Here is a 54,338-nt window from a genome sequence, read left to right as displayed (position 1 = left end):
TGGAGGGTGGCCGGGAGTGCACAGCCGATGAGGCCAAGGACCACCTGCTCGAAGCGCTGGCCCAGGGCAAAGAGGTGCTGCCTTTCGGCCCTCCCTGTGATGGATTCGATTTCGCCGGCTACGGATGTCCCGGCCACGACAACCCGCCACCGGTTGTGAATGCCCATGATCTGGTATCGATGGAGATTGCAGGATGAGCGAAGTTCATCGCTACAAGGTTGTGACAATGCTTTCAGGGGGCGGGAACCAAATTGGCTACGACCTACACGGGCCAGAGGTTGTCATGGCTTCCGAATTCGATCGGGTCACCGCCGAGCGTGATGGCCTACAGCTGAGCCTAACCACGGCAGACCAGACCATCGACGACCTTCAGACCGCAATCGCTCGACGCAACGGGCGGATTGATGAGTTGGTAGCGCAGCTTGCCACTGTCAGCCGAGGGCCCTGTGAGTTGATTGTCGGGGACGAACTGCCATGACCCACAAATGCTACCGGCTCGACCCGAACGTGCGCGTTATTACCGACCTTGTGACCGATGAACAGATGCAGGGCTCCTTCCACGGCACTAACTTCGGCCACGACGACTTCCGCGGGCTGCTGGCCCAGGGCTGCATCAAGGCCTTGGCCGGCTGGCACCAGGGCCACACTCTGACAACGATCCTCGACGAACTGCGCCTGATCACCTGGAACAAGCAGACGGGCAAGATCAAGGTCACCGCCAAAGGTCGCCACTACATTTGGCTTGCCTTCAAAGGCCGTCCGGGCGTCTGATGCCGAAAGGAGTACATCTGTACTCCAACCGCAAAACCTGTAACCCGCCCCCCCTGCAAAGTCAGCCGCTATAGCGGCAACCTATCGCTATTTTCTCGCGTCAATCCATTGTAGGAGCGATGGAAAGAAACCATTTACAAAATTAACGTACTTCCCAGTTTGCGCAGACCACGCAGAGACTTCACAACCATCATTCCCGCCGCCAAAATAAGTGACCCTGGCCTTACTTCCAGAAATACTATCCCATATGTGAGTATCATCCTGAACAACTCTTACTCCCAATATCAGAATATCATCAACCGACTTGCAGACCTCTGCAAATGCAGTTTTTTGACGCATCACAAAATCAGGCCCGACAATATTTTTTTTGCCTTTGGCATACATGGAAATGGCCGGAGATAAACTCGTATCAACCTTACACCTAACAATTGTCTCCTGCAGACTCAGTACTTTAACAGGAACATCAATTGAGACCGTCCCACCAAAAACACAGTTAACGAACTGCTCAGGCGGAATCCGAGGCCAAAAATTAATAGATCCGTGGGGCTTTAAAAGTCGAATAGCTGAAGTCGTATCGTTGTGATTATAGGTAATGGGACGTCCACAAAGTCCAGCAGCCAATTCGAACATCAGGTCGTAGTTCAAACTAGCAAAAACGACATTTTTATCTTTAAGAGAATCTATCATCACTCGATAATAGCTTTTATACCTAGGTCGAAAAGATGCCAGATAAGCAGCCATCTCTCTATGAAACACCTGCATCTTATCCGAATGCCGCTCATAGAATTCTGCCATCCCTAACTCAAAGCTATCCTCAAACAGCAACTTAAGTTCTGGTGAAACTTTCGAAGCCACACCTCCAAGATCAAACAATCGTGAAAACAGATCATTACCTAATGGAGGAGTCGAAACTCTTAAAGGCTCACTACCAAAACTCGCCCCAGCTCCTAAAAGCACAAGCATATACGGCTCCTGTTTGCAGTATTGACGACCTGCTTTATATCAGAAGTTCGCATCAACTCATAAGAAAGACATCGGAAGCCCCCAATCTACCTACCAGCCTGCCGGTGAACGGCGGGCGAGGCAAAGCCATGCTCAAACAAATCGGAAAACTCATCACTGAACCACTGTGCAAAGGCGACGAGAGCCGACCGCTTCGGTGGCGCCTCGGGATGCGACTGAACCACATCCACAACGACCTGCATTCCAATCACCCGCGCCTCTGGAACGCCATCGTGATGGCCGGCCGAGCACTGATCTGCAAGCCATTCGGCCATCGCTGGACAAGGTTCGAAGCCGTGAAGTACGGCGACTTTGGAAACTCCAGGACGTGCAAGATCTGCCGCATCAGTCATGGCCAGCACCGCAGCATCGACACCTACCACGAAACCCATCGCCCCGGCGGCTGGACGAAGATCGAGAAACCCTAACCCCCTCCCCAACTTCTGCCGCCACGCGCGGCATGGAGCAATACGCCCATGGTCAGATACAAGACCGTAGAACAGTTCTCTCGGGAGTCGGGCTATACACCCGACGCCATCAGAACCAAAATTCGCGACGGAAAATGGCCGAAGCACCTTGTATGGCGGAAAGCGCCAGACGGCAGAATTTTAATAGACGTAGAAGGATATTACTCATGGGTCGAGATGGGGGAGGCGTCCGCGCCGCATCTGCAAGTAGTATCGAAATCACTTTCCAATACCAAGGCGTCAGGTGCCGCGAGCGCATCGCGCTTAAGCCCACCGCCGCTAACTTGAAAAAGGCCGAGCAACACAAAGCTGCTATCGAGTATTCGATTGCGAACGGTACTTTCGATTATGCCGCAACGTTCCCAGATTCGAAGCGCGCTTTCACGTTCAGGCGCACCGATGCCGGCCAGACTATTGGGAATTACCTATCGGAATGGCTGGAAAGGAAAACTCCGACGCTCAAATCAAGCACCGTCGCGTTCTATGGAACTACCATCCGCGCAACTCTCAAGCCAATGTTCGGCGACCTACCTCTAAGTGAATTATCCAAAAAGATCATCAGAGAAAAGATGTCGGCCTATCAGGTGTCCAACAAAACTCTCACGAACGTACAGAGCTGCCTGCGCTCTGCGCTCAACGACGCCGTTGAGGATGAACTATTGGAGAGCAACCCGCTATCTGGGTGGGCCTACAAGAATCGCGAACAGCTCAAGGAGGAAGATGACGTTGACCCCTTCACTCGCGAAGAGCAACTAGCGATATTGGCAGCAGCCAGGGGCGAGACGTGGCCACAACTGCAGTTCTCTTTCTGGACAGGTCTACGACCTAGCGAACTGATCGCCCTGGAATGGGGGGATATCGATTGGATCGCGGGGGAGATAAGGATCGTCAGGGCCAAGACGCGGGCTGCAAAGGAGCCAGAGTCCACCAAGACGTTAGCTGGGAGGCGCACCGTGAAGTTGCTGGCTCCGGCGCGAGAAGCGTTGCTCAAGCAGAAGGAGTTGACCTTCCTCGCTGGCGGCAGGGTGTTTCTCAATACAATCACCGGGGAGCCCTGGAAGCATGCCGGATACATCTACCGGGTCATCTGGATGCCGGCGATGAAGAAGTCGGGGGTTAGGTGGCGGCGACCCTATCAGAGTCGCCACACCTATGCTTCCATGATGCTATCTGCTGGCGAGAATCCAATGTGGGTCGCCAAGCAGCTCGGCCACAAAGACTGGACCATGATCGCCAAGGTTTATGGTCGCTGGATGCCCTCCGCAGATGTAGGAGCCGGAGGGCGAGCCGAGGCACTTTTTGCCGGTAATGACAGCGTTATGACAACATATCCTCTAGACAGTACGGTTTAACTCGAATCGGTCCAGGTTCATCACCTTGGTCCAGGCCGCCACGAAGTCCTTGAGGAACGCCTGTTGGCCGTCGCTGCTGGCGTACACCTCCGCCAGCGCACGCAGTTGCGCGTTGGAGCCGAAGACCAGGTCGACGCGGGTGGCGGTCCATTTCACTGCCCCGCTATTACGGTCGCGGGCTTCGAAGGTCTCGTTGCTGTCCGAGGTGGGTTTCCACTCCACGCCCATGTCCAACAGGTTGACAAAAAAGTCGTTGCTCAGGGTTTGCGGCCGTTGGGTGAAGACACCGTGGGCGGTGTGGCCGACGTTGGTGTCGAGCACGCGTAAGCCGCCCACCAGGGCAGTCATTTGCGGTGCGGTGAGGGTCAGCAACTGCGCCTTGTCGATCAGCAACGCCTCCGCCGACACCCGGTAACGGGTCTTGAGGTAGTTGCGAAAGCCATCGGCGATCGGTTCGAGGAAGCCGAACGACTCGACATCGGTCTGCTCCTGGCTGGCATCCATGCGCCCCGCAGTGAACGGCACTGTCAGGCTGTGCCCGGCGTTTTTCGCCGCCTGCTCGATCCCGGCGCTGCCGCCCAGGACAATCAGGTCCGCCAGGGAGATTTTCTTGCCGCCGGCCTGGGCGTTGTTGAACTCGCGCTGCACGGCTTCGAGTTTGCCCAGCACCTGGGACAGTTGCTCGGGTTGATTGGCCTGCCAGAACACCTGTGGCGCCAGGCGCAGGCGCCCGCCATTGGCGCCGCCGCGTTTGTCCGAGCCACGGAAGGTCGAGGCCGCGGCCCAGGCGGTGGACACCAGTTGCGCCACGCTCAGGCCCGAGGCCAGGATGTTACCCTTGAGCGCGGTGACATCGCTGTCGTCGACCAGGACGTGGTCAAGCGCAGGAATCGGGTCTTGCCACAGCAGCTCTTCGTTGGGCAGTTCCGGTCCGAGGTAGCGCGAGAGCGGGCCCATGTCGCGATGGATCAGCTTGAACCAGGCGCGGGCGAAGGCGTCGGCCAGTTGCTCGGGATTGTCGAGGAACCGACGCGAGATTTTTTCGTAGATCGGGTCGAAACGCAGGGCCAGGTCCGAAGTGAGCATGCTCGGGTTGCGCCGTTTCGAGGGGTCATGGGCATCGGGAATGGTCCCGGCACCGGCACCGTTTTTCGCCGTCCACTGGTTGGCGCCCGCCGGGCTTTTGCTTGGCTCCCAGTCGAAACCAAAGAGGTTTTCCAGGTAGTTATTGCTCCAGCGGGTCGGTGTGGTGGTCCAGGTCACTTCCAGCCCGCTGGTGATGGTGTCGCCGCCCTTGCCGGTGCCGAAGGTGCTTTTCCAGCCCAGGCCCTGCAACTCAAGGCCGGCGGCTTCCGGTTCGGCGCCAACATGATCGGCCGGGCCTGCACCGTGGGTCTTGCCGAAGGCGTGGCCACCGGCGATCAGGGCCACCGTTTCTTCATCGTTCATGGCCATGCGCGCGAAGGTTTCGCGGATGTCCTTGGCCGAAGCCAATGGATCCGGGTTGCCCTCGGGGCCTTCCGGATTGACATAGATCAGGCCCATTTGCACAGCGGCGAGCGGGTTCTCCAGGTTGCGCCCCTGGTCGGTGCGGCTCTCTTCCTCGCCATGCAGGTCAGGCTCGGCCACCAGGGTGCCGTCGCCAGGTTCCTGCATCGGTTCCTGATCCTTGCCATAGCGTGTGTCACCGCCCAGCCACTTGTTTTCCGAGCCCCAGTAGACATCTTCATCCGGTTCCCAGACGTCCGCTCGCCCCGCGGAAAAACCGAAGGTCTTGAAGCCCATGGACTCCAGCGCGACGTTGCCGGTGAGGACGATCAGGTCGGCCCAGGAGATGTTTTGCCCGTACTTCTGCTTGATCGGCCACAGCAGGCGGCGGGCCTTGTCGAGGCTGACGTTGTCCGGCCAGCTGTTGAGCGGGGCAAACCGCTGCTGCCCGGAACCCGCCCCGCCCCGCCCGTCACCGGTGCGGTAGGTGCCTGCGGCGTGCCAGGCCATGCGGACAAACAGCGGCCCGTAGTGGCCGAAGTCCGCCGGCCACCAGTCCTGGGAGTCGGTCATCAGTGCGTTGAGGTCTTGCTTGAGCGCCGCAAAGTCGAGGTTTTTGAACGCCTGGGCGTAGTTGAACCCCGGGTCCAGCGGGTCGGACAGCGAAGAGTGCTGGTGCAGGATGTTCAGGTTCAGTTGGTTCGGCCACCAGTCGCGGTTCTTCGTGCCACCGCCAGCGGCGTGATTGAACGGGCATTTCGATTCAGTTGCCATGTGTGAGCTACCTTTGGTCGAATTCATCCAGCTATTTGGCCCGGGATGGGCGCGATATAGCGACGAGCGAAATCAATGACATAGGCTGCAGGGCCGATAGCTCGATCAACCGATCGGGAGGGTCACACGGCAAAACATGCGCGCGGCAAGCAGCTTGCCGGCAACGGTGACCAACGTTAGGCCTGGTAAACGTGCAACGTCTTCCTGTCTCCTAGTCAGCGCTAATCCGGCCGGCTCGCGCCAGCGCAGAATTAAGGCTAGTCCCCAGTCATGGACAGGGCAAATAGCGCCAGTATTGCTTGGCGATAGAGATAATCTTTTATCCGCGCCCATAACGTCGTGCAAGCATCAAGGCTGTCAGCGTTCTGCTGTACGGGCGAGGTCCCGACCATGAATACGCGCGCATGCTCCACGGCGTTCCACGAAGCGGGCCATGCCTTGGCTTTCTGGTGGAATGGCCGGCCTATCGAACGGGTCACCGTTCGCACCCCGGCCGAAGCCGCCAGCGGCCCGATGCTGGATCTGCACGGCAATCTGCAGCAGGTCGAGGGCCTGGTAGAAGCCAGTTATTTTGTCCTGCGTCCGTCCGCCGAGGCCCCCGGAGTGGCGGAATACCTGCCGTCGATGGTGGAGTGGATCGAGCGTGACCTGCTCAACTGTTTTGCCGGCCCGATAGCTGAAGCGATCTACCAGCAAGCACCGCCCGAGCAGTGCTTCAAGAGTGGAGGCCGAGGGGACTGGCTGCGGGGCGAAGAGTTGATCAGCCTGCTGCCTGCGCGAAAGTTGCTCGACGCCCACTCCCGCGCTATCGCCCGCTCCCACTGCCTGCTGCAGCGCTATTGGCCGGCTGTCAGCACGCTGGCGCAGCGACTACAAACCCAGGGCACGCTAGACGGGCAAACCATCACCGCACTGTTGTGGGAGCTCAGCGGTGAATCGCCCGAGCGCCGCGATCACACCCTGGCGAGCCTCGACCGGCCAGGGCGTGATCGCGAAGAACCCGAGGCCCCCCCGCGCAGTGCCAGGCTGCCTCGTCATCGTTGACGACCATCGCGAGCAAGCTCGCTCCCACAGGTTTGGTGGGTGTGATACCGGATCTGCGAACACCCAAAAACCACTGTGGGAGCGAGCTTGCTCGCGATGGCGTCAGCACAGCCAGCCATAGAATCTCCCACCAGGGAGATTCATGCGCCTCGGCTGCTCTTACCACTCCCATCGATCGTTCATTCCAACCCCTCCTGCAACAGCGCCTTTCTCACCGCCGGCCGCTGATAGACCCGGGCGTACCACCCCTCGAGATGGCTCAATCCGTCGAAGTGAATATCGGCCTTATAGTAAGAGCGCAACCACCCCGCCTGGCCCCAACCGATGAGGGCAAACAGGTAGGCATCGGCGACCGTGAACCGCTCGCCGAGCAAATACTCACGGTCCGCCAGTTGCTCGTCGATCCAGGCAAATCGCTGTTCAAGCTTGGGCTTGGCGGTGTCCACATACTTGCCGGCCAACCCGGCATACAGCAACGGGATGAAGCCTTTGTGGATCTCCGAGGAGAGAAAACTCAACCACTCCTGCAACCGGTACCGCGCAAGCGTGCCATTGGCGGGTGCCAGCGCGGATTCGGGCCGCTGATCCGCCAGGTACTGCACAATCACCGGCCCCTCTCGCAACCGCGTGCCATCGTCCAACTCCAGGATCGGCACATAGCCCAGCGGGTTGACCTGCAGATAATCACCTTCGCCCACCACCGTGTGCTGGCGGTGATCGACCTTGAGCAACTGGACGTCCAGCCCCAGTTCATTAATCACGATATGCGGCGACAGCGAGCAACTACCGGGGATGTAATACAGCTTCATGGGCGACTTCCAAAAAGGGTGAAGCCACATTCTTGGCGATCAGGTATATAAACGGAAGAAGGCAATTTTTTATCATCTAGGTACATAAAATATACCTGCCAACACCCTGAGGAAGGCTCGATGAAACACAACGTGACCGGCTGCTCCGTCGAAGAAGCCATGCGCCTGCTCGGTGGCCGCTGGCGCTTGCTGCTGGTGTCCTACCTGCTCGATGGCCCCAAGCGCTTCAATCAACTGCGCCGTGACGTCCCCGGGATCTCCCAGCGCATGCTGACCCTGGACCTGCGCGCCCTGGAAGACGTCGGCCTGGTCAAACGCACGGTGTACCCGAGCGTCCCGGTCAAAGTCGAATATGAACTGACCGAAGACGGCAACCGCCTGCGCCCGGTGGTGGCGGTGATGCAGGAATTTGGTGTGTGGCTCAAGCTCAGCGGCCGCGCACGGATGCCAGTGGAGACTGCAGGACTGGCAGCAGAGGGATGAACCCTGGCTGTGGCAAACTGCGGCTCGATCGGCACAGCACAACTCGTCACTCACCATTCAACTGCAGGACTGCTCAAGCAAGGAGATGCAAGCCAATGCCAACCGTCCGCGTTCGCCCACTGCTCAAGACTGACATTCCAGCCTTGCTCAGATTTGAAATCGCCAACCGCGACTGGTTCGAATCGCAGATCGATCCGCGCGCCGCTGACTTCTACTCAGTGCCGGGGATTACCGCGCACGTCGAGGACTATCTGCGCGGGTTTACCGAAGGGACCTGGCAGCCCCTGGTGCTCGAAGAAGCCACGCAGGGCATTGTCGGGCGGGCCAACCTGAAAGATATCGACTCGACCCTGGGCTGTGCAGAGGTCGGTTATCGGATCGATCACCGCTTCTGCGGCCAGGGCCTGGCCACCCTGGCCCTGCGGCAACTGATCCACCAGGCCCGTGAGCGCTGGCAACTGCAGCATCTGGTGGCGGATGTGTACAAGCGCAATGTCGGCTCAAGCAAGGTGCTTGAACGCTGCGGATTTGTCCTTGATCCACGACCCGCCGCAGACCCACGCAAGCTCGATTACCGCCTGGTCCTGGGGCGCTGATGAGCGGTCACTGCGCCTGGAAGGTCTGCAGGTAGGCCAGCAGGTTGTCGATTTTCTGCGGATCGCTCAGGCCCCAGAAAATCATGCGGGTGCCCGGCACGACTTTTTTCGGCGCCTCCAGATAGGCGGTGAGGGTTTCGCGGGTCCAGACGAGGTTGGCCGCGCGCATGGCGTCGGAGTACTGATAATCCGTGGTGCTCGCGCTGGGGCGGCCGAAAATCGAGTTCAGTTGCGGGCCGAACGAGGCGCGCGCCGATTCGCCGACCTGATGGCAGCCGCCGCAAATGCGGCTGAACAGTTTCTCGCCGGCCGGCACATCGCCCGCGGCCCAGGCGCCGGTGCTGAGCAGCCAGGCGAGCATCAGTGCTACGGTGTTCTTCATCCTGTGGATCCCATCGGTTATTGCTGACCAGCAGTGTGGGCGGCTATTGGAGCACGCGACCCGGCCTCAGCCCAGTCTCGGCTGAAATTTCTTGCGGTAGGCCGCCGGCAACAGGCCAACCCGTTGCTGGAACAGCCGGCGAAAAGAATTGCCATCGGCGTAACCCACCGCGTAGGTGATGCTGTCCAAGGTCATGCGGGTGGATTCCAGCAGTTGCTTGGCCTTTTCCAGGCGCAGGGTTTGCAGGTAGGCAATGGGCGTAGAGCCAGTGGCTTCCTTGAAGCGCCGCTTGAAGTTGCGCACCCCGAAGCCGAATTGCCGGGCGATGTCGTCGATCAACAGCGGCTGGGCAAAACGCTCCTCCAGCCACTCCTGGACCCGCAGGATCTCGCCATCGCCATGGTTCTTGGGCAAGGACCACAGCGCGTACACCGTTTGCTCGCGGCGCACGTTATCGATCAGCAGGTACTTGCCACAGGTGTGGGCCAGCTCCAGTGAGGCAAAGCGGCGGACCAGGTGCAGCAGCAGGTCAATCGCCGCACTGGCCCCTCCGCTGGTGATCAACTGCTGGTCTTCACAGATCATCTGGTCCTCGTCGAGATCGACTTCGCGGTAACGCCGGCGCATGTAGTCGGCAAACGCCCAATGGGTGGTGGCGCGCCGACCATCCAGCAAACCGCTCTCGGCCAGCATGAACGACGCGGTGCAAATCGACGCCATCACGGCGCCCTGCTGGTGCTGTTGCCGCAGCCACGGCCCATAGACGGCGAAGGTCGGCAAGGCATCCTTGAGGGTGAAGAGGAACCCGGGAATCAGCACCAGGTCGGTGCGGTGGATCTCGGCCAGCCCATGATCGACCCGCAACATCTGCCCTCCCCCAGCGGCCACAGGAGCGCCGTCGAGCGAAGCGCTGACCACCTCAAATGGCGGACTGTCGCTGAACAGGTTGGCCGCATTCAGCACTTCCAGGGCAATGGTGGCGGCGGCGGCAGAACAGTGCTCGGCCAGTAGCAGGGTGATATGCATGGAGGACTCGTTTGCGCTTTTCGCATGGTTTAAGTCATTTGTGCACCTAGCTTAGCCGATTGGCCAGCTCTACAGTGCAGCGATTGTTTTCCTGGCTCCCGTTTCCGGGAATACGCTTTCGCTGGCCAACCAGCTCCATAAAAGGTACCTCGTATGAATCTGTGGTTTCGCTTGCTGTGCATGCTGTTTCGTCGACCGTGGCGCCAACCGGTGAACGGCCTGGCCACCACCGTCGTGCGCATGCGCGTCTGGCCGCTAGACCTGGACCTCAACCGCCACGTCACCAACGGTCGCTATTTCACCCTGGCCGATGTCGGGCGCATGGACTACGTACTGCGCAGCGGGGCATTTCGCGTGGCCCTGCGGCACAAGGCGGTGCCGATAGTCGGTGATGTCTGGGGCAAGTTCCGCCGCGAGCTGAAGCTGTTCGAACGCTTCGAGATCCACACGCGGATACTCGCCTGGGACGGCAAATGGAATTTTATGGAGCACCGCTTCGTCAGCAACGGCCGGGTGGTGGGCGTGGTGGTGATGCGCGGGTTGTTCCGGTCCGGCAAAGGCACGGTAGCGCCCAGCGAGTTCGTCGAGGAGATGGGCCTGGCTCCGCAGTCGCCGCCGCTGCCCGAGTGGTTGGTCGCCTGGTCCCAGAGCTGTGACGACCTGAGCCTGCAACTGCGCGACGAGGAACGGGTCACGGCCTGAGGCCCTGTGGGGTGAAAGGAAGAAAAACCGAATTTCGTATACCCTATAGCAACCTCATTCCGAAGATTCGCCGCCGTGACCCAATCCAGACTCAACGCTCCCGACCTAGGCAATACGCCTTCGACTTCGGAAATCATCACCCGCCATCTGCGCGACGCCATTGTCGCCGGGCATTTTGCCGAGGATGAGCCGATTCGTCAGGATGACATCGCGCGCCAGTTCAACGTCAGCAAGATCCCCGTGCGCGAAGCCCTCAAGCGCCTGGAGGCCGAAGGCCTGGTGATGTTCCAGCGCAATCGCGGGGCGATGGTCACGCGCATCTCCGATGCCGAATTGGCGCAGATGTTCGAGGTGCGCATGCTGCTCGAAGACAAGGTGCTGCGCCTGGCCATTCCCAACATGACCGAAGCCACCTTCGCCCGGGCCGAGAGTATCTGCCAGGAGTTCATTGGCGAAGATGACGTCGGGCGCTGGGCCGAGCTCAACTGGCAACTGCACGCCTGCCTCTACGAGCCGGCGCAACGGCCCTTCCTGGTCAGCCTGATCCGCTCGGTCAACGACAAGCTGGAACGCTACCTGCGCATGCAGATGAGCCTGTCGGCCGGTAAGGAACGCGCCGACCACGAACACCGGGAAATCCTCGCGGCCTGCCGGGCCGGCGACGTCGACCTGGCGGTAAAGCTGCTCGATGAGCACATCGCCGGGGTCTGCCAGACCTTGTTCGAGCACCTGCCCCACGCCCATTGACTTTGCGCTGTACTGTGCCGATTTCGTCATCGGCAGCAGATAAATCCATCAAGCCGGCACCCCGCTGCAAAGGCCACTCTTCTGTTCACTCATCTGAACGGACGTGGCCCTCCCATGAAACGCATCACCGTGATCGACTCCCACACCGGCGGCGAACCGACCCGCCTGGTCACCGCCGGCTTTCCTGACCTGGGCCGTGGCAGCATGGCCGAGCGACGCCAGCTGCTGGCCGAGCACCACGACCAGTGGCGCGCCGCCTGCGTCCTCGAACCACGGGGCAGCGATGTGCTGGTGGGCGCCCTGCTCTGTGAGCCAGTGGACCCGAGCGCCTGTGCCGGGGTGATTTTTTTCAACAACACCGGCTACCTGGGCATGTGCGGCCACGGCACCATCGGCCTGGTGGCATCCCTGGCGCACCTGGGCAAGATCGGCCCCGGCGTGCACAGCATCGAGACCCCGGTGGGCACGGTGCAGGCGACCCTGCACGAAGACCAATCGGTGAGCGTGCGCAACGTCCCGGCCTACCGCTACCGCAAGGCGCTGGCGCTGCAGGTGCCCGGTATCGGCCAGGTGGTCGGCGATATCGCCTGGGGCGGCAACTGGTTCTTCCTGATTGCCGAACATGGCCTGGCCATTGCCGGCGACAATCTGGAGGCCCTCACCGCCTACACCTACGCCGTGCAGCAGGCGCTGGAAGTCCAGGGTATCCGCGGGGAAGACGGCGGCCTGATCGACCATGTCGAACTGTTCGCCGCCGACCAGGACGCCGACAGCCGCAACTTCGTGCTGTGCCCCGGCAAGGCCTACGACCGCTCTCCGTGCGGCACCGGCACCAGCGCCAAGCTGGCGTGCCTGGCGGCCGACGACAAATTGCCGCCCGGACAGATCTGGCGCCAGGCCAGTGTCATCGGCAGCCAGTTCGAAGGCTCTTATGAATGGCAGGGCGAACGCATTATCCCGACCATTCGCGGGCGGGCCTTCATCAGCGCCGAAGCCAGCCTGATCATCGAGCAGGACGATCCGTTCGCCTGGGGCATTCGCCCGTGAGCGAGGGCCAGGTAGCCGATGTGATCGTGATCGGTGCCGGCATCATCGGCGCCGCCTGTGCCCAGGCGCTGGCCCGACGTGGCTTGCGGGTGCTGGTGCTGGACGCCGGCCTGCATGGCGCCACGGCGGCCGGCATGGGCCACCTGCTGGTGCTCGACGACAACCCGGCCGAACTGGCCCTGAGTCAGTATTCCCTGCAACGCTGGCGTGAACAGGCGCCGGCCCTGCCCGACAGTTGCGCCTACCGCAGCAATGGCACCCTGTGGCTGGCGGCCAATGCCGAGGAAATGGCCGTGGCCCATGGCAAATTCCTCAACCTGCGTGCCCAGGGCGTGGCCTGCCAACTGATCGGCGCCAGCGACCTGCGCCGACGCGAACCAGAGTTGCGCGAGGGCCTGGAGGGCGGGCTGCTGATCAATGGCGACGGCATCCTCTATGCCCCCGCCACCGCCGACTGGATGCTGCAAACACCGAACATCCAGCAGCGTCGGGCACGGGTCAGCGAACTCGACGGCAACCGCGTGCGCCTGGAAGACGGGCAATGGCTGAGCGCTGCAGCGGTGGTGTTGGCCAACGGCGTGCAGGCCCCCGAACTGTGCCCGGAACTGCCGATCGAACCGAAAAAAGGCCACCTGCTGATTACTGATCGCTACCCCGGCACCGTCACCCACACCCTGGTGGAGCTGGGTTACGTCACCAGCGCGCACAACGCCAGCGGCCCGTCGACTGCCTGCAACATCCAGCCACGGCCGACCGGGCAATTGTTCATCGGCGCCTCCCGGCAGTTCGGCACCAGCGATCCGCAGGTCGAGGGCTGGATGCTCGCCAAAATGCTCAGGCGCGCCTGCGACTACATGCCAGGGCTGACCCAACTCAATGGCATTCGCGCCTGGACCGGCTTGCGTGCGGCCAGCCCGGACGGCCTGCCGCTGGTGGGCCAGCACCCGCAACAACAAGGCCTGTGGCTGGCGGTCGGTCACGAAGGCCTGGGGGTGACGACAGCCCCCGGTACCGCCGACTTGCTGGTGGCGCAACTGTTCGACGAACCCTCGCCCCTGCCCGCCCAACCCTATCTGCCGCAACGTTTTCTCGGAGAGCCCGTGTATGCCTGAATTGATGCTCGACGGTCGCCGCCTGCAGGTCAACGAGGGCACCAGCGTGGCCGCCGCGCTGGCCCTGGGTGGCGACGGCTGCAGCCGCACATCGGTCACCGGCCAGCGCCGCGCGCCCTTGTGCGGCATGGGCATTTGCCAGGAGTGCCGGGTGACCATCGACGGCCGCCGGCGCCTGGCCTGCCAGACCCTGTGCCGGGATGGCATGCAGGTGGAGACCCGCCCATGAAGCACTACGCCGACCTGCTGATCATTGGCGCCGGCCCCGCCGGCATCAGCGCCGCCCTGGCAGCCGCGCCCAGTGGCGCGCGCATCGTCCTGCTCGACGACAACCCGCTGCCGGGTGGTCAAATCTGGCGCGACGGCCCAGAGGCCCATCTGCCGCGCCAGGCCCGTAACCTACGGCAGCGCCTGGACGCCTGCAGCAACATCCGCATTCACTCCGCCACCCGGGTGATCGCCAGTAGCGGACCAAAACAGTTGCTGGTGGAAGACCCGGAGCATGGCTGGCTGATCGAGTACGACAAGCTGATCCTGTGCACCGGGGCCCGCGAATTGCTGCTGCCCTTTCCCGGCTGGACCCTGCCCGGCGTCACTGGCGCCGGCGGTCTGCAGGCGCTGATCAAGGGTGGCCTGCCGGTGCAGGGCGAAACCCTGGTGATCGCCGGCAGCGGCCCACTGTTGCTGGCCAGCGCCGCCAGCGCCAAACAACACGGCGCACATGTGCTGCGCATTGCCGAGCAGGCCTCGCGCAGCGCGGTGGCCGGGTTCGCCACACAACTGCCGCGCTGGCCGGCCAAGCTGCTGCAGTCGTTGCGCCTGTTCGATCCGCAGTACCGCACCGCCAGCCATGTGCTGGCCGCCTTGGGCAGCGATCGCCTGGAAGGGGTGCGTCTGCAACAGCAGGGCAAAATCGTTGAACTGCAATGCCAGCGCCTGGCTTGCGGTTTTGGCCTGATCCCCAATATTCAGCTAGGCCAGGCCCTGGACTGCGCCATCGACGGCCAGGCCATCGCCGTGGATGCCTGGCAGGCCTGCAGCCGTACCGATCATTACGCTGCCGGGGAATGTACCGGGTTTGGTGGTAGTGAACTGGCGCTGGTGGAAGGCGCGATTGCCGGACATGCAGCGGTGGACGAGCGCCAGGCGGCCCAGCAGCTGTGGCCGCGTCGGGCGCGTTGGCAGGGATTCGCCAAGGCCTTGAACAACGCATTTGCCCTCGACCCGCAGCTCAAGACATTGGCCCAACCGGACACTCTGGTGTGCCGTTGCGAAGACGTGCCCTATGCGGCGCTGACCGAACACCACGACTGGCGCTCGGCCAAGCTGGCCACTCGCTGCGGCATGGGCGCCTGCCAAGGCCGGGTCTGCGGCGGTGCGGTGCAGCACCTGTTCGACTGGCCGGCCGCGGCACCCCGCCCACCCTTCAGCCCGGCGCGAATCGAGACCCTGCTGTGCCTGGATGAGCAGTCGGCGCCCTGAATCCCATGCCGGCCCTTTGCGTTGGACCGCCTTGCCACTATGATCCCGAGGGTCGCCACCAGACCCTCAGCGCCATGTACCCCACCCTCAACAGCTTCAAACCCTGCGACCTGCCGACCTTGCTCAGCAGCCTGCAAGCGATAACGCCGCTGCTCGACTCCCTGGCGGACGTGGTGTTTTTCATCAAGGACCGCGAGGCCCGCTACGCCTTCGTCAACCAGACCCTGGCCCGGCGCTGCGGCAAAAAACACAGCGACGAGTTGCTCGGGCTTACCGCCGACAGGGTGTTCCCGGCACGCTTCGGCCCGCTGTACACCGAGCAGGATCGCCGGGTCCTGGCCAGCGGCCGGGAACTGTCCGACCAGCTTGAGCTGCACCTTTATTACGGCAACCAACCGGTCTGGTGCCTGACCCACAAACTCGCCTTGCGCGACCTGCAGGGGCAAATAGTCGGCCTGGCCGGCATTTCCCGCGACCTGCAACTGCCCCAGGCCAACCATCCGGCATTCCACAAACTCGCCGCGGTGGACGCCCATATCCGCAGCCACTTCGCCCGCCCCATCAGCCTCGCCGAACTGACCGCGCTCGCCGGGTTTTCCGTGGCGCAACTGGAGCGCCACTGCAAACGAGTGTTCCAGCTCACCCCACGGCAGATGATTCACAAGGCGCGGCTCGAGGAAGCTTCGCGACTATTGCTGGACAAAGACCTGCCCATCACCGAAATCGCCCTGCGCTGCGGCTACACCGACCACAGTGCCTTCAGCCGCCAATTCCGCGCCCTGACCAGCCTGTCGCCAAGCCAGTATCGCGATAACCAACCCTAACCAGCTTGAGACCGCTATCGCGAGCAAGCTCGCTCCCACAGGTTTGGTGCCTGCAACATCTGCGAGTACCCGAAACTACTGTAGGAGCGGGCGCCCACTTGCGGCCTGCTCGCGAAGAACCCCATTACGCCGCGCTGAATCAGGTACCACGCGCTGTCGTTGCGGTGGAACATCCGACAGCTCTCTCCCCTTGCCCCAGGTGTTCCTAAAAGGGGCGTGCGCCCACCCATTGCTCCCATATGTAACACCGCCCCCTGCCTCCCCCGACGGCCATGCTGTCACTCTGCCTCCAGCCAATTCGCCGCAGCACGCCTACCGCAAGGGCTGAGAAAAAAATCTGCTTTTACACTGGAAACAGGCACGTTGATTGCTATTGTTAATATCGTATACGAAATCCCTAGTACGCTACCCAACAGCACTTCACCCATCACGAGGCCTCTATGAAAAACCCCGCATTTGCCGTAGCCCTCAGCGCTGTGCTCAGTACCTCCTTTATTGCCACCGCCCAGGCCGACAAGCTCGACGACATCGTCGGTTCGGGCAAGCTGCGCTGCGCCGTGACCCTGGACTTCCCGCCCATGGGTTTTCGCGATGAAGGTAACAACCCGGCGGGTTTCGACGTGGACTATTGCCACGACCTGGCGAAGATCCTCGGGGTCGAGGCTGAAGTGGTGGAGACGCCGTTCCCCGACCGGATTCCGGCGCTGGTCTCCGGGCGTGCCGACGTGATCGTTGCCTCCACTTCCGACACCCTGGAGCGGGCCAAGACCGTCGGCCTCACCGTGCCTTACTTCGCCTTCCAGATGGTGGTGCTGACCCGCGACAACACCGGCATCAACAGCTTCGACGACATCAAGGGCAAACCCGTCGGCAACACCAGCGGCACCTATGAAGCGATTGCCCTGGAAAAGGACGTGAAGAGCTGGGGCAGCGGCAGCTTCCGCGCCTACCAGTCGCAGAACGACACCTTGCTGGCGGTCGCCCAGGGCCACATCGACGCCACGATCGTGACCAACACAGTTGCCGCCGCGACCATTAAGTCGGGCAAATACAAGAACCTGAAAATCGCCGGCAACGCACCCTACGTGATCGACTACGTGTCGTTGGGCGCCAAGCGTAACGAGTACGGCCTGCTCAACTACCTCAACCTGTTCGTCAACCAGCAGGTGCGCACCGGGCGCTACAAAGAGCTGTTCGTCAAATGGGTCGGCACCGAGATCCCGCCGACCAACCTGACCGTGCCTCAGGTCTACTACTAAGGTGTCCGGCATGCCTAGGCTCACTTCTCTGACCGGGCGCTGTCTGGTCCCGGGCGCCGCCGAAGGCGCCTTGCTGTTCGCCGATGTCGGCCTGAGTTTCTGGGGCGGGGTCGATCCGTGCAGCGGTGAGGTCATCGACCGTCACCACCCCCTCAGCGGCCAACACCTGGCCGGCCGGGTGCTGGCGATTCCCAGCGGCCGCGGCTCCTGTACTGGCAGCAGCGTGCTGATGGAGTTGATCAGCAACGGTCATGCCCCAGCGGCACTGGTGCTGGCCGAACCGGATGAGATCCTGACCCTGGGCGTGCTCGTGGCGCAGACGATTTTCCAACGTTCCCTGCCGGTGCTGTGCATCGGCCGGGAGGCCTTTGCCACCCTGCGCGGCATGGCGGTCGCGCGGGTCGAAGACAGCGCCCTGAGCCTGTTCGAGCAACCACCCGGAGATGCCTGGCAAGCACCCGACAACGCCCTGCGCAAACCCGACAACCACAGCACCCTGGAACTCAGCGAACTGGATCAGGCACTGCTCGCCGGCCACCATGGCCAGGCCGCGCAAGTGGCGATGCAGATCGTCCTGCGCATGGCCCGGTTGCAGGGCGCGCAACGCCTGGTGGATGTCACCCAGGCGCACATCGACGGCTGCATCTACACCGGTCCGGCCAGCCTGCGGTTTGCCGAACAACTGGTGCAGTGGGGCGCGAAAGTGCGCGTGCCCACCACCCTCAATTCGATCTCCGTGGACCAGCGCCGCTGGCGCGAACTGGGCATCGATCCTGCCCTCGGCGTACCGGCCAGTGCCCTGGGAGATGCCTACATGGCGATGGGCGCGCAACTGAGCTTCACCTGTGCGCCCTACCTGCTCGACAGCGCCCCCCAGGCCGGCGAGCAGATTGTCTGGGCTGAATCGAATGCCGTGGTCTACGCCAACAGCGTGCTCGGCGCGCGGACCCTCAAGTACCCGGACTACCTGGACATCTGCATTGCCCTCACCGGCCGTGCGCCCCTGATCGGCTGCCACCTGGACGCCCAGCGCAAGGCCGGTCTGCAGGTGCAGGTACCCAAACTGGTGGGCCTGGACGACGCGTTCTACCCGCTGCTCGGCTACCACATCGGCGCCCTGGCAGGCAGCCGCATTCCCCTGGTGCTGGGCCTGGAACAGCACCAGCCGAGCCTGGATGATCTCAAGGCCTTCGGCGCGGCGTTAGCCACTACTTCGGCGGCGCCGATGTTCCATATTGCCGGGGTCACCCCCGAGGCGCTCGACCCGCGCCAGGTGCTGGAGGCCGATGTCCTGCTCCCCCAGGAAAACATCCACCTGCAAGACCTGCTGGTGAGCTGGCGTGAACTCAACAGCGCCCGCGACAGCCGGGTCGATATGGTCTCCCTGGGCAACCCGCACTTTTCCCTGAGTGAATTTGGCCACTTGGCGCGCTTGTGTCGCGGCCGGCACAAGCACCCCGCGGTGGTGGTCGCCATCACCTGCGGCCGTGCGGTGCTGGAGCAGGCGCGAGCCGCCGGGCACATCGCGGTGATTGAAGCCTTCGGCGCGACCCTGGTCACCGACACCTGCTGGTGCATGCTCGGCGAGCCGGTGATCCCGCTGGCGGCCACCACCCTGATGACCAACTCGGGCAAATACGCCCACTACGCACCCGGCCTGGTGGGGCGCAAGGTGCACTTCGCCAGCCTCAAGGAATGTGTCGAAGCCGCCTGCACCGCCACGGCCAGCGGACGCCTGCCGGCCTGGCTGCAACCTGCTGCCCGCCTGGAGAATCCTGCGCATGTTTGACTACAGCTTCCAATGGCGCTCAGCCCTGCGCGCCCTGCCGGACATGCTTGCCGGCGCCCTGGTGACCTTCGAGACGGCAGCCCTGTCGATGATCTTCGGGGTGCTGATCGCCCTGGCCCTGACGGTGATGCGCGAAACCCGCAACCCGCTGCTGCGCGGGATCGGCAACGGCTGGGTATCGATTGCCCGCAACACCCCGTCGCTGTTCCAGATCTACGTCCTGTACTTCGGCCTGGGTTCGCTCGGCTTGCATGTCAGTTCGTGGTTCGCCCTGCTCGCCGGGATCACCTTCAACAACGCCGGCTACCTGGCGGAAAACTTTCGCGGGGGCCTCAAGGCCGTGCCCGACACCCAGGTGCGTGCCGCGCGCTCGCTGGGCATGAGCGCGTTCCAGGCCTATCGCCTGATCATCGTCCCGCAACTGCTGCGCATCGTCTTCTACCCGCTGACCAATCAAATGGTCTGGGCGGTACTGATGACCTCGCTGGGGGTGATCGTCGGGCTGAATAACGACCTGACCGGGGTGACCCAGGACTACAACGTCAAGACGTTCCGCACCTTCGAGTACTTCGCCATTGCCGCGGTCCTGTACTACTTGATTGCCAAGGCGATCGTCGCGGTAGCCCGACTGCTGTCGTGGCGGCTGTTCCGTTACTGAGGAAGTGAGCATGTTTACCACCAGCTTCTCGATCAATGACCTGCTGTTCCTGCTCAACGGTGCCTGGGTCACGCTGCAACTGACGTTCTGGTCGATCATCCTCGGCACCGTGGCCGGGCTGCTGTTTGGCTTGCTGCGCGCCCTGATGCCACGGGCCAGCCTGCCCCTGGCCTGGGTGCTGGACGTGTTTCGCAGCGTGCCGTTGCTGATCCAGTTCGTGCTGTTCAACTCGCTGAAAAGCATCGTCGGCCTGAACATCAGCGCCTTCAGTGTCGGCTGCATCGTGCTGGGGGTGTACGCCGCGGCGTACTTCACCGAAATCGTGCGTAGCGGTGTGCTCTCGGTGCCCTACACCCTGCGCCGCGCCAGTCGTTCCCTGGGTCTGAGCTACCTGCAGGACCTGCGCTGGATCGTCCTGCCGATGGCTACCCGCGTGGCCTTCCCCGGCTGGCTGAATCTGGTCCTGAGTGTGATGAAAGACACCGCGCTGGTGATGTGGATCGGCATCGTCGAACTGCTGCGCGCCTCGCAAACCATCGTCACCCGCATCCAGGAGCCGTTGTTGGTGCTGTGCGTCGCGGGTCTGATCTATTACGTCATGAGCCTGGTGGTTGCCCGCCTGGGCGCTCGTCTGGAAAGAAGGTGGCAAGAAAATGATTGAGATCGACAACGTACACAAATCCTTCGGCGACCTGGAAGTGGTCAAGGGCGTCAGCCTGACGGTGAACAAGGGCGAGGTGGTGTCGATCATCGGCGGCTCGGGCTCCGGCAAGTCGACCCTGCTGATGTGCATCAACGGCCTGGAACCGATCCAAAAAGGCAACATCCGCGTCGACGGCATCGAGGTCCACGGCAACGGCACCGACCTCAACCGCCTGCGGCAGAAAATCGGCATCGTGTTCCAGCAATGGAACGCCTTCCCGCACCTGACGGTCCTGGAGAACGTGATGCTGGCGCCGCGCAAAGTGCTCGGCAAAAGCAAGGACGAGGCTGAGGAGCTGGCGGTCAGGCAACTGACTCACGTGGGCCTGGGCGACAAGCTCAAGACCTTCCCCGGCAAGCTTTCCGGCGGCCAGCAACAACGCATGGCCATCGCCCGCGCCCTGGCGATGTCGCCGGACTACATGCTGTTCGACGAAGCCACCTCGGCCCTCGACCCGCAGTTGGTGGGCGAAGTCCTGGACACCATGCGCATGCTCGCCGAAGACGGCATGACCATGGTTCTGGTGACCCACGAAATCCGCTTCGCGCGGGATGTCTCCGACCGCGTGGCGTTCTTTCGCAACGGCCTGGTGCACGAGATCGGCTCGCCGGACCAGGTCATCGGCAACCCGCTGCACGCAGAGACCGCGGCGTTTCTCAAATCGGTGAAATAACCCCAATCCTGTGGGAGCTGGCTTGCCAGCGATGGTCGTCAACGATGACACGTGCAGTCTGGACAAACGCGTCGCTCTTGCGACCATCGCGAGCAAGCTCGCTCCCACAGGGTTGGGTGGTGTACACAAAATCGATGGCCGCCACAGATCAATGTGGGAGCGAGCCTGCTCGCGATGAGGCCCAAACAGACAACAACAGGAGGACAGCATGCGTTCATCAAAAGTCATTCACGTCGTCAGTTGCCACGCCGAAGGCGAGGTCGGTGATGTAATCGTCGGTGGCGTTGCGCCGCCACCCGGCGCCACGCTGTGGGAACAGTCGCGCTGGATCGCCCAGGACCAGACCCTGCGCAACTTCGTGCTCAACGAACCGCGCGGCGGAGTGTTCCGCCACGTCAACCTGCTGGTGCCGGCCAAGGACCCGCGGGCGCAGATGGGCTGGATCATCATGGAACCGGCCGACACCCCGCCGATGTCCGGGTCCAACTCCCTGTGCGTGGCCACCGTGCTGCTGGACAGCGGCATATTGCCGATGACCGAACCACAAACCCGGCTGGTACTCGAAGCCCCGGGCGGCCTGATCGAAGCGGTCGCCGACTGCCGGGACGGCAAGGTGCAACGGGTGGAGGTGAAAAACGTGCCCTCCTTCGCCGATCGCCTCGACGCCTGGATCGAAGTCGAAGGCCTGGGATCGCTGCAGGTCGATACCGCCTACGGCGGCGACAGTTTTGTGATCGCCGATGCCCAAGCCCTGGGTTTCTCGATTCGTCCCGATGAGGCGGCGGACCTGGTGGCGGTCGGGCTGAAGATCACCCGCGCGGCCAACGAGCAACTGGGCTTCGTCCACCCGCTGAACCCAGAGTGGTCGCACATTTCCTTCTGCCAACTGGCGGCCCCGATCGTGGTGGAGAACGGCATCGCCACTGGCGCCAACGCGGTGGTGATCCAGCCCGGCAAGATCGACCGCTCGCCCACCGGCACCGGCTGCTCGGCACGCATGGCCGTGTTGCACGCCAAGGGCCTGATGCAGGTTGGCGAACGCTTTATCGGCCGCTCGATCCTTGGCTCCGAGTTCCACTGCCGCATCGATTCGCTGACCGAAGTCGCCGGACGCGCGGCCATCTACCCGTGCATTTCCGGGCGGGCCTGGATCACCGGCACCCATCAACACCTGCTCGACCCCAGCGACCCGTGGCCACAAGGCTATCGCTTGTCGGACACCTGGCCCGGCGCCTGAGTCTGCCCGGACCAACGGCAGCAAAACCCCTGTTTATTTTGCAAAAAGCACTAGCCGAGCTTCGGCATTTAAAATATCGTATACGAAATACAAAAACCAATCGGAGGCAACAATGAGCAAGCGCATTAACTGGAGTGGCGTCTTCCCCGCGGTGACCACCCAATTCAACGATGACTTCTCGATCAACCTGGAAAAAACTCACCAGGTGATTTCCAACGTGATTCGCGATGGCGTATCCGGGCTGGTGGTCTGCGGTTCGGTAGGCGAAAACACCTCCCTGACCGCGGAAGAGAAAATCGCCGTGACCGAAGTCGCGGTCGACGCTTCCCGCGGTCGGGTCCCGGTGATCTGCGGCGTGGCCGAGTTCACTAGCGTGCAAGCGGCCAAAGTGGCCAACGCCGTGCGCCGGGTCGGGGTCGATGGCGTGATGCTGATGCCAGCGCTGGTCTACGGCTCCAAGCCGTTCGAGACCGCCGAGCACTACCGCTACGTGGCGAAAAATGCCGACGTGCCGCTGATGGTCTACAACAACCCGCCGATCTACAAAAACGACGTGACCCCGGACATCCTGATTTCCCTGGCCGACTGCGACAACGTGGTGTGCTTCAAGGACTCCTCCGGCGACACCCGGCGCTTCATCGATGTGCGCAATGAAGTCGGCGATCGCTTCGTGCTGTTCGCCGGCCTCGACGACGTGGTCCTGGAAAGCATCGCCGTGGGTGCCGAAGGCTGGGTCTCGGGCATGTCCAACGTGTTCCCCAAGGAAGGCGAAACCATCTTCCGCCTGGCCAAGGCCGGGCGCTTCGCCGAAGCCATGCCGATCTATGAGTGGCTGATGCCGATCCTGCACCTCGATGCCCGTGCCGACCTGGTGCAGTGCATCAAGCTGTGTGAAGCCATCGCCGGTCGCGGCAGCGCACTGACCCGTCCGCCACGCCTGGCCCTGCCGGAAGCCGATCGGGCATTCGTCGAGCAGATCATGGCCAAGGCCCTGGCCAACCGTCCAGAGTTGCCGGACGTCGGTCTCTGAGTGAGTGCCGGGCGGACCTTCGCAGGTCCGGCCCGGCTGCCTGTTTTTGCGCCCCTACAGGAAACGCCAGCATGTCCAACGCTCAACCCACTCAAAGCGCAACCACCCCCGCAGGACTCAAACGTGTCGTCGGCGCCGCCATGGCCGGTACCGTCGCCGAATGGTATGAATTCTTTCTCTACGGTACGGCCTCGGCACTGGTCTTCGGCCAGCTGTTCTTTCGCCAGACCGACAGCCCCATCGACGGCATCATCGCCGCCTTCGCCCTGTACGCCGTAGGCTTTCTCGCCCGTCCCCTGGGTGGCCTGGTGTTCGGTCACTACGGCGACAAATTCGGCCGCAAGCGCCTGCTGCAACTGAGCCTGGTGGTAGTCGGCATCACCACCTTCCTCATGGGCTGCCTGCCCGGCTTCGACCAGATCGGTTATGCCGCGCCGGTGTTACTGGTGCTGTTGCGATTGATCCAGGGCTTCGCCTTTGGTGGTGAATGGGGCGGCGCGATCCTGCTGGTCTCCGAACACTGCCCGGACAATCGTCGTGGGTTCTGGGCCAGTTGGCCACAAGCCGGGGTTCCGGCGGGCAACCTGGTGGCCACGGTCGCCCTGCTGCTGTTGTCGTCGAACCTGTCCGAGGAGCAATTCCTCGCCTGGGGCTGGCGCGTAGCGTTCTGGTTCTCGGCCGTGGTGGTACTGATCGGCTACTGGATTCGCACCAGCGTCGACGATGCCCCGATCTTCAAGGAAGCCCAGGCTCGCCAGGCGCAGACCAAGCAGCAACAACTGGGGGTGGTGGAAGTCCTGCGCCATCACTGGCGTGCGGTGCTGGTCGGGATCGGCGCACGGTTTGCCGAGAACATCCTCTACTACACGGTGGTGACCTTCTCCATCACGTACCTCAAGCTGGTGGTGCACAAGGACACCTCGGAAATCCTGTTCCTGATGTTCGGCGCCCACCTGCTGCATTTCTTCCTGATTCCGCTGATGGGCTACCTGTCGGATATCGTCGGACGCAAACCGGTGTACCTGACCGGGGCCGTACTCACCGCGTTCTGGGGCTTCATCGGCTTCCCGCTGATGGACACCGGCAACAACTGGCTGATCATGGCGGCGATTACCCTGGGCCTGGCCATCGAGTCGATGACCTACGCGCCCTACTCGGCGCTGATGGCCGAGATGTTCCCCACCCATGTGCGCTACACCGCCCTGTCGCTGTGCTACCAGGTGGCGCCGATCTTCGCCGGTTCGCTCGCTCCGCTGATCGCCATCACCCTGCTGAACAAGTACCACAGCTCGACACCGATCGCCTGGTACCTGGTCGGCGCGTCGCTGATCTCCATCGTGGCCGTCGGCCTGACTCGGGAAACCCGTGGCAAGTCCTTGCACCTGGTGGATGCCGAGTCCGCGGCACGGATCGCCGCCCTCGACCCGAACGCCACCCCACGCCGCGCCGACTCACTGGCGTAACCCGGTCTGTCTGTTGGGGCGGGCTCCCGCTTGCGGCTCCCGCTTGCGGCGTGTTCCCGCCCCGACAAAACCAGCAGAGCCGACCCCATTTTTCACAGGAGCTTTTGCATGTCCGACCTTCTCGGCCACAACTACATTGGTGGTGCCCGCAGCGCCGCTGGCAGCCAAACCTTGCGCAGTTACGACGCCAGCACCGGCGAGCCCCTGCCCTACGCTTTCAGCCAGGCTACCGAGGCTGAGGTGGACGCCGCCGCCCAGGCCGCCGCGAGCGCCTATCCGGCCTTTCGCGGCTTGGCGGCCAGTCGCCGCGCCGAGTTCCTCGAGGCCATTGCCGAACAACTGGAGGCGCTGGATGAACAGTTCATCGCCCTGGTCAGCCGCGAGACCGCGTTGCCGACAGCACGCATTCAGGGTGAACGGGGTCGCACCAGTGGCCAGATGCGTCTGTTCGCCCAAGTCCTGCGCCGCGGCGATTTTTATGCCGCGCGCATCGACCGCGCCCTGCCCGATCGCCAGCCATTACCCCGCGTGGACCTGCGTCAGTACCGGATCGGTGTGGGTCCGGTGGCAGTGTTTGGCGCCAGCAATTTCCCCCTGGCCTTCTCCACCGCCGGCGGCGACACGGCCGCAGCCCTGGCCGCCGGATGCCCGGTGGTGTTCAAAGCCCACAGCGGACATATGGCGACGGCCGAACGAGTCGCCGATGCGATCATCCGCGCCGCCGAACAGACCGGCATGCCCAAGGGTGTGTTCAACATGATCTACGGTGCCGGGGTCGGTGAAACCCTGGTCAAGCATCCGGCGATCCAGGCAGTCGGCTTTACCGGTTCATTAAAAGGTGGTCGGGCCCTGTGCGACATGGCCGCCGCACGCCCGCAACCGATCCCGGTGTTCGCCGAGATGAGCAGCATCAACCCGGTGCTGGTGCTGCCCGACGCCCTGCGGGTACGGGGTACGACAATCGCCAGTGAACTAGTGGCCTCGGTGGTCCAAGGGTGCGGGCAGTTCTGCACCAACCCAGGCTTGGTGATCGGGATTCGCTCTGGCGAATTCAGTGCCTTCATCGAGCAGCTCAGTGCCCTGATGGCCGAGCAGCCGGGGCAGACCATGCTCAACGCCGGCACGCTGGCGAGCTATACCCGGGGGGTCGAAGCGTTGCACACGCATCCGCAGGTCAGCCACCTCGCCGGCCGCGCGCAACAGGGTCGACAGGCCCAGCCGCAGTTGTTCAAGGCACACAGCCGTCTGTTGCTCGAGGGTGATCCGCTGTTGCAGGAGGAAGTCTTCGGTCCGACCACCGTGCTGGTGGAAGTGGCCGACGCCGCTGAACTGCAGCGCGCGCTGCACGGCTTGCACGGTCAACTGACGGCCACGCTAATTGCCGAAGCCGCTGACTTGCAGGCCCATGGCGAGCTGTTGCCGCTGCTGGAGCAGAAGGTTGGCCGGGTGCTGTTCAACGGCTACCCGACCGGGGTCGAGGTGTGTGATGCGATGGTCCACGGCGGCCCCTACCCGGCCACCTCCGATGCACGAGGCACCTCGGTCGGCAGCCTGGCCATCGAGCGTTTCCTGCGCCCGGTGTGCTACCAGAACTGCCCCGACTACCTACTGCCCGAGCCCCTGAAAAACGCCAACCCACTGGGCATCAACCGCCTGGTTGACGGCAAACAGCAACGTTAAGCCATCAGCCAATAAGCGGGTTGCTCCAGGTGAGCGGGTGTATGCGGAACCTGTGGGCACCTAATATCACTGTAGGAGCGGGCGCCCGCTTGCGGCTTGCTCGCGATGGTCGTCAACGATGACGCGCAAAGCCTGATTCACCGCGCCGTCATTGAGTCCTTCGAAAGCAGGCCGCAAGCGGGCGCCGCAAGCGGGCGCCCGCTACTTCTAAGGGTTCAGGCCAACAACGCCTTCAGGTCGTGGTACAGCGCCTCGGGGATCTGCACACCTTCTACCTGGCTGCGGGCTCGCGCTTCATAGCGGCGTTGCGATGGCAAACGGGCGCCTTGGCCTTCGATACTCTGGAACAGGGTTTCGGCACGGGCCAGGTGTTGCTCGGTGGCGTCGCCAAGGAAGCGCCGTGGGTCGAGGGCGATGATCAGTTCGCCGTGGTACGGCGAGGATTTGCTGCCCGCATCGTAAGCCAGGGATTCGGCGCTGGTCAGGTCACCGATCAATGGCCCGGCGATCAACTCCACCATGGCCGCCAGTGCCGAACCCTTGTGCCCACCGAAGGTCAGCATCGCACCGCTGTCGAGCACCACGTTGGCATCGGTACTCGGCTGCCCCTGCCCATCCACGCCCCAGCCTTGGGGAATCGCCTTGCCGGCCCGGCGGTGCAATTCGATATCGCCGCGGGCGATTGCACTGGTGGCGAAGTCAAAGACAAACGGCTCCTGGCCCGCGCGCGGCCAGCCGAAGGCAATCGGGTTGGTGCCGAACACCGGCTGACTGCCGCCAGCCGGTGCGACCCAGGCATGGCTCGGGTTGCAGGCCAACGCCACCAGGCCGGCCGCGGTGAGTTGCTCGATCTCCACCCACAACGCGGAAAAATGCACACAGCGATTGATCGCCAGGGCAGCAATCCCGTTGGCCCGGGTTTTCGCCGCCAGCATCGGCAACCCGGCCTGGAACGCCAGTTGGGAAAAGCCGCCGGCCGCGTCGACCCGCACGATCGAGGGCGCCTGGTCGATGACCTGGGGCTCGGCATCGGCCGAGACCTTGCCGGCCCGCAGTGAATTCACGCAACCGAGAACCCGGTACAAACCGTGGGAGGCGCAGCCATCGCGCTCGCCGGCGATCACCGTGTTGCTCACTGCCTGGGCGTGGGCGGAGTTAAAACCGTTGTGCAGCAGGATCGATTCGGCCAGCTCGCGGGCTTCGGCCAGGGACAGTCGGATCATAGTCAGCTCCTTGAACAGACCGTCCAGACTCGCCCATTCCACCGCCCCCGGCTTGATCGCTTTAAGCCTGGGCGATGACGATTTCGGCACAACCTGGCGCGATCCGTCAGCCGATCAGATCAATCAACTGCTCACGCTGCGCCCCCGTCAGCATCGAGCCAAAACCGGCACCGGCGTTTTCGCTCATGAAGCGTGGGTGGCGGGTACCGGGGATGACGCACGTCACCGCGCTATGGGACAACACAAACTTCAGCGCCAGTTGCGCCCAACTGCTGACCTGCACCTGTGCCGCCCAACCCGGCAGCGGCTTGCCTTTGAGCCTGGTCAGCAAGTCACCGCCGCCAAACGGCCGGTTGCAGATCACCGCCACCCCGCGCTCGCGACACAACGGCAACAGGCGCTTCTCGGCGGCCCGGTCATCGAGGGCATAGTTGATCTGCAGGAAGTCCAGCGACTCGGCCTTGAGCAGGGCCTCAATCTCGTCATAGGCGCTGGCGCTGTAGTGGCTGACGCCGATGTAGCGAATCCGCCCGTCCGCCTTCCACTCTCGCAGCGTCGGTAGATGGCTCTGCCAGTCCAGCAAGTTGTGGATCTGCATCAGGTCGACACGGTCAGTCTGCAGCAAGCGCAAGGACTGCTCCATTTGCCGAATGCCTTCATCGCGACCTCGGGTCCACACCTTGGTCGCCAGGAAGGCCGGCGAACGCGGTTCATGGATCGACAGCAACTCACCACTGGTCTGTTCGGCCCGACCATACATCGGCGAGCTGTCGAGCATCGTGCCGCCCTTGGCGAACAGCGCACTGAGCACCGCCGGCAGTTGCTGGTAGGGAGCCTCTCCTGGCGCGGCATCAAAGCCGCGATAGGTGCCCAACCCGACGATGGGCAAGGGTTCGGAGCTGGAAGGAATGGCGCGGGTCAGCATGTTCATGCCTCCTGGTCCGATCGATGTACTAACGTTAGACGAATGTCGCGCATCCTGATGTCCATCGTGCTCATCGCTGTAGCGCTGTACCTGGCGCTCTGTGCGGGACTGTGGGTGTTCCAGCGCGCGCTGATCTACTACCCGCAAGCGCGCTCCGCTGACAGCGCGACAACCCTACTGAGGCTCGCAGTGGATGAGACCCAGGTGCTGGTCAGCGTCCGCCAGCGCGACGCTCCCCAGGCCCTGATCTACTTCGGCGGCAATGCCGAGGATGTCTCGGCGAACCTGCCACAGTTTGCCCAGGCCTTTACCGATCACGCCCTGTACCTGATGCACTACCGGGGTTTTGGCGGCAGCGGCGGCTCACCTTCTGAGGAAGCGATTGCCGCGGATGCGCTGGCACTGTTCGATCAGGTCTACGCCAAGCACCGACAGGTTGTGGTGGTCGGTCGCAGTTTAGGCTCTGGGGTCGCGGTGCGCCTGGCCAGCCAACGGCCGGTGGCGCGACTGATCCTGATTACCCCCTACAACAGCCTGGAAGAGCTGGCCGCGCGCCAGTTGCCAATCTTCCCGGTGCGCTGGCTGCTGCGCGACCGCTACGACTCCTGGAAGTACGCCCCGCGCATCCAGGTGCCCACCCTGCTGCTGGCCGCCGAACATGACGAGGTCATCCCCCGCGCCAGCACCGAGCGTCTGCTACGCCAGTTCGCCCCCGGCGTGGCCAGGCTCGAGGTCATACCCGGCACGGGACACAACTCCATCGCCGCCAGCCCCAGGTACCTGCCGCTGCTGCGCAACGGGATGTGACGACTGCGTCAACGGCCGCAGGACGTTCATTCAACTTGGCAACACTGGGCTAAGTAATACCCGCGTCACCCGCCGCTCTTCGACCTCGACCACGGTCAGGTTCCACCCTTCCCAGGTGAGTGTGTCGCCAATCATCGGCAGGCGATCCAGTAGGCTCATGACCAGTCCCGCGAGGGTCTGGTAGTCATCCGTGGCCCTGGCCTGGAAGCCGATCTGCTGGCGCACCTGGCTCAGGTTCAAGGCGCCGCTGACCAGGAAACCATTGCCCTGGGCGACAATGTTCGGGCCTTCGATTTCGCTGGCGTCCGGCAACTCACCGGCGATCGACTCAAGGATGTCGGTCATGGTCAGCAAACCAATGAAGTCACCGAACTCGTTCACCACAAAGGCGATGTGCGTCGACTCCTTGCGCATCTGTTCCAGCGCATTGAGGATCGAAAAACTCTCCAGCAGGTTGATCGACGTGCGGGCCATGGCTTCCAGGTTGGGCTGGTGGCCTGCGAGCAATTCCTTGAGCAGCTCTTTCTTGTGGACGAAGCCCAGCGGCTCATCGATGCGGCCCTCGCGGATCAACGGCAACCGCGAGTACGAGGAGTGCATCAGTGTGGTCCGGATCGCCTCGGCCGAGTCGGCCAGGTCAATGTAATCGACCTCCGCCCGCGGCGTCATCGCGCTGCGGATCGGCCGCTCGGCCAATTGCAGGACGCCGCTGATCATCACCCGCTCGCGGCGATCGAAGACCTGATCGGCGTCAGTGCCTTCGAGCATGTCGGCAATCTCCTCGCCCACTTCATCGGCGTGCAAGCTACGCCCGCCGAGCAAACGCAACACTGCGTGCGCAGTGCGCTCGCGCATCGGCCGGTGCCCTTGCAGACTCTTCTTGCGCCGCGCCCGCGCCAACTGGTTGAACAGCTCGATCAGGATCGAGAAGCCAATGGCCGCGTAGAGGTAGCCTTTGGGGATGTGGAAACCCAGGCCCTCGGCGGTCAGGCTGAAGCCGATCATCATCAAAAAGCCCAGGCAGAGCATGATCACCGTCGGGTGGCCGTTGACGAAGCGCGTCAGCGGCTTGCTGGCGATGATCATCAGGCCTATGGAGAACACCACGGCAATCATCATCACCGACAGGTGTTCGACCATGCCCACCGCAGTGATGACCGCGTCCAGCGAGAACACCGCATCCAGCACCACGATTTGCGCCACGATCGGCCAGAACAGCGCATAGGCGGCCGTCCCGGTGCGGGTGGCAACGTGGCCTTCGAGGCGTTCGTGCAACTCCATGGTCGCCTTGAACAACAGGAACACACCACCGAACAACATGATCAGGTCGCGGCCAGAGAAGACCTTGTCGAACACCTCGATCAAAGGCTCGGTGAGGGTCACCATCCACGAAATACTCGCCAGCAAGCCCAGGCGCATCAGCAATGCCAGCGACAGGCCGATGACCCGGGCACGGTCACGCTGCTCGGGCGGCAGTTTGTCGGCCAGGATGGCAATGAACACCAGGTTGTCGATGCCGAGCACCAGCTCCAGCACAATCAGGGTCAACAGGCCAAGCCAGGCCGTGGGATCTGCAATCCATTCCATAGGGATTATTTACTCTCTCGAATCAGCTTGAACGATTGACGCGCACGCGAGTACGACGCCCTGCAACGCACAATGGGGGCGGTTTGGTTCGGGATAAAGGGTGCTGCGCAACAGGCGAGGAAGGTGCCTGGGCGGTTCAACGCAACCGTGGTAGGCGCGATGGACCTACGGGCGCTGACTGAGGGAAACGAGGCTGCAAGGTGAGCGAAGCGACTGGGAGGCTCCAGAAGGGTGTTCATACGGACCTGTAGAAAATTGGGTCCATGATCCTACAGTGCGGCAGGGTTTTTCTGCCGCGCAGAGTTATTACAAGATTTGACACGATCGACCGGTGATTACACCGGGGAAATGGTGGCAAGGGCGCCGATCATGATTGTCAGCAGCAAGAATCCACCGAGAAACATCGCCATCTTGAACATCGCGCCTCCAAAAATTTGTCCAGGGTTACGGCCCTATTGTGGCGCCCCGGCTGTACCGAAAACAGCGTCAGGTACAGATGAAAAATACGTATCAGATGGTGCTGTACGGCTTGGTTGAAGGCGAGCTCGTCGAGACGCTCGACCCTGATCAAAATCAGTCGGGAGTGCCTGACTGACCGCGTTTGCCCAGCGCAAAATGGCTTATCAGCAACGCCAGAATGATCAACACGGTGGCCACCGCGAAGCTGGCGTGCAGCCCCTGGGCCAATGCGGGCGCAGACGCAACCGACACATCCGCCGCCGTGGCGAAGGCAAACAGCGCGCCCATGCACGCCGCCCCGCTGATCAGCCCCAGGTTGCGCGACAGGCTGAGCAGGCCTGCCACCACGCCCCGTTGCTGCGGGTCGATGCCGGCCATGATCGAGGTATTGTTGGCCGCCTGGAACAACGCATAACTGGCGGTCAGCAACAGCATCGGCATGAGGTAGCCGGGCACTGCGCTGGCGCTCGGCAATAGCGCCAGCGCCGTGGCGCCAAGCGCCATCCCCAACAGCCCGGCCTGGGTCATGCGGCGCGTGCCCCAACGGTCGACCAGGCGCCCCGCCGGCACACCGCTGAGGGCCGCGACTGCGGGCCCCGCCGCCAGCACCAACCCCACTGCCAGGGCATCGAGCCCCAGGCCGCGAGCCAGGTAAAACGGCCCGACCACCAGAGTCGACATGATCACCGTGGACACCAGCAGGCTCATGGCCAGACCCGCGCTCAATTGCCGATCGCCCAGCAGTTGCAGGCGGACCAAGGGTACCGCCACCCGCCCCTGGCGCCAGACAAACAGCCCAGCGCCCGCGGCTGCCAGCAGCAACAGCACCCAGTGCCCCTGGGTCATGGCCAACGCGTAGGCACCCAGGGTCAACGCCAGCATCAGGCTCCCCGGCAGATCAAAACCGCGCGGTTTGCCTTTGGCGAACGGCCCATCCGCCGGCAGGTAGCGCCAGGCCAGCCAGCCATTGAGCAGGCCCAGCGGCACGCTGACCAGGAAGATTGCCTGCCAGCCGCTGGCGACCAGCAACACCCCGCCCAGCGCCGGACCCAGCGTGGTGCCGATCGCCGACAGGCTGCCCAGCAGGCCCATGGCGCTGCCAATCCGCGCCTTGGGCACAGTCTCGCCCACCAGCGCCAGGGTCAGGGCGAGCATGATCGCCGCGCCAAATCCCTGCAGCGCCCGTGCTGCGATCAGCCAGCCAAGACTGGGCGCCAGGCCGCAGAGCAATGAGGCCAGGGTGAACAGGCTGATGCCACACAGCAGCAGGCGTCGCCGCCCCATGAGGTCACCGAGGCGACCGGCACTGACCAGCAAGGTGGTGATGCTCAGCAGGTAGGCCAGGATAATCCATTGCACCTGGGCAAAAGAGGCCTCGAACGTCCCGGCCAGGGCTGGCAGGCCAGCATTGGCGATACTGGTATCGAGTGACGGCAACAGCATCGACAGTGACAGGCTGGCCAGTGCCCAGCGGCTCGGTGGCGCTTGGGCGGCGGTTGTTGTGGAGAGAGTGTTCATGGATTAGGCCTTGCGCTCGGTGATGGGCGAAAGCCTATGCCTGAGTGAGATAAGGCGGAAGACGCAGCATTTGCACTTTATAGCTGCAGCAAACGCCATCCCAGGTGCGCAGCGTGCTACCGTTGCCCAATGTCGACGCCTGATCTGAACCTGCTGATTACCCTGGACGCCCTGCTCGCCGAAGGCAGCGTGGCGCGCGCGGCCCAGCGTTTGCACTTGAGCCCCTCGGCGATGAGCCGGGCCCTGGCTCGTTTGCGCACCACCACCGGCGACCCGCTGCTGGTGCGGGCCGGGCGCAGCCTGGTACCGACGCCACGGGCCATCGAGCTGCGCGAACAGGTGCGCCAACTGGTGCAGGACGCCAGCGCCGTGTTGCGCCCCGTCGAACAGCTGGACATCGGGCATCTGGTGCGCACTTTCACGCTGCGCACCAGCGACGGATTTGTCGAAAACTTCGGCCCGGCATTGATCCAGCGCCTGGCCGCAGAGGCGCCCGGTGTGCGCGTGTACTTCCTGCAAAAGCTCAGCAAGGACAGCGCCCCCCTGCGCGAGGGAAGCGTCGACCTGGACACTGGCGTGGTCGAGCCAGGGACCAGCCCCGAGCTGCACACTCGCCTGCTGTTCGAGGATCGTTTTGTCGGCGTGGTACGCCACGGGCACCCCTTGAGCCAGGGCAAAATCAGCGTTGCCCGGTACATGGACGGGCAACACGTGCTGGTTTCCCGTCGGGGCCTGGCCAAGGGGCTGCTGGATCAAACCTTCAATAGCCAGGGCCTGCAACGCAACATCGCGACCCTGGTCAGTGGATTCGCTGCGGCGTTGGCGCTGACCCGCGACTCGCAGTTGATCGCCACGGTGCCCGAGCGCCATACCCGGCACTTGCGCAGTGAGCTGTTCAGTTTCACCTTGCCACTGCCCACCCCGGCCATCGGCCTGTCGCTGATCTGGCACCCACGAATGGACGCCGACCCTGCCCATCGCTGGCTGCGCGGCTGCATACGCGAGGTGTGTACCCAGGTGCTTGCTCAACCCGACACGTTGAGCAAGATCGTTCAAGCCTGAAGCCAACAACCCTTCTATGATTTCGCCATCAACCTGCTCAAGGACGGTGGCAAACCATGGCGACGCACAAGCTCTTCTGGCAAGACCCTTATCGAACCGAGCTGCAAACGCGGGTCACCGCGGTCGAGGGGGATGCGGTGTGTCTCGAACAGACAGTGTTCTTTGCCTTTTCCGGTGGCCAGGAGAGTGACAGCGGAACCCTCGCGGGCCTTGCAGTGCTGGCGGCGGAAAAACACGGCCTGGAGATTGTCTACACCCTGCCCACCGGGCATGGCCTGCAGGTGGGCAGCGAGGTCGAGATGCGCATTGACTGGGCGCGGCGCTATCGCTTGATGCGCCTGCACTTTGCCGCGGAAATGGTCCTGCAACTGGTCTACCAGCTTGAACCGGACATCACTCGCATCGGTGCCCATATCTCGGCCGACAAGGCGCGCATCGACTTTGCCCGCGAGACCAGCATCGCCACCCTCTTCCCGCAGATCGAGTCCCAGGTCGTTGCCTTGTTAAGCGCCGACCTGCCCATCATCACCGCCTTCAGCGATGAAGCCGCGCAGCGCCGCTACTGGCACGTCGAAGGATTTGCGCGAATGGCCTGTGGTGGCACTCACCCACGCTCCACCGGGGAAATCGGCGCCCTCAAGCTCAAGCGCAAGAACACCGGCAAAGGCAAGGAGCGCATCGAAATCACGTTGCTCTAGGCGTCGCTGGCAAGCCAGCTCCCACAGGTTGAGTAGGTGTACCCAAAATCTGCGAACACCCAGAACCACTGTGGGAGCGGGCTTGCCCGCGATGGGGCCGGCCCATTCAACATCGATGATGCCTACACCAACATGCCCAACCAGGCCGACAGCAGCAGCAACACCGCCAACCCACGGTTCATCCGCACAAGCGCCCGGGGCGAACGCAATACCCGGGCGCTGCCCACGCCCAACAGCGCCCACAGGGTCATGCACGGCAGGCAGGTCAGGAGGAACAACAGTGACAACAGCAGCATCCGCGACGCCTGTTCCCCGTCGCCGGCAAACACGCTCGCCACGGCCACCGCCATCATCCAGACTTTGGGGTTGATCACTTGCAGGGCCGCGGCGCCGAGCACGCCCATACCGGCGTCACGCGTGTCGGTCGAATCCAGCGCCGGCGGCGGACTGCGAAAGATCTGCCAGGCCAACCAGCTCAGCCACAACGCCCCGGCCCAAACCATCGCCTGTTGCACGCGCGGGAACCGCAGCAGCGTCTCACCCAGCCCGAGCCCGACACTCAACACCACCAGCGCCGCCGCGACACAGGCGCCGAGAATAATCGGCAGGGTGGCAACCAATCCGCGCCGGGAACCGTGACTCAGGACCAGGATATTGAGTGGCCCCGGGGTGATCGAGGCCACGAAGGCAAACAACAGAAAAGGCAGGAACGACAGCATGGCAGGGACTCCTTGATCAGACAGGGGTCCATGCTCGCGCGCCGGCGGGGGTCAGTCTGGAAGGTTTGAGCAGCGCTTGCGGTAATCGGCCGGGGTGAGCCGATAGGCACGGCGGAACCAGCGCCCCAGATGACTCTGATCGGCAAAACCCAGGGCGCTGGCAACCTGAGCCGGGGTTTCGCCCCGCGCCAGCCACAAGCGCGCCCGGGCCAGGCGCAGCTGGATCAGATAGGCATGGGGCGCCAGCCCGAACGCCGCCTTGAAGGCGCGGCTCAGGCGAAAACGGTCGACGCCACAGACCTGGGCCAATTGATCCAGGCCGATGTCTTCAAAGGCGTGGGCCTGCAGGTAGTCGCGCGCCACCTGGGCCACCCGTGGCAGGCGCGGATCATAGGTCTGGCGCTGACGCCAGTCGAGGTGCCGGGTGAGCGCGGCCAACAAGTTGTCGGTGGCGCTCTGGCGCACGATACGCAACTCGCCCCGGTGCAGCGCCTGGAAAGCCTGGCCAATGCACATTGCCAGGCCCGGATCCTGGCTCAGGGTGTCGGCGAAGCCCAACTGGCTGTGCTCCGGCACCTGCTCGAACAGCAAGCGCAGCTGCTGCTCCAGCCACGCCGGATCGAAGTACAGCATGGAGTAGGTGAAACCTTCCTCGGTCGGGGCCTGCCCATCGTGGATTTCCCCCGGCTCCAGCATGAACACCTTGCCAGGCGTACTGAGGTGGCGCACCCGCCGGCAATTGAACTGCTGCACCCCCTGCTCGGTGATCCCCACCAGGAAGCTGTCGTGCCAATGCGGGTCATAGGCGTGGCCCTGGAAATGCGCGCGGATCGACTCGATCCCAGTGTCGGGATCCTGGGACAGTTCGATCCAGTGGTGATCGTCCATGGTGCCTCCGGCGCCAGCCCTGGGCAAAAAATTCGGGCGATCAACTTACCGCGCTTTGCACCACGCTGTTTAGAAGATTTGTGCAGCTCATCCCGCCGCCGGAAAAATCCTCGTCGCCACCAGGCCGGCCATTGCCAGCAGGCAAGCCAGCCCTAGCCCATAGGCAATCGTGCGCCATGGCTGCCAGCCGCCGAGGTACATCAGGGTGTGCAGCACCCGGGCACTGGTGAACAGGCAAAACAACCCGGGTGCGAGCTGGTCATCGGCTTCCAGGGCCAGACACAAGCCGCCCAGCGCAAAGAACAGCGGAATGTTTTCCAGGTCATTGGCCCAGGCTTTGCCGGCCCGTTGTACCTGGGGCAGTTCCTGGATTAGCGCCGGGCGCTGGAAAAATCGCGCATCCTCAGCGTTGGTGAACACCCGGTGGCGGATACGATAGAACCCCTGATAGCAGGAGATGGCCAACATCTTCCCGAACAACAGCAGCACACACAGGGCATAGACGTGCAGCGTGCTGTTCATCCCTGCCCCCTGGCGCTGGGCTTGGCGCAAAAGCCATTGACCACCAGGTACAGCAGCGGGCCGATCGAGACGAAGATCGCGGTGAGCAGCAAATACGGCAGCACCGATACCAAGGAGCGGCCCTTGGCCCGGGCGTCCCGGTACATCCAGACGCCGGCCATGCCCGCCAGCAGGTAGAGATCGATGACCACCTGGGCGGTATCCGGCCGGGACAAAAGGCCCATCCCGAACGCCAGCAGCGATTGCTCGGCGATCAACAGGGTCCAGCCGGTGTACAGGGAAAATCCGCTCAAGGCGGCCAGGGCGAGATAGGGTCGAGACATGCGGTGCTTCCTGCAATCGGCGGTTGATGAGCAGCAAGTTAGTGCTATCGTCGCCCGGCCCTCAATGACCTCTGAGGTCATGGACGCCTACCCTTCGCACGGCCAGAGTCAACGTATGGATATCCGCCCCTTTCCCCGCACGACACCCCCGACCACCGCCGGCGAGCAGTTGCGCCTGCTGCGCCGCCAGGCCCGCCTGAGCCAGCTCGACCTCGCCTTGATCGCGGGGGTTTCCCAGCGTCACCTGAGCTGCATCGAAACCGGCCGCGCCCAGCCGAGCCCCGGCACCCTGCACAACCTGCTGACCGCCCTGGAGGCACCCTTGGAGCAGTGCAACCGCGTGTTCCTGGCATCCGGTTATGCGCCGCGCTACGAAGCGACGCCCCTGACGGCGCCGCCCATGGAGGCGGTGCGCGGCGCGATCAGCCATGTCCTGCACGCCAACAATCCCGCACCGGCGATTGTCCTGGGCAGCCACTGGCAAGTGCTGGCCGCCAACGCCAGCACTGCCGTGCTCTTCAACCTGGTCGGACTGCCGGCCGATGCGGCGGTGGAGCTCAACCTGCTGGTGACGCTGCTGCAGCCGGGCGGACTGGGCGACCATTTGCGCAACGCCGAGGAGATCCGCAGCCTGGCCTGGCAGCGCGCAACCCGCGAGGCCCTGGCCAACCCGACCCTGGCCCAGCTCCTGGACACCCTGCCCGCCCCGGCCAACCCGCTGCCGATGACGGCCGAACTACCACCGCTGGTACTGACGCGCATTGACTGCGCCCAGGGTGAACTGAACTTCCTGTCGACCTTCACCACCTTCGGCATGCCCCAGGACATCACCCTGAGCTCACTGCGCATCGAACACCTGATTCCAGCCGATGCCCAGACCTGGCAAATCATGACCCGGGCGTATGAGCAGTCGCTGCAAGGCAACACCGAGGGGTGAGGCTGCGCTCCCACAGGTCTGGTGGCCGTATGCAAAATCTGCAAGCAACCAAAGCCACTGTGGGGCTGGGCCGGGCGGCGCTCCGCTAGCCCGGGAAGGCAGTGTGCCAGGAACCATAAATGTTGGCTGTAGCGGCCCCATCGCGGGCAAGCCCGCTCCCACAAAGGAAATTCATACACTAGGAAAAAAGCAGGCCGGCCGGTAGGCCGCCTCGCCCGCCCTTACCACTCAGGCCGACCGGCAGGTCGCCGTGCTTTTGCTCTTGATCTTGATCTTGATCTACTCGCCCCTTCGGCAGGCTGAGCGAAGGTGTCCATCCGGGGGGAGGCGCGTAGCGCCGTGCGGCGGAGCCGCATGCATCGAGAGGAGGTGCAGCGAAGCAAACCGGAGGCGATGCCCCCGGATGGATACCGTATCGAAGGGACCCCGAGCCTTGGCGAGGGGCCGAACGCTGGGGCTGAGACTTTTTGGGTACTTTTGTGTCGTTTGACAAAAGTGCCTCGCCGTAAGGGCGAAACCCTAAGCCGCCATCACCGCAGCAACGGATATACCCATAAAACCAGGACTTCACCCACTGCGCTGTAGACCGCTTCTAACCTGCCAGACCGCCACCTTGCGTGGCGGTCCAGGGCCAAGGCCTTACTTGTCGGTCTTGATGCTGGTCCAGACCCGGGTACGCACCCGCTCCAGCTTTTGTGGCAACGGTTGCACCACGTACAGGGTTTTCAACGCCTCGCTGGTGGGCGTCAGGTTGGGGTTGCCGGTAATTTCCGGGTTGATCAGCGCCAGAGAGTCTTTGTTCGCATTGGGGTAACCGAGGAAGTCACTGATGGGGGCGATGACTTTCGGGTCCAGCAGGTTGTTGAGAAACTCGTGGGCCTCGGAGACGTTTTTTGCGCTCTTGGGGATGGCAAAGGTATCGAACCAGATCGGTGCGCCCTCCTTGGGCAGGCGCCAATCGACCACCACGCCGTTGCCGGATTCCTTGGCGCGGTTGCCGAACTGATAAAAGCTGCCGGAGTAACCGATGGCCACGCAAATATCGCCATTGGCGATGTCGGTCATGTACTTGGCCGAGTTGAAATAAGCCACGTAAGGGCGAACCTTGAGCAGCAGGGCCTTGGCCTTCTCGTAGTCATCCGGGTTCTGGCTGTTGGGGTCCAGCCCCAGGTAATGCAGGGCCAATGGCAGGATTTCCGTTGGCGAATCGAGCATGGCCACGCCGCAGGCTTTCAACTTCTCCATGTTTTCTGGCTTGAACACCAGGTCCCAACTGTCCACGGGGGCATTTTCACCGAGGGCGGCCTTGACCTTGGCCGGGTTGAAACCAATCAGCACCGTGCCATACATGTACGGCACGCCGTACTGGTTGCCCGGGTCGTTCTGGTTCAGCAACTTGAGCAAGACCGGGTCCTGGTGCTGCCAGTTGGGTAATTTCGACTTGTCGAGTTTCTGGAACACCCCGGCCTTGATCTGGGTCTCGAGAAACTGGTTGGAGGGCACCACCAGGTCGTAACCCGAGTTGCCGGTCAGCAACTTGGCCTCCAGGGATTCGTTGGTGTCGAAGGTGTCCCAGGTGACCTTGATGCCACTTTGCTTGGCAAAGTCCTTGGGCACGGACGGCAGGATGTAGTCCGCCCAGTTGTACACCCTCAATTCGCGCTGTTCGGCGTGCACGGCGCTGGCCAGCAGCGTCAGCCCACACAAGGTGGCGCCCAGAATACGGTTCATCGTGACCATGAATGGTTTCCCCAAATGCGGCGTTAGTTCGACGGTTTTTATGTTCTGTAAACGGCAGCGGGTTTAACGATAGCCAAGGGCAGGCGAATCCGGATTCTAGTTAGGGTTTGAGTGCACGTTCCGGGATCGGCCAACTGCTCCGATTGTTGCCCAGGGCCGCAGCGGGACACAGTGCGGCCTTGGCCAAAAGGGGATCGTAATGGCCAAAATAAATGGCCATTTGGCTCAATGCGCGGCTATACCTGCGGCTGGTGGCTGGTCACGCAATGGATGCCGCCACCGCCGGCGCTGATCGCGTCAATGTCCAGTTGCACCACTTCGCGGTCCGGGTAGAGCTGGGTCAGCAACTCAAGGGCCCGGCGATCGGCTGCCCGGTCACCAAACTGCGGCGCCAGCACGGCGCCGTTGATCACGAAGTAGTTGATGTAGCCGGCGGCAAAATCCGGGTTGTTTTTACTGAACTTGTTGTTGTGTGCAAAAGGGGACAGATTTATTTAGCTCCCGATTTAATTGGCTCCCGTCAAATAAATCTATCCCCTTTGGGGAAGGTGCTCCAACCCGACAAGAGGCCGCGGTAGCTTACTCTTCCAGACGCCCGCTCCCCTCGCGATCCTGCCGGTAGTGCCGGGCCAGGGGAAATGCCGGCAACCAGGACTCGCGACGGATCACCCAGCTTTCATAGGTGGGCATCAACTGGTCAGGGGCATCCAGGGAACCCAGGTTGACTTCCACTTCGTCGGCGCTGCGGGCGAACACCGACGAGCCGCAGCGCGGGCAGAAAAACCGCCCGGCGTAATCCCGCGTTTCGCCAGTGATGGTCACCGCCGCTTCGGGAAATATCGCAGAGGCGTGAAACAGCGCGCCGTGGTGCTTGCGACACTCCAGGCAATGACACAGCCCAACCCGATAGGGCTGGCCCGCCGCTTCGATGCGTACATCGCCACATAGGCAACCGCCGGTGAATCGGTGCATGGTCGTGCTCCTGATGCAAGTCATCGATCAGCGCAGCCGAGTGACTCCCCGGTGCGATCCTGTCGAGGGTAAAAATAGCAGCTGGACAACCGTGCCGGATCGCATCAACCCAATACCGGAATCACCCGCGACGGCTTCACCGACTTAAACGAAAAACTCGAATAAATCTCCTTCACCGCTGGCAAGGTCTGCAGCACTTCGCGGGCGAATTCGCCGAAGGACTCCAGGTCCTTGGCCACCACTTCCAAGAGGAAATCGTAGCGTCCGGAGACGTTGTGGCAGGCGACTATTTCCGGGATCTGCAGCAGGCGCTGTTCGAACGTGCGGGCCATTTCCTGGTTGTGGGATTCCATCATTACGCTGACAAAAGCCGTCACGCCATACCCCAGGGCCTTGGGCGAGAGGATCGCCTGGTAGCCGGTGATCACCCCGCTTTCCTCGAGGATTTTCACCCGGCGCCAGCACGGCGAAGTGGTCAGCGCTACCTGGTCCGCCAGTTCGGCGGTAGTCAGGCGGGCGTTGCCTTGCAGGGCGTTCAGTAGGGCTTTGTCAGTACGATCCAGGCCGGCGGGCATATCTTGCCTCTTAATCTTGTTTTTATGGGTTTGTATTCCAATTAGCCGTTTATAAACGGGCAAGTTTGGAATTTATCGCGTTGAATTTGAGCATAGCATTGTAGGAAATCAGGGAGCGTTACCCATGGACAATAAAAACAACGAACTTGGCTTTTCTACCCGTGCGATTCACCACGGCTACAACCCGCTGGATCACCAAGGGGCGTTGATCCCGCCGATCTACCTCACGTCCACCTTCACCTTCCCCACCGCCGAATACGGCGCCGGCTGTTTTGCCGGCGAACAACCCGGGCATTTCTACACGCGGATTTCCAACCCGACCCTGGCGCTGCTGGAGTCGCGCATGGCGACCCTGGAAAACGGCGAGGCGGCCGTGGCCTTCAGTTCCGGCATGGGCGCGATTGCCGCGACCCTCTGGACCTTGCTGCGCCCGGCGGACGAAATCATCGTCGACCGCACCCTGTATGGCTGCACCTTCGCCCTGCTGCACCACGGCATCGGCGAGTTCGGGGTCAAGGTGCGGCATGTCGACCTGTCCAACCTCAGCGAGTTGCGCGCAGCGATCAGCCCGGCCACGCGGATGATCTACTGCGAAACACCGGCCAACCCGACCATGCAACTGGTGGACATCGCCGCCGTGGCCGAGATCTCCCGGCAGCACCCGCAGGTCACCCTGGTGGTGGACAACACCTATTGCACCCCTTACCTGCAACGCCCACTGGAGCTGGGCGCGGACGTGGTGGTGCACTCGGCCACCAAGTACCTCAGCGGCCATGGCGATATCACCGCCGGGATCGTGGTCAGCAGCCAGGCGCTGGCTGACCGTATCCGCTTGCAGGGCCTCAAGGACCTGACCGGCGCGGTGATGTCGCCCCAGGATGCTTTCCTGCTGATGCGCGGGCTCAAGACCCTGGCCCTGCGCATGGAGCGCCATTGCAGCAACGCCCAGGTGATCGCCGAGTATCTGCAGGCGCACCCGGCAGTCGAGTGGGTGACCTACCCTGGCCTGGCGTCCTTTCCCCAGCACCAACTGGCCTCACGGCAAATGAAATTGCCCGGCGGCATGATCGCCTTCGAACTCAAGGGTGGCCTGGTCGACGGCCGGCGCTTCATGAATGCCCTGCAGCTGTTCAGCCGCGCGGTCAGCCTGGGCGACGCCGAGTCCCTGGCCCAGCACCCGGCCAGCATGACCCACTCCACCTACTCCCCGGAGCAACGCGCCGAACACGGTATTTCCGAAGGGCTGGTACGCTTGTCGGTGTGGCTGGAGGACATCGCCGACCTGCTGGCCGACGTCACCCAGGCCCTCGACGCTTGCGCCTGAGGGAGGCCAACGATGACTACCCCAGACCTGCTCCATCAGGGCCTGCCCTGCGCCCAGGATGAAGACCCGCAAGAAACCCGCGAGTGGCTCGACGCCCTGGCCTCGACCCTCGCCGCCTGTGGCCCTGAGCGCGCCCGCTACCTGCTCAAGCGCCTGCAAGAGTACGCCGGCGAACACGGCATCAACCGCGACGCCCAGGCCTTTTCCGCCTATCGCAACACCCTGTCGCTGGAGCAACAGGGCACCTACCCCGGTGACCTGCTGCTGGAGGAGCGCATCACCGGCCTGCTGCGCTGGAACGCCCTGGCCATGGTGGTCCGGGCCAACCATGCCTACGGTGAACTGGGCGGCCACATCGCCAGTTACGCCTCGGCGGCAGAGATCTTCGAGGTGGGTTTCCAGCACTTTTTCCGTGGCGATGGCGACGATGGCCAGCGCAACGCCGACCTGGTGTTTTTCCAGCCGCACTCGGCACCCGGGGTCTATGCCCGGGCCTTTCTCGAAGGGCGCTTGAGCGAGGAGCAACTGGCCAACTATCGCCAGGAAATCAACGGTCCCGGACTGTGCTCCTACCCTCACCCGTGGCTGATGCCGGACTTCTGGCAGTTCCCCACCGGCTCCATGGGCATCGGCCCGATCAGCGCGGTGTACCAGGCGCGGTTCATGCGCTACCTGCAGCACCGCGAGTTGCTGCAGACCGAGGGCCGGCATGTCTGGGGGGTGTTTGGCGACGGCGAGATGGACGAGCCCGAGTCCATCGCCGGCCTGTCCCTGGCAGCCCGCGAACAATTGGACAACCTGACCTTTATCGTCAACTGCAACCTGCAACGCCTGGACGGCCCGGTGCGCGGCAACGGCCAGATCATCCAGGAACTCGAAGCGCTGTTCGCCGGTGCCGGCTGGAACGTGATCAAGGTGCTGTGGGGTTCTGAGTGGGATGCGCTGTTTGCCCGCGACACCGACAACGTGCTGCTCAAGCGCCTGGCAGCCACCCCGGACGGCGAATACCAGACCCTTGGCGCCCATGACGGTGCCTATAACCTGGAGCACTTCTTCCAGAAGGACCCGCAAGTGCGGCGCCTGGTGGAACACATGAGCGTCGAGGAGATCAATGGCCTGAAACGCGGCGGCCACGACTTGCGCAAACTGCACGCCGCCTTCGCCGCCGCCAAGGCCTGCAAGGGCCGGCCGACGGTAATCCTGGCCAAGACCAAAAAGGGCTATGGCATCGGTGCGGCCGGCGAGTCGCGGATGACCGCGCACCAGGCGAAAAAACTCGATGTCGCCGCCCTCCTGGCGTTCCGCGACCGCTTCCATCTGCCGCTGTCGGACCAGGATGTCGAACAGTTGCGCTTCTATCGTCCGCCCGAGGACAGCGCCGAAATGCGCTACCTGCGCGCCCGGCGCCAGGCCCTCGGCGGTCCGCTGCCGGCGCGCAAGAGCGCTGCGCCGCAGATTCCGGTGCCGGCGCTGGCGCTGTCGGGCGGTTTTGCTCTCAAGGCGCAAGGCAAGGAAATGTCCACCACCATGGCCGCCGTGCGCCTGCTGACGGCCTGGCTCAAGGCGCCAGAGTTGGGGCCGCGAGTGGTGCCGATCGTCGCCGATGAAGCACGCACCTTTGGCATGGCCAGCCTGTTCCGCCAGATCGGCATCTACTCGCCCCACGGCCAGTTGTACGAACCGGAAGACAGCGGCTCGATCCTCTCCTACCGGGAGTCGCGCAATGGCCAGTTGCTGGAAGAAGGCATCACCGAGGCCGGCGCCCTGTCCTCCTGGGTCGCGGCCGCGACCTCCTATTCAGTACACGGCGTGCCGATGCTGCCGGTGTACATCTACTATTCGATGTTCGGCTTCCAGCGGGTCGGCGACTTGATCTGGGCCGCCGCCGACCAGCGCTCCCGGGGCATTTTGCTCGGCGCCACGGCGGGCCGGACCACCCTCGGTGGCGAGGGCCTGCAACACCAGGACGGCTCCAGCCTGGTGATGGCGGCGATGGTGCCCAACTGCCGTGCCTGGGACCCGTGTTTTGCCGGGGAACTGGCGGTGATCCTCGACCACGCGGCCCGGCGCCTGCTGGAACAGCAGTGCGACGAGTTCCACTACGTCGCGGTGATGAACGAAAACTACCCGCAGCCGAGTCTCGATGACAGCCAGCACGCCGATGTCCTGCGCGGCCTGTATCGCTATTCGCGCAGTTGCACCGAGCCGTCGCAAATTCGCCTGCGCCTGGTGGGCTCCGGGGCGATATTGCGCGAAGTACTCGCGGCCAGCGAGTTGCTCGCCAAGGACTGGGGCATTCACACCGAGGTGTTCAGCGCCACCAGCTTCAGCGAACTGGCGCGCGAGGCCCGCGAGGTCGAGCGCGACAACCGCCTGCAGACCGGCGAGCCGCGCAGCAGCCATCTGCAGCAACAGCTCGGCGGTCGCCAACCGATCATCGCCGCCAGCGATTACGTGCGTGCCTGGCCGCAACTGATCGGCCAGTACCTGGAGGCGCCCTACACCACCCTGGGCACCGACGGGTTTGGCCGCAGCGACAACCGCGCCAACCTGCGGCAGTTCTTTGAGGTGGATCAGCACAGCATTGTCCTGGCCGGATTAAAAAGTCTGGTGGACCACGATGGCCTCGACGCTGGCATACTCAGCGAGGCGATCGGCCGCTACTGCCCCGATCCAGCGCGCAGCGCGCCCTGGGATCGCTGAATCAACTGCAAGACCTTTATGAGTCATTACCCACAGGAGTGGAACACCATGAGTCGTATCAATAAAAAAACCACCCAACTGCTCAGCGCCATGATCCTTGCCGGCCTGTCCTGCCATGCCCTGGCTGAGGACACCATCCGCATCGGCATCGCCGGACCGAAAACCGGCCCGGTAGCGCAATACGGTGACATGCAGTTCAGCGGTGCCCGCATGGCCATCGAGCAGATCAACGCCCGTGGCGGCGTCGACGGCAAACAGCTGGTGGCCGTGGAATACGACGATGCCTGCGATCCCAAGCAGGCGGTGGCGGTAGCCAACAAAGTAGTCAACGACGGCATCAAGTACGTGGTCGGGCACCTGTGCTCCAGCTCCACCCAGCCAGCTTCGGATATCTATGAAGACGAAGGCATCGTGATGATCACTCCGGCCGCGACCAGCCCGGAACTGACCGCTCGCGGCTACAGGATGATCTTCCGCACCATCGGCCTGGACAACGCCCAGGGCCCGGCAGCGGCGCGCTACATCGTCGGCCTGAAACCGGCCAATGTCGCGGTGCTGCACGACAAGCAGCAGTACGGTGAAGGCATCGCCACCTCGGTGCGCGAGATCCTCGGCAAGGAAGGCATCAAGGTGGCGATGTTCGAAGGCATCAACGTCGGCGAACGCGACTACTCCTCGATCCTGACCAAGCTCAAGCAGGCCAATGTCGACTTCGTGTACTTCGGCGGCTACCACCCGGAAATGGGCCTGCTGTTGCGCCAGGCCAAGGAAAAAGGCCTCAGCGCCCGCTTCATGGGCCCGGAAGGCGTGGGTAACGACTCGATCTCGCAGATCGCCAAGGACGCTGCCGAAGGCATGCTGGTAACCCTGCCTAAATCCTTCGACCAGGACCCGGCCAACCAGGCGCTGGTAGCGGCCTTCACCGCGAAACAGGAAAACCCCAGCGGCCCGTTTGTCCTGCCGACCTACTCGGCGGTGGACGTGATTGCCGGCGCAATCGTCGCGGCCAAGAGCGAAGACCCGGAAAAAGTCGCCGCGGCGATCCACAGCGGCACCTTCAAAACCCCTACCGGCGACCTGAGCTTCGACGAAAAAGGCGACCTCAAGGACTTCAAGTTCGTGGTCTACGAATGGCACTACGGCAAGCCGAAGACCGAAGCTGGGCAAAGCGCCGGTCTCTGAAGCTATGCCGAAACTGTAGGAGCGGGTGCCCGCTTGCGGTGCCCGCTCCAGGTTCAGTGGTCGTATGTGGATTTTCCGAACACCCAAAAAACACTGTAGGAGCGAGCCTGCTCGCGATGGTCGTCAACGATAACGCGCGCTGCCTGAAACAACGCGTCGCTCTTGAGATCATCGCGAGCAAGCTCGCTCCCACCTATGTCTCACAAAAAACACCGGATCTTCGCTTGATGCCGATCAGTTAAGCAATTTGCGCAGTACCTGTAGCATCTGTCGCTTAATTAGGGTCCAGCAACCCACCGTGCCAGTTACGCGATACCTGGCTGCCGGTGAACTTCGCGACCACCGTGCCCTGGGCCACCAGGCGGTCCCGATGGCGGGTGACCATCCGTCCGGCCTGTTCGGCCAGCAGCACCACCTCGGAAGACGGATCACCCGGACGCCCGATAATCCGCGCAAATCGCTGCCCTTGCTCGACGAAATCCCCCAGCGCCTTCTCAAACACCAGCACCCCGGGCTGCGGTGCCAGGATGGTTTCCATCTGGCCCATGTCCATGGCCTCGACAGGCCAGTCCACAGGCTCACGCGCCTCATCGATGACGCCATGGCCACACAGCCAGGCATACAAGCCCTCAGCGTCCTGCGCGGCATCGGCATCGCTGACATCGCCCTGCCCACGCAGCTCCAGGGTCGCGGCCATTTGCCGCTGGTTCACGCCTGCACGCAGCCAGGGGCTGATCAGGGTTTCTTCGAAAGAACCGTCACCGCCGTCATCCCAGATGATTGCCACGTCCATGCGCATCGCCGCCGCCAGCGCGCGGCCGCGAGGCCAGAAACTGCGGTGCAGGTAGAGGTATGGCAGGGCTTCGTCGTCGGTGTGCAAGTCCAGCACCACGTCGGCGCTGGAGGCCAGTTGCACCAGGTTTTTTTGCCAGTGCTGGACCACGGTCGACGGCTGGGCCATCGCCGCCGACTGGTCGAAACCGCGGTTGAAATTGTGTCCCGTGGCATCGTGGAAACGCCCGAGAATCCGCCCCTGGCGAAACTGCCCGATGCCCAGAGGATTGGCCTGGGGCACCACCGTCACCGAGCCCTTGAGCCGACCTGCGGCTTGGGCCCGGGCCAACTTGGGCATCAGCAGGTGCAGCACCAGCATGCCGGCGATTTCATCGGCATGTACCCCGGCCTGCAGGTGCACGGCAGGGGCCTGGCCGGCGCCGGCGTAACGCCAGGCGCCGACCCGCACCGGGTCGCCGTTATTGTTCGGCACACTGAATGAAATATCCTCGACCATCCGCCTGTCCTCCCCTGTTCATGGCTGCTGCTCAATGGATTGCCGGTCGCGTTCGGCCTGCTCCGGCGTCGCCGGCGGATACAGCGGCTGCGAGACCGAACACTCGGCCCCGACCACCTCCTGGCTGCCATGCCGCCCAAAGATCATCGCCAGGGTGCCGCTGACCGCGATCAACCCGGCGCCGATGATCAGCGAGCCGTCCAGCAGCGTGCCCCAGACCAGGCTCGACAGGGCAAACGCCCAGATCAGCCCGGTGTATTCGAAAGGTGCGAGCAAGGTCGCGGTGGCCCGCTGGAAGCTGGCGAACAGCAGGAACTGGCCGATCCCGCCTACCAGCCCCGCCGCAAGCATGCCCAGCCAGGCCGGGGTCGGCGCCGGGGTGTGGGTCCAGGGCAACGCCACCAGCATGCACACCACAAACACCACATTGGTGATCAGCATCTGTTCCAGTACCGAGGTCTGTTCATCGACCTGGCGCAACTGGATGTAAGTGAAGGCCCAGCACATGGCGGCCAGCAGGGTCAGTACCACCGGCCACGGGTCCTGGATCTGGGTCGGGCGGCAGGCGATCACCACCCCGACAAAACCGATGATCAGGCTCAGCCACTGCCAGGCGTTGGCGCGCTCCTTGAGCATCACCGCCGCCAGCATCGTGACCATGATCGGCGCCGAGAAATACAGGGTGGTCATCTCCGCCAGGGTCAGGTCGCGGGCGGCGGTGTAATACAGCAGCCAGGCGACAATCGACAGCAAGCCGCGCACCACCAGCAAGCGCCGGCTTGGCGAGCGCCAGGCCCGTTGTACCAGTTGCAGGCGGCCCACCAGCAGGCAGGCAACGACCACCACCAGGCTGCGCCAGAACAGGATGCTGACCACCGAATAATCGGCCACCAACCACTTGATGCCGGCGTCCTGCAGGGCCAGGAAGGCGTAGCCCAGGGTGCACAGGCCAATGCCTTGCAATGAGCGGTCGACCCGCGAGCTACTCATCACACCGACCTGCGCACGGGAGTACCACGGCGTTCGGCGAACGCAAACAGCGCCTCGATCAGGAACGTCAGGCAGACATACACCAGTGCCACCAGCAGCAACGGTTCATAGACCTGCAGGGTCTGGGCGCGCACGACGTTGGCGGCGCCCAGCAGGTCGATCACCGCGATGGTCGAGGCCAGCGCCGTGGACTTGAGCAGCATCACGCACTCCCCGGCCAGGGTCGGCAACAGCAGGCGCATGGCCCGGGGCAGGCGCACCCGCAGCAGCGCCTGGCGCGCCGTCATGCCAAAGGCCGAGGCCGCTTCCATCTCGCCCTTGGGCACCGCCAGCAGGCCGCCGCGAATCACTTCACCGACATAGGCCCCCACCGACAGCACCAGGGCGAACACGATGTACCAGTAGCCATCGCGCAGGTAGGGCCACAGGAAGCTGGCGCGCAGCAGCGGGAACTGGGCAAACAGGCTGCCCAGGCCGTAGTAGAAAATGTAGATCTGGATCAGCAGCGGCGTTCCGCGCCACAGGCTGGTGTAGAGCAGGCTGGCCTTGGCCAGCAGACGGTTTTTCGAGATCCGCGCCAGGGCCACCAGCACCGCCAGGACGAAGCCCAGCACGCTGGCGATCAGCAGGATGCTGATGGTGGTCTGCAACCCTCGGCCCAACAGGGCGGCGTACTCGATTATCCACGCTGCAATCATCTCATTCACTCAGCCAAAGGCATCCAGCGACGAATGCGTCGCTCCAGCCGTCCCGACAGGTAGTTGGACAGTAGCGTCACCGCGTAATACAGCGCGGCGGCGGTGAGGTAGAACAGCAGGTAATGGCGGGTCGAACCCGCGCCCTGCTTGGCGGTGTACAGCAACTCGTTGGTGCCGACCACGCTGATCAGGGCGCTGTCCTTGATCAGGTTGATCCACAGGTTGGCCATCCCGGCCATCGCGTAGGGCGCCATGATCGGCAGGGTGACGCGACGGAACAGGCCAAAGCCGCTGAGGCCGAAGGCTCTTCCCGCCTCGATCAGGCCAAAGGGGATTGCCTGGATCGCCGCGCGGAAAATCTCCGAGGCGTACGCCCCCTGCACCAGCCCCAGGACGAGGATCGCCGCGAGCGGCCCGCTGACGTCTATCGCGTCGTAGCCCATGTGGGCCATGAGTGCGTTGAGCAGCATGGAGCCGACGTAGTACAGCAGCAGGATCAGCAGTAGCTCCGGGATCGCGCGGAACAAGGTGGTGTAGCCGCGCATCAGGGCCGCGATCGGTTTCGGCGCGCCCAACTTGAGGCAGGCCACCACCAGCCCGATCAACAACCCGACCACAAACGCCCCGGCGGATATCTGCAGGGTCATCCACAACCCACGCAACAAGGCCCCGCCCCATCCTCGTTCGCTGAAGCCGATCAATTCGAACATTGCAGGCATTTCACTCTCCGGTTACTGACCTTCAACCGCCTATGGCGGTCTGGCCCCATCGCGGACAAGCCTGGAGCGAGCTTGCTCGCGAAGGACTCAGGAGCGCCGCGTTGAATCAGGCTCGGCGCGTTATCGTTGACGACCATCGCGAGCAAGCTCGCTCCTACAAAGACCGGGTTCACAACATCAGCATGTGCACCGCCGCACTCCTTGTGGGAGCTGGCGCCCGCTTGCGGCTTGCCAGCGATGGCGGCCTCAGCCACGGCGACCCGGTTTGTCGTCAGAAGGCAGGTTTCACGCTGGTTCCGAAATAGTGCTGCGACAGGTCGTCATAGTCCTTGCTTGCCAGCAGGGTCTGGATCGCCTGGTCGAGGCGCGCCTTGAGGGCGGCGTCGTCCTTGCGCAGGCCGGCGCCGACGCCTTTGCCGAAGATCGGGTCGTACGGCACGGTGCTCAGGTACGCGAGGTCCTTGGCATCGGCGGTCTTGACGAACTCGGTCATGGCGGTGCCGTCGGCCATCATCAGGTCAAGACGCCCGGCGATCAGGTCGGCGTTGGCCGAGTCCTGGGTGTCGTAGTACTTCACGTCGGCGATTTTTTCGTACTTGGCCTTCAGGTAGCTGGCGCTGACGGTGGAGTTCTGCACGCCGATGATCTTGCCCTTGAGGTCATCCGGGTATTTGCTCACCGAGCTGCCCTTGGGCCCGACCACGGCGATCGCCGAATCGTAGTAGGCCTTGCTGAAGGCGATCTGTTTCTCGCGTTCGGCGGTGACTGACATCGAGGAAAAAATCACGTCGATCTTCTTCGCCAGCAGCGAAGGAATGATGCCGTCCCACGCCACCTCCTTGATCTCGCACTCGGCCTTCATCGCGCTGCACAGCTTGTGGATCAGGTCGACTTCAAAACCCTTCCACTCACCGTTGGGCTGCTTCTCGGTGTACGGCGGATAGGGTTCGGCCGCCACCGCGAACCTGATCGGCTGTGCCTGCGCGGCGCTCATGCCGGCCAGCATCACGCAGGCCACGCCCGTCAACCAGTTTGCCAAACGTCGATTTGCCATGATGTTTCCCCGTCTTGTTATTGTGTTTTAGCGAGTCTGATGAGCGTTGACGAACTGTCGGCAACGCTCGCTGCGTGGGTGTACAAACACTTGGTCCGGCGTACCGGTTTCCTCGATCAGCCCCTGGTGCAGGAAGGCGACATTGGATGAGACATCGCGGGCGAAGGCCATCTCGTGGGTCACCAGGATCATGGTCCGGCCTTCTTCGGCGAGCGAGCGGATCACCCGCAACACTTCGCCCACCAGTTCTGGGTCGAGTGCCGAGGTCGGTTCATCGAACAGCATGACTTTGGGCCGCATGGCCAGGGCCCGGGCGATGGCCACCCGCTGCTGTTGGCCGCCGGAAAGAAACGCCGGGTACTCGTTGCGCTTGGCCGCCAGCCCCACCCGTTCGAGCAGGGCTTCAGCGCGTTCGGTGGCCTCGGCCCGGCTCTCGCGCAGGACCTGGGTCGGCGCCTCGATCAGGTTCTCCAGCACCGTGCGATGGGGCCAGAGATTGAAGTTCTGGAACACCATGCCCAGGCTCGAGCGAATCCGCACCAGTTGCCTGGCGTCGGACACCAGCGGCGCGCCAGGACGGGAATGGTTGAGGCGGATGCTTTCACCGTCCACCAGGACGCGCCCCTGGTCCGGCACTTCGAGCATATTGATGCAGCGCAGCAAGGTGCTTTTGCCTGAGCCACTGGCGCCGATCAGCGAGACCACTTCGCCTTCGCGGGCCGTCAGCGAGACGCCCTTGAGCACCTCGATGTTGCCGAAGCGTTTATGCAGGCGATCGACTTCGATCATTGTCCGGGCGGCCTGAGGCATCTCCCCGACGTCAGCATCCGGGCCTGGGATTCGCTCTACCAAGGGTGAAAACCGCATGCCAGTGCCTCATTCGAAGTGAAGAAAGCCAAGCCCGCAACCAGCCGGGAACAGAAGGTGCGCTCAACATAGTTCAAGCTGAACAGTCGTTCAACAGAAAACTCAGCGCGGTTCGCGTTCGATGCCAACAGGTCGTTTTCACGACAGTCCGGGCGCTTTCCCGATGCCCACAGCCGATTCGGCTGTGGGCCCGGAGTATTCGACCGCAACCGCTGCGCCATGGCCACGGATTGGCCGAGATAGACCGGCGCTTACCCCGACAATGGCGCTATGGCCAACCCCTGCATCTCCCCCTCAAACGCTAATAAAAAGGTACGCCCATGACCCGTTACGTTGACGTCAATGACCTGAGCCGCCTCGTCCAGGCCAAAGGCCTGACCTGCTGCCTGACTGAAATGGCCGAGTACATTCGCCAGGACTACCTGCGCTGGGAAGACTTCGAGAAATGTGCCCGCCTGGCCAACCACTCGCCGGAGGGCGTGATCGAGTTGATGCCGGTGTCGGATGCCGCGCTGTACGCCTTCAAGTACGTCAACGGTCACCCGAAAAACACCCATAACGGCATGCTGACGGTCATGGCCTTTGGCGCGTTGGGGGATGTCGATACAGGCAAGCCGGTCCTGCTCAGCGAGATGACCCTGACCACCGCCATTCGCACCGCCGCCACCTCCGCCCTGGCCGCACGCTACCTGGCCCGGCCAGACAGTCGGCGCATGGCGCTGATCGGCAACGGCTCGCAAAGTGAATTCCAGGCCCTGGCATTCCACACCCTGCTGGGCATCGAAGAACTTAGCCTGTACGACATCGACCCGGCCGCCAGCGCCAAACTGCAGGCCAACCTGAGTGCCTACCCGGCCCTGAAGATCACGATTGCCGCCAGCGTTGCCGATGCCGTGCGCGGAGCCGATATCGTCACCACCGTGACCGCCGACAAGGCCTACGCGACCATCCTCACCCCACAAATGATCGAACCCGGCATGCACCTCAATGCCGTGGGTGGTGACTGCCCTGGCAAGACCGAGTTGCACCGCGACATCGTCGAGCGGGCCCGGGTGATCGTCGAGTACGAACCGCAAAGCCGCATCGAGGGCGAGATCCAGCAGATGCCCGCGGATTCGCCGGTGATCGAATTCTGGAAAGTGGTCAACGGCCAGGAACAGGCTCGACGAAGCGCCGACGAAGTCACCCTGTTCGACTCCGTGGGCTTCGCCCTCGAGGACTACTCGGCCCTGCGCTACGTTCTGGACGTGGCCAAGGCCCTGGACATCGGCAGCGAAATTGAACTGGTGCCGACGCTACAGGACCCGAAAAACCTGTTCGCCTTGCTGCAGCCGCCCGCGGCCACCGCCCACTTGCGCCGCGCCTGAGCAACCGCCCTCGGCTCAGGGATCGACCTGGCCCATCAGTTCGGCCATCGTCTCCGGGCGTTTGGCGTAGCGCTGGGCCAGCACCGCACAGACCATCAGTTGAATCTGGTGGAACAGCATCAGTGGCAGGATCAACAAGCCGATAGTGCTGCCGGCAAACAGCACCTGGGCCATCGGCACGCCGGTGGCCAGGCTTTTCTTCGAACCGCAGAACAAAATAGTGATGCGGTCTTCCTGGTTGAAACCAAAGGCCTTGCCCAGCAGCGTCGCCGCGATCAGCACCAGCGCCAGGACGATGCAGCAGGCCAGCACCAGGCCCGCCAGTTCCCACAGCGGAATCTGCTGCCACAGCCCTTCGTTCACCGCCTCGCTGAAGGCGCCGTAGACCACCAGCAGAATCGAGCCCTGGTCGACGAATTTCAGCCAATGCTTGTTGCGCCCTACCCAGGCGCCGACCCAGCGGCGTGCGATCTGCCCGGCCACAAACGGCAGCAGCAACTGCAGGCTGATCTTGAGGATGGCATCGACGGTCGAGCCGCCGTCGCCGTGCACATTCAGGAGCAAGGCCACCAGCAAGGGCGTGAGGAA

General features: G+C 63.1%; 54 protein-coding genes and 2 pseudogenes (2 of these 56 cut by a window edge). 32 read left to right on the top strand and 24 right to left on the bottom strand.

The window, feature by feature from the left end; translation table 11 throughout:
* The 3 genes from ACIOVD_RS10870 to ACIOVD_RS10860 form a co-directional block, all read left to right on the top strand.
* Positions 1–197 carry the 3' portion of a hypothetical protein gene (locus ACIOVD_RS10870; RefSeq protein ID WP_401127574.1) on the top strand. The gene continues 124 nt to the left of window position 1, outside the view, so only the last 197 of its 321 coding nucleotides appear in the window; its start codon lies off the left edge, out of view; it ends in the stop codon at positions 195–197.
* Between the two features lie 86 nt (positions 198–283).
* Positions 284–478 (top strand): hypothetical protein, encoded by a 195-nt coding sequence (locus tag ACIOVD_RS10865; RefSeq protein ID WP_401127572.1) that lies wholly within the window; start codon positions 284–286, stop codon positions 476–478.
* Entirely contained in the window at positions 475–771 is a 297-nt protein-coding gene (locus ACIOVD_RS10860) for a hypothetical protein (RefSeq protein ID WP_401127570.1), read from the top strand. The genes ACIOVD_RS10865 and ACIOVD_RS10860 overlap by 4 nt, the downstream gene beginning before the upstream one ends.
* 87 nt (positions 772–858) lie before the next feature.
* On the opposite strand, the gene ACIOVD_RS10855 is transcribed toward ACIOVD_RS10860, so the two are convergent.
* Positions 859–1,734, bottom strand: a complete 876-nt coding sequence (locus tag ACIOVD_RS10855; RefSeq protein WP_401127568.1) for a hypothetical protein — start codon at positions 1,732–1,734, stop codon at positions 859–861.
* A 209-nt stretch (positions 1,735–1,943) separates the two neighbouring features.
* Here ACIOVD_RS10855 and ACIOVD_RS10850 point away from each other — a divergent pair, with 209 nt between their 5' ends.
* Entirely contained in the window at positions 1,944–2,201 is a 258-nt protein-coding gene (locus tag ACIOVD_RS10850) for a hypothetical protein (protein WP_401127566.1), read from the top strand.
* A gap of 206 nt (positions 2,202–2,407) precedes the next feature.
* Positions 2,408–3,592 carry an Arm DNA-binding domain-containing protein gene (locus ACIOVD_RS10845; RefSeq protein WP_401127564.1) on the top strand — a complete coding sequence of 395 codons (1,185 nt, stop codon included), beginning with the start codon at positions 2,408–2,410 and terminating at the stop codon, positions 3,590–3,592.
* On the opposite strand, the gene katG is transcribed toward ACIOVD_RS10845, so the two are convergent.
* Positions 3,575–5,854: a catalase/peroxidase HPI gene (gene katG, locus ACIOVD_RS10840; protein WP_401127562.1), complete on the bottom strand. Its 2,280-nt coding sequence runs from the start codon at positions 5,852–5,854 to the stop codon at positions 3,575–3,577. The genes ACIOVD_RS10845 and katG overlap by 18 nt on opposite strands.
* A 390-nt stretch (positions 5,855–6,244) precedes the next feature.
* On the opposite strand from katG, the gene ACIOVD_RS10835 reads away from it, so the two are divergent.
* Positions 6,245–6,898 carry a hypothetical protein gene (locus ACIOVD_RS10835; protein WP_401127560.1) on the top strand — a complete coding sequence of 218 codons (654 nt, stop codon included), beginning with the start codon at positions 6,245–6,247 and terminating at the stop codon, positions 6,896–6,898.
* Positions 6,899–7,077: 179 nt separating this feature from the next.
* Here ACIOVD_RS10835 and gstA read toward each other — a convergent pair whose 3' ends face one another.
* Entirely contained in the window at positions 7,078–7,707 is a 630-nt protein-coding gene (gstA, locus tag ACIOVD_RS10830) for a glutathione transferase GstA (protein ID WP_401127558.1), read from the bottom strand.
* Positions 7,708–7,827: 120 nt separating this feature from the next.
* On the opposite strand from gstA, the gene ACIOVD_RS10825 reads away from it, so the two are divergent.
* On the top strand, positions 7,828–8,190 hold the full coding sequence (locus ACIOVD_RS10825) for a helix-turn-helix domain-containing protein (protein ID WP_095169129.1): 363 nt from the start codon (positions 7,828–7,830) through the stop codon (positions 8,188–8,190).
* 95 nt (positions 8,191–8,285) lie between these two features.
* Positions 8,286–8,786, top strand: coding sequence for a GNAT family N-acetyltransferase (locus tag ACIOVD_RS10820; protein ID WP_401127556.1), 501 nt, complete (start codon positions 8,286–8,288; stop codon positions 8,784–8,786).
* Positions 8,787–8,793: 7 nt separating this feature from the next.
* Here the strand turns inward: ACIOVD_RS10820 and ACIOVD_RS10815 are convergent, their stop codons facing one another.
* Positions 8,794–9,168, bottom strand: a complete 375-nt coding sequence (locus ACIOVD_RS10815) for a cytochrome c family protein (RefSeq protein WP_320332410.1) — start codon at positions 9,166–9,168, stop codon at positions 8,794–8,796.
* Between the two features lie 66 nt (positions 9,169–9,234).
* Positions 9,235–10,194, bottom strand: coding sequence for a GlxA family transcriptional regulator (locus ACIOVD_RS10810; protein ID WP_159996443.1), 960 nt, complete (start codon positions 10,192–10,194; stop codon positions 9,235–9,237).
* A gap of 153 nt (positions 10,195–10,347) precedes the next feature.
* On the opposite strand from ACIOVD_RS10810, the gene ACIOVD_RS10805 reads away from it, so the two are divergent.
* The 16 genes from ACIOVD_RS10805 (at position 10,348) to ACIOVD_RS10730 (ending at position 26,600) form a co-directional block, all read left to right on the top strand.
* Positions 10,348–10,896, top strand: a complete 549-nt coding sequence (locus tag ACIOVD_RS10805; RefSeq protein ID WP_401127554.1) for an acyl-CoA thioesterase — start codon at positions 10,348–10,350, stop codon at positions 10,894–10,896.
* 75 nt (positions 10,897–10,971) lie between these two features.
* Complete coding sequence (locus ACIOVD_RS10800) at positions 10,972–11,643, top strand: GntR family transcriptional regulator (protein WP_095169124.1); 672 nt, start codon at positions 10,972–10,974, stop codon at positions 11,641–11,643.
* A 114-nt stretch (positions 11,644–11,757) separates the two neighbouring features.
* Positions 11,758–12,690, top strand: coding sequence for a 4-hydroxyproline epimerase (locus tag ACIOVD_RS10795; protein WP_095169123.1), 933 nt, complete (start codon positions 11,758–11,760; stop codon positions 12,688–12,690).
* Complete coding sequence (locus tag ACIOVD_RS10790) at positions 12,687–13,802, top strand: NAD(P)/FAD-dependent oxidoreductase (protein ID WP_401127552.1); 1,116 nt, start codon at positions 12,687–12,689, stop codon at positions 13,800–13,802. The genes ACIOVD_RS10795 and ACIOVD_RS10790 overlap by 4 nt, the downstream gene beginning before the upstream one ends.
* The gene (locus ACIOVD_RS10785) at positions 13,795–14,031 is read left to right on the top strand and encodes a (2Fe-2S)-binding protein (protein ID WP_401127550.1); all 237 of its coding nucleotides are present in this window, start codon (positions 13,795–13,797) and stop codon (positions 14,029–14,031) included. Before ACIOVD_RS10790 ends, ACIOVD_RS10785 begins: the two co-directional genes overlap by 8 nt.
* Entirely contained in the window at positions 14,028–15,284 is a 1,257-nt protein-coding gene (locus ACIOVD_RS10780; protein ID WP_401127548.1) for an FAD-dependent oxidoreductase, read from the top strand. Before ACIOVD_RS10785 ends, ACIOVD_RS10780 begins: the two co-directional genes overlap by 4 nt.
* Positions 15,285–15,358: 74 nt before the next feature.
* Positions 15,359–16,108 (top strand): AraC family transcriptional regulator, encoded by a 750-nt coding sequence (locus tag ACIOVD_RS10775; RefSeq protein WP_159996453.1) that lies wholly within the window; start codon positions 15,359–15,361, stop codon positions 16,106–16,108.
* Positions 16,109–16,548: 440 nt separating this feature from the next.
* Positions 16,549–17,367 carry a transporter substrate-binding domain-containing protein gene (locus ACIOVD_RS10770; RefSeq protein ID WP_095169118.1) on the top strand — a complete coding sequence of 273 codons (819 nt, stop codon included), beginning with the start codon at positions 16,549–16,551 and terminating at the stop codon, positions 17,365–17,367.
* A 10-nt stretch (positions 17,368–17,377) separates the two neighbouring features.
* Positions 17,378–19,156 (top strand): aconitase X, encoded by a 1,779-nt coding sequence (locus tag ACIOVD_RS10765; RefSeq protein ID WP_401127546.1) that lies wholly within the window; start codon positions 17,378–17,380, stop codon positions 19,154–19,156.
* Positions 19,149–19,814: an amino acid ABC transporter permease gene (locus ACIOVD_RS10760; protein ID WP_095169116.1), complete on the top strand. Its 666-nt coding sequence runs from the start codon at positions 19,149–19,151 to the stop codon at positions 19,812–19,814. Before ACIOVD_RS10765 ends, ACIOVD_RS10760 begins: the two co-directional genes overlap by 8 nt.
* 10 nt (positions 19,815–19,824) lie before the next feature.
* Entirely contained in the window at positions 19,825–20,475 is a 651-nt protein-coding gene (locus ACIOVD_RS10755) for an amino acid ABC transporter permease (RefSeq protein ID WP_095169115.1), read from the top strand.
* Positions 20,468–21,190 (top strand): amino acid ABC transporter ATP-binding protein, encoded by a 723-nt coding sequence (locus tag ACIOVD_RS10750; RefSeq protein WP_401127544.1) that lies wholly within the window; start codon positions 20,468–20,470, stop codon positions 21,188–21,190. The genes ACIOVD_RS10755 and ACIOVD_RS10750 overlap by 8 nt, the downstream gene beginning before the upstream one ends.
* Positions 21,191–21,398: 208 nt before the next feature.
* On the top strand, positions 21,399–22,427 hold the full coding sequence (locus ACIOVD_RS10745) for a trans-3-hydroxy-L-proline dehydratase (protein WP_159996459.1): 1,029 nt from the start codon (positions 21,399–21,401) through the stop codon (positions 22,425–22,427).
* Between the two features lie 112 nt (positions 22,428–22,539).
* On the top strand, positions 22,540–23,457 hold the full coding sequence (locus ACIOVD_RS10740) for a dihydrodipicolinate synthase family protein (RefSeq protein ID WP_095169112.1): 918 nt from the start codon (positions 22,540–22,542) through the stop codon (positions 23,455–23,457).
* A 71-nt stretch (positions 23,458–23,528) separates the two neighbouring features.
* Entirely contained in the window at positions 23,529–24,920 is a 1,392-nt protein-coding gene (gene abaF / locus ACIOVD_RS10735; RefSeq protein WP_095169111.1) for a fosfomycin efflux MFS transporter AbaF, read from the top strand.
* Between the two features lie 108 nt (positions 24,921–25,028).
* A complete protein-coding gene (locus tag ACIOVD_RS10730; protein ID WP_401127541.1) occupies positions 25,029–26,600 on the top strand; it encodes an aldehyde dehydrogenase (NADP(+)) in 1,572 nt (523 codons plus the stop codon).
* Positions 26,601–26,815: 215 nt separating this feature from the next.
* Here the strand turns inward: ACIOVD_RS10730 and ACIOVD_RS10725 are convergent, their stop codons facing one another.
* Both ACIOVD_RS10725 and ACIOVD_RS10720 read right to left on the bottom strand, forming a co-directional pair.
* Positions 26,816–27,823, bottom strand: a complete 1,008-nt coding sequence (locus ACIOVD_RS10725; RefSeq protein ID WP_095169109.1) for an Ldh family oxidoreductase — start codon at positions 27,821–27,823, stop codon at positions 26,816–26,818.
* 106 nt (positions 27,824–27,929) lie between these two features.
* Positions 27,930–28,760, bottom strand: a pseudogene (locus ACIOVD_RS10720) (aldo/keto reductase); the annotation flags it as partial.
* A gap of 30 nt (positions 28,761–28,790) precedes the next feature.
* On the opposite strand from ACIOVD_RS10720, the gene ACIOVD_RS10715 reads away from it, so the two are divergent.
* Positions 28,791–29,555 (top strand): alpha/beta hydrolase, encoded by a 765-nt coding sequence (locus ACIOVD_RS10715; RefSeq protein ID WP_401127539.1) that lies wholly within the window; start codon positions 28,791–28,793, stop codon positions 29,553–29,555.
* 30 nt (positions 29,556–29,585) lie between these two features.
* Here the strand turns inward: ACIOVD_RS10715 and ACIOVD_RS10710 are convergent, their stop codons facing one another.
* Both ACIOVD_RS10710 and ACIOVD_RS10705 read right to left on the bottom strand, forming a co-directional pair.
* Entirely contained in the window at positions 29,586–31,142 is a 1,557-nt protein-coding gene (locus ACIOVD_RS10710; protein WP_401127537.1) for a TerC family protein, read from the bottom strand.
* A gap of 573 nt (positions 31,143–31,715) precedes the next feature.
* Positions 31,716–33,119: an MFS transporter gene (locus ACIOVD_RS10705; RefSeq protein WP_401127535.1), complete on the bottom strand. Its 1,404-nt coding sequence runs from the start codon at positions 33,117–33,119 to the stop codon at positions 31,716–31,718.
* Positions 33,120–33,248: 129 nt separating this feature from the next.
* On the opposite strand from ACIOVD_RS10705, the gene ACIOVD_RS10700 reads away from it, so the two are divergent.
* Positions 33,249–34,181 (top strand): LysR family transcriptional regulator, encoded by a 933-nt coding sequence (locus tag ACIOVD_RS10700; RefSeq protein WP_401127533.1) that lies wholly within the window; start codon positions 33,249–33,251, stop codon positions 34,179–34,181.
* 56 nt (positions 34,182–34,237) lie between these two features.
* Entirely contained in the window at positions 34,238–34,879 is a 642-nt protein-coding gene (locus ACIOVD_RS10695; protein ID WP_320332425.1) for an alanyl-tRNA editing protein, read from the top strand.
* Positions 34,880–35,001: 122 nt separating this feature from the next.
* On the opposite strand, the gene ACIOVD_RS10690 is transcribed toward ACIOVD_RS10695, so the two are convergent.
* From ACIOVD_RS10690 to ACIOVD_RS10675, 4 genes are all read right to left on the bottom strand, one after another.
* Positions 35,002–35,598 (bottom strand): LysE family translocator, encoded by a 597-nt coding sequence (locus ACIOVD_RS10690; protein ID WP_401127531.1) that lies wholly within the window; start codon positions 35,596–35,598, stop codon positions 35,002–35,004.
* A gap of 51 nt (positions 35,599–35,649) precedes the next feature.
* On the bottom strand, positions 35,650–36,486 hold the full coding sequence (locus ACIOVD_RS10685; RefSeq protein WP_401127529.1) for an AraC family transcriptional regulator: 837 nt from the start codon (positions 36,484–36,486) through the stop codon (positions 35,650–35,652).
* A gap of 87 nt (positions 36,487–36,573) precedes the next feature.
* Positions 36,574–37,008, bottom strand: coding sequence for an MAPEG family protein (locus ACIOVD_RS10680; protein WP_401127527.1), 435 nt, complete (start codon positions 37,006–37,008; stop codon positions 36,574–36,576).
* Positions 37,005–37,331: a DUF2834 domain-containing protein gene (locus ACIOVD_RS10675; RefSeq protein WP_401127525.1), complete on the bottom strand. Its 327-nt coding sequence runs from the start codon at positions 37,329–37,331 to the stop codon at positions 37,005–37,007. The genes ACIOVD_RS10680 and ACIOVD_RS10675 overlap by 4 nt, the downstream gene beginning before the upstream one ends.
* 115 nt (positions 37,332–37,446) lie before the next feature.
* Between ACIOVD_RS10675 and ACIOVD_RS10670 the strand changes: the two genes are divergently transcribed.
* Positions 37,447–38,268: a helix-turn-helix domain-containing protein gene (locus tag ACIOVD_RS10670; RefSeq protein ID WP_401127523.1), complete on the top strand. Its 822-nt coding sequence runs from the start codon at positions 37,447–37,449 to the stop codon at positions 38,266–38,268.
* A 639-nt stretch (positions 38,269–38,907) separates the two neighbouring features.
* Here ACIOVD_RS10670 and ACIOVD_RS10665 read toward each other — a convergent pair.
* From ACIOVD_RS10665 to ACIOVD_RS10650, 4 genes and pseudogenes are all read right to left on the bottom strand, one after another.
* A complete protein-coding gene (locus ACIOVD_RS10665) occupies positions 38,908–40,008 on the bottom strand; it encodes a polyamine ABC transporter substrate-binding protein (RefSeq protein ID WP_095169097.1) in 1,101 nt (366 codons plus the stop codon).
* A 236-nt stretch (positions 40,009–40,244) separates the two neighbouring features.
* A pseudogene (locus ACIOVD_RS10660) lies at positions 40,245–40,475 on the bottom strand (agmatine deiminase family protein); the annotation flags it as partial.
* A 112-nt stretch (positions 40,476–40,587) separates the two neighbouring features.
* Positions 40,588–40,980, bottom strand: coding sequence for a GFA family protein (locus ACIOVD_RS10655; protein WP_095169089.1), 393 nt, complete (start codon positions 40,978–40,980; stop codon positions 40,588–40,590).
* A 104-nt stretch (positions 40,981–41,084) separates the two neighbouring features.
* The gene (locus tag ACIOVD_RS10650) at positions 41,085–41,555 is read right to left on the bottom strand and encodes an Lrp/AsnC family transcriptional regulator (RefSeq protein WP_159996489.1); all 471 of its coding nucleotides are present in this window, start codon (positions 41,553–41,555) and stop codon (positions 41,085–41,087) included.
* A gap of 124 nt (positions 41,556–41,679) precedes the next feature.
* Between ACIOVD_RS10650 and ACIOVD_RS10645 the strand changes: the two genes are divergently transcribed.
* Genes ACIOVD_RS10645 through ACIOVD_RS10635 form a run of 3 tightly spaced genes read left to right on the top strand, consistent with a single transcriptional unit; the run spans position 41,680 to position 46,764 of the window.
* Positions 41,680–42,879 carry a methionine gamma-lyase gene (locus ACIOVD_RS10645; protein WP_401127521.1) on the top strand — a complete coding sequence of 400 codons (1,200 nt, stop codon included), beginning with the start codon at positions 41,680–41,682 and terminating at the stop codon, positions 42,877–42,879.
* A gap of 12 nt (positions 42,880–42,891) precedes the next feature.
* A complete protein-coding gene (gene mdeB, locus ACIOVD_RS10640) occupies positions 42,892–45,582 on the top strand; it encodes an alpha-ketoglutarate dehydrogenase (protein ID WP_401127519.1) in 2,691 nt (896 codons plus the stop codon).
* A 48-nt stretch (positions 45,583–45,630) separates the two neighbouring features.
* Positions 45,631–46,764 (top strand): branched-chain amino acid ABC transporter substrate-binding protein, encoded by a 1,134-nt coding sequence (locus ACIOVD_RS10635; RefSeq protein ID WP_401127517.1) that lies wholly within the window; start codon positions 45,631–45,633, stop codon positions 46,762–46,764.
* Between the two features lie 274 nt (positions 46,765–47,038).
* Here the strand turns inward: ACIOVD_RS10635 and ACIOVD_RS10630 are convergent, their stop codons facing one another.
* From ACIOVD_RS10630 to ACIOVD_RS10605, 6 genes are all read right to left on the bottom strand, one after another.
* On the bottom strand, positions 47,039–48,055 hold the full coding sequence (locus tag ACIOVD_RS10630) for a succinylglutamate desuccinylase/aspartoacylase family protein (RefSeq protein ID WP_401127516.1): 1,017 nt from the start codon (positions 48,053–48,055) through the stop codon (positions 47,039–47,041).
* Positions 48,056–48,073: 18 nt separating this feature from the next.
* Positions 48,074–49,045: a DMT family transporter gene (locus tag ACIOVD_RS10625; protein ID WP_401127514.1), complete on the bottom strand. Its 972-nt coding sequence runs from the start codon at positions 49,043–49,045 to the stop codon at positions 48,074–48,076.
* Positions 49,045–49,743 (bottom strand): ABC transporter permease, encoded by a 699-nt coding sequence (locus tag ACIOVD_RS10620; RefSeq protein ID WP_159998848.1) that lies wholly within the window; start codon positions 49,741–49,743, stop codon positions 49,045–49,047. Before ACIOVD_RS10620 ends, ACIOVD_RS10625 begins: the two co-directional genes overlap by 1 nt.
* Before the next feature lie 5 nt (positions 49,744–49,748).
* Positions 49,749–50,462, bottom strand: coding sequence for an ABC transporter permease (locus tag ACIOVD_RS10615; RefSeq protein ID WP_095169082.1), 714 nt, complete (start codon positions 50,460–50,462; stop codon positions 49,749–49,751).
* 271 nt (positions 50,463–50,733) lie between these two features.
* Entirely contained in the window at positions 50,734–51,516 is a 783-nt protein-coding gene (locus ACIOVD_RS10610) for a transporter substrate-binding domain-containing protein (protein WP_095169080.1), read from the bottom strand.
* A gap of 27 nt (positions 51,517–51,543) precedes the next feature.
* Positions 51,544–52,305, bottom strand: a complete 762-nt coding sequence (locus ACIOVD_RS10605) for an ATP-binding cassette domain-containing protein (protein ID WP_143501217.1) — start codon at positions 52,303–52,305, stop codon at positions 51,544–51,546.
* A 398-nt stretch (positions 52,306–52,703) separates the two neighbouring features.
* Between ACIOVD_RS10605 and ACIOVD_RS10600 the strand changes: the two genes are divergently transcribed.
* Entirely contained in the window at positions 52,704–53,750 is a 1,047-nt protein-coding gene (locus tag ACIOVD_RS10600) for an ornithine cyclodeaminase (protein WP_095169079.1), read from the top strand.
* Between the two features lie 15 nt (positions 53,751–53,765).
* On the opposite strand, the gene ACIOVD_RS10595 is transcribed toward ACIOVD_RS10600, so the two are convergent.
* A protein-coding gene (locus ACIOVD_RS10595; RefSeq protein WP_401127512.1) for a bile acid:sodium symporter family protein crosses the window boundary here: on the bottom strand, positions 53,766–54,338 show its 3' portion. Its footprint extends 426 nt past the window's final position; 573 of the gene's 999 nt are visible here — the last part of the coding sequence; its start codon lies off the right edge, out of view; its stop codon occupies positions 53,766–53,768.

Source organism: Pseudomonas sp. NPDC087626, from assembly GCF_044743405.1.
Classification (GTDB): Bacteria; Pseudomonadota; Gammaproteobacteria; order Pseudomonadales; family Pseudomonadaceae; genus Aquipseudomonas.
The sequence above is the reverse complement of the archived record's forward strand: the minus strand, read 5'-3'. Positions and strand labels throughout refer to the sequence as shown.

What these genes read in the sequence shown, in the direction of transcription:
- ACIOVD_RS10715 (WP_401127539.1), top strand. Translation starts at nt 28,791, where the DNA reads ATGTCGCGCATCCTGATGTCCATCGTGCTCATCGCTGTAGCGCTGTAC.
- ACIOVD_RS10815 (WP_320332410.1), bottom strand. Translation starts at nt 9,168, where the DNA reads ATGAAGAACACCGTAGCACTGATGCTCGCCTGGCTGCTCAGCACCGGC.
- ACIOVD_RS10630 (WP_401127516.1), bottom strand. Translation starts at nt 48,055, where the DNA reads ATGGTCGAGGATATTTCATTCAGTGTGCCGAACAATAACGGCGACCCG.
- ACIOVD_RS10765 (WP_401127546.1), top strand. Translation starts at nt 17,378, where the DNA reads ATGCCTAGGCTCACTTCTCTGACCGGGCGCTGTCTGGTCCCGGGCGCC.
- ACIOVD_RS10655 (WP_095169089.1), bottom strand. Translation starts at nt 40,980, where the DNA reads ATGCACCGATTCACCGGCGGTTGCCTATGTGGCGATGTACGCATCGAA.
- ACIOVD_RS10665 (WP_095169097.1), bottom strand. Translation starts at nt 40,008, where the DNA reads ATGGTCACGATGAACCGTATTCTGGGCGCCACCTTGTGTGGGCTGACG.
- ACIOVD_RS10780 (WP_401127548.1), top strand. Translation starts at nt 14,028, where the DNA reads ATGAAGCACTACGCCGACCTGCTGATCATTGGCGCCGGCCCCGCCGGC.
- ACIOVD_RS10610 (WP_095169080.1), bottom strand. Translation starts at nt 51,516, where the DNA reads ATGGCAAATCGACGTTTGGCAAACTGGTTGACGGGCGTGGCCTGCGTG.
- ACIOVD_RS10620 (WP_159998848.1), bottom strand. Translation starts at nt 49,743, where the DNA reads ATGATTGCAGCGTGGATAATCGAGTACGCCGCCCTGTTGGGCCGAGGG.
- ACIOVD_RS10740 (WP_095169112.1), top strand. Translation starts at nt 22,540, where the DNA reads ATGAGCAAGCGCATTAACTGGAGTGGCGTCTTCCCCGCGGTGACCACC.
- ACIOVD_RS10785 (WP_401127550.1), top strand. Translation starts at nt 13,795, where the DNA reads ATGCCTGAATTGATGCTCGACGGTCGCCGCCTGCAGGTCAACGAGGGC.
- ACIOVD_RS10845 (WP_401127564.1), top strand. Translation starts at nt 2,408, where the DNA reads ATGGGTCGAGATGGGGGAGGCGTCCGCGCCGCATCTGCAAGTAGTATC.
- ACIOVD_RS10850 (WP_401127566.1), top strand. Translation starts at nt 1,944, where the DNA reads ATGCGACTGAACCACATCCACAACGACCTGCATTCCAATCACCCGCGC.
- mdeB (WP_401127519.1), top strand. Translation starts at nt 42,892, where the DNA reads ATGACTACCCCAGACCTGCTCCATCAGGGCCTGCCCTGCGCCCAGGAT.
- ACIOVD_RS10635 (WP_401127517.1), top strand. Translation starts at nt 45,631, where the DNA reads ATGAGTCGTATCAATAAAAAAACCACCCAACTGCTCAGCGCCATGATC.
- ACIOVD_RS10820 (WP_401127556.1), top strand. Translation starts at nt 8,286, where the DNA reads ATGCCAACCGTCCGCGTTCGCCCACTGCTCAAGACTGACATTCCAGCC.
- ACIOVD_RS10645 (WP_401127521.1), top strand. Translation starts at nt 41,680, where the DNA reads ATGGACAATAAAAACAACGAACTTGGCTTTTCTACCCGTGCGATTCAC.
- ACIOVD_RS10795 (WP_095169123.1), top strand. Translation starts at nt 11,758, where the DNA reads ATGAAACGCATCACCGTGATCGACTCCCACACCGGCGGCGAACCGACC.
- abaF (WP_095169111.1), top strand. Translation starts at nt 23,529, where the DNA reads ATGTCCAACGCTCAACCCACTCAAAGCGCAACCACCCCCGCAGGACTC.
- ACIOVD_RS10600 (WP_095169079.1), top strand. Translation starts at nt 52,704, where the DNA reads ATGACCCGTTACGTTGACGTCAATGACCTGAGCCGCCTCGTCCAGGCC.
- katG (WP_401127562.1), bottom strand. Translation starts at nt 5,854, where the DNA reads ATGGCAACTGAATCGAAATGCCCGTTCAATCACGCCGCTGGCGGTGGC.
- ACIOVD_RS10805 (WP_401127554.1), top strand. Translation starts at nt 10,348, where the DNA reads ATGAATCTGTGGTTTCGCTTGCTGTGCATGCTGTTTCGTCGACCGTGG.
- ACIOVD_RS10710 (WP_401127537.1), bottom strand. Translation starts at nt 31,142, where the DNA reads ATGGAATGGATTGCAGATCCCACGGCCTGGCTTGGCCTGTTGACCCTG.
- ACIOVD_RS10725 (WP_095169109.1), bottom strand. Translation starts at nt 27,823, where the DNA reads ATGATCCGACTGTCCCTGGCCGAAGCCCGCGAGCTGGCCGAATCGATC.
- ACIOVD_RS10675 (WP_401127525.1), bottom strand. Translation starts at nt 37,331, where the DNA reads ATGTCTCGACCCTATCTCGCCCTGGCCGCCTTGAGCGGATTTTCCCTG.
- ACIOVD_RS10705 (WP_401127535.1), bottom strand. Translation starts at nt 33,119, where the DNA reads ATGAACACTCTCTCCACAACAACCGCCGCCCAAGCGCCACCGAGCCGC.
- ACIOVD_RS10855 (WP_401127568.1), bottom strand. Translation starts at nt 1,734, where the DNA reads ATGCTTGTGCTTTTAGGAGCTGGGGCGAGTTTTGGTAGTGAGCCTTTA.
- ACIOVD_RS10750 (WP_401127544.1), top strand. Translation starts at nt 20,468, where the DNA reads ATGATTGAGATCGACAACGTACACAAATCCTTCGGCGACCTGGAAGTG.
- ACIOVD_RS10625 (WP_401127514.1), bottom strand. Translation starts at nt 49,045, where the DNA reads ATGAGTAGCTCGCGGGTCGACCGCTCATTGCAAGGCATTGGCCTGTGC.
- ACIOVD_RS10775 (WP_159996453.1), top strand. Translation starts at nt 15,359, where the DNA reads ATGTACCCCACCCTCAACAGCTTCAAACCCTGCGACCTGCCGACCTTG.
- ACIOVD_RS10810 (WP_159996443.1), bottom strand. Translation starts at nt 10,194, where the DNA reads ATGCATATCACCCTGCTACTGGCCGAGCACTGTTCTGCCGCCGCCGCC.
- ACIOVD_RS10835 (WP_401127560.1), top strand. Translation starts at nt 6,245, where the DNA reads ATGAATACGCGCGCATGCTCCACGGCGTTCCACGAAGCGGGCCATGCC.
- ACIOVD_RS10615 (WP_095169082.1), bottom strand. Translation starts at nt 50,462, where the DNA reads ATGCCTGCAATGTTCGAATTGATCGGCTTCAGCGAACGAGGATGGGGC.
- ACIOVD_RS10680 (WP_401127527.1), bottom strand. Translation starts at nt 37,008, where the DNA reads ATGAACAGCACGCTGCACGTCTATGCCCTGTGTGTGCTGCTGTTGTTC.
- ACIOVD_RS10865 (WP_401127572.1), top strand. Translation starts at nt 284, where the DNA reads ATGGCTTCCGAATTCGATCGGGTCACCGCCGAGCGTGATGGCCTACAG.
- ACIOVD_RS10605 (WP_143501217.1), bottom strand. Translation starts at nt 52,305, where the DNA reads ATGATCGAAGTCGATCGCCTGCATAAACGCTTCGGCAACATCGAGGTG.
- ACIOVD_RS10760 (WP_095169116.1), top strand. Translation starts at nt 19,149, where the DNA reads ATGTTTGACTACAGCTTCCAATGGCGCTCAGCCCTGCGCGCCCTGCCG.
- ACIOVD_RS10650 (WP_159996489.1), bottom strand. Translation starts at nt 41,555, where the DNA reads ATGCCCGCCGGCCTGGATCGTACTGACAAAGCCCTACTGAACGCCCTG.
- ACIOVD_RS10670 (WP_401127523.1), top strand. Translation starts at nt 37,447, where the DNA reads ATGGATATCCGCCCCTTTCCCCGCACGACACCCCCGACCACCGCCGGC.
- ACIOVD_RS10685 (WP_401127529.1), bottom strand. Translation starts at nt 36,486, where the DNA reads ATGGACGATCACCACTGGATCGAACTGTCCCAGGATCCCGACACTGGG.
- ACIOVD_RS10860 (WP_401127570.1), top strand. Translation starts at nt 475, where the DNA reads ATGACCCACAAATGCTACCGGCTCGACCCGAACGTGCGCGTTATTACC.
- ACIOVD_RS10695 (WP_320332425.1), top strand. Translation starts at nt 34,238, where the DNA reads ATGGCGACGCACAAGCTCTTCTGGCAAGACCCTTATCGAACCGAGCTG.
- gstA (WP_401127558.1), bottom strand. Translation starts at nt 7,707, where the DNA reads ATGAAGCTGTATTACATCCCCGGTAGTTGCTCGCTGTCGCCGCATATC.
- ACIOVD_RS10825 (WP_095169129.1), top strand. Translation starts at nt 7,828, where the DNA reads ATGAAACACAACGTGACCGGCTGCTCCGTCGAAGAAGCCATGCGCCTG.
- ACIOVD_RS10690 (WP_401127531.1), bottom strand. Translation starts at nt 35,598, where the DNA reads ATGCTGTCGTTCCTGCCTTTTCTGTTGTTTGCCTTCGTGGCCTCGATC.
- ACIOVD_RS10755 (WP_095169115.1), top strand. Translation starts at nt 19,825, where the DNA reads ATGTTTACCACCAGCTTCTCGATCAATGACCTGCTGTTCCTGCTCAAC.
- ACIOVD_RS10700 (WP_401127533.1), top strand. Translation starts at nt 33,249, where the DNA reads ATGTCGACGCCTGATCTGAACCTGCTGATTACCCTGGACGCCCTGCTC.
- ACIOVD_RS10745 (WP_159996459.1), top strand. Translation starts at nt 21,399, where the DNA reads ATGCGTTCATCAAAAGTCATTCACGTCGTCAGTTGCCACGCCGAAGGC.
- ACIOVD_RS10770 (WP_095169118.1), top strand. Translation starts at nt 16,549, where the DNA reads ATGAAAAACCCCGCATTTGCCGTAGCCCTCAGCGCTGTGCTCAGTACC.
- ACIOVD_RS10730 (WP_401127541.1), top strand. Translation starts at nt 25,029, where the DNA reads ATGTCCGACCTTCTCGGCCACAACTACATTGGTGGTGCCCGCAGCGCC.